The sequence below is a fragment of the Streptomyces sp. NPDC000229 genome (assembly GCF_040300825.1).
In the GTDB taxonomy this organism is placed as follows: domain Bacteria; phylum Actinomycetota; class Actinomycetes; order Streptomycetales; family Streptomycetaceae; genus Streptomyces.
The window spans coordinates 1-56,354 of record NZ_JBEPEL010000011.1; the positions used below are offsets into that span (position 1 = coordinate 1).

A 56,354-nucleotide genomic window follows, 5' to 3' on the forward strand; every position below is an offset into this window, starting at 1 on the left:
CTCCTCGCCGTCGGCGGGGTGCCCGAGCACTCTCGTCGCCGTTTCCGGCCGCCGATCGGCTGCGGGGGCGACCCTGCACGGCCCCTCCTCGCCGTGGTCAGAGAAACGCGCCCGCAGTCGGCGTACGACCGGGGTGTGGCCGTGCAGGGTCGCCCCCGCAGAGGTTGGCGGCGTCGGAAGGGCTTCCTACCGTCGAGACCCAAGGCCGCCGGCCTCGAGGAGGTGAGCCCGGAGGGGCCACACACCCACCCACCGGCGGTAGCCGCTGGGCCGGGCGCGGCACCCGCCCGGAGGGGCCGCACCCCCCACCCACCGGAAGGGACCGCGGGGCGGTCAGCCGTCCAGGGCGGTGAGCGTCGCGGTGGAGGGGGCGCGGGAGGACAGCGAACGGGAGACGGCTTCCGCGTCGCGGAGGACCCGGACCGCGTTCTGCCAGGTGAGCTTGGCCAGGTCCGCGTGGGACCAGCCGCGGCCGAGGAGCTCCGCGATCAGGTTCGGGTAGCCCGCCACGTCGTCCAGGCCGGACGGGGTGAACGCCGTGCCGTCGAAGTCGCCGCCGATGCCGATGTGGGCGATGCCCGCGACCTCCCGCATGTGGTCGAGGTGGTCCGCGACCGTGGCGACGGTGGCGACGGGCCGGGGGTTGGCCTCCTCGAAGGCCGCGTGGACGCGCATCGCCTCGGGGGTGGTGTCCAGGTGGTGGAAGCCGTGCGCCCGCATGTTCTCGTCGGCCTGGCGGGTCCACTCGACGGCCGCCGGGAGGACGAACTTGGGTACGAAGGTGGCCATGGCGACGCCCCCGTTGGCGGGCAGCGATGCCAGCACGTCGTCGGGGATGTTCCGGGGGTGGTCGCACACGGCCCGGGAGGAGGAGTGCGAGAAGATCACCGGGGCTTCGGACGTGGCGAGGGCGTCGCGCATCGTCGTGTCGGCCACGTGCGAGAGGTCCACCAGCATGCCGAGCCGGTTCATCTCCCGTACGACCTCGCGGCCGAAGGCCGACAGGCCGCCGACGCCCGGCTCGTCCGTGGCCGAGTCGGCCCAGGGGACGTTGTCGTTGTGCGTCAGGGTCATGTAGCGGACGCCGAGGGCGTACAGGGCGCGGAGGGTGGCCATCGAGTTGTTGATGGAGTGGCCGCCCTCGGCGCCCTTCAGCGACGCGATACGCCCCGAGGCCCGCGCCGCCTCCATGTCGTCCGCGGTCAGCGCGGGCGCCAGGTCGGCCGGGTGGCGGGCGAGCAGCCGGTCGACGCAGTCGATCTGCTCCAGCGTCGCGCTGACCGCGTCGTCGCCGGCCATGCCGGTGCGGACGTACACCGACCAGAACTGCGCGCCGACCCCGCCGGCCCGCAGCCGGGGGATGTCGGTGTGGAGTCGGCCCGTCTGGTCCGCCCCGACGTCGAGGCGGTCCAGGTCGTAGCCGGCGTTCTGGCGCAGCGCCCACGGCAGGTCGTTGTGGCCGTCGACCACGGGGTACGAGGCGAGCAGCTCGCGCGCCTCGTCCCGGAAACGGCCGGCCGTCACTTGGCGAAACCGAACGACGCCGAGCCCTCGACCTTCGCCCGCAGCCGCTTGCCCTTCTCCGTGGCCTGGTCGTTGAGCTCCTGCTGGAACTCGCTCATGCGGGACAGGAGGTCCGGGTCGGAGATGGCCAGGATGCGCGCGGCCAGCAGGCCCGCGTTGCGCGCCCCGCCCACGGAGACGGTGGCCACGGGGACGCCCGCGGGCATCTGCACGATGGAGAGCAGCGAGTCCATGCCGTCCAGGTACTTCAGCGGCACGGGCACACCGATGACCGGCAGCGGGGTGACCGAGGCGAGCATGCCCGGCAGGTGCGCGGCACCGCCGGCGCCCGCGATGACCGCCTTCAGGCCGCGGTCGGCGGCGCGCTCCCCGTACGCGATCATTTCGCGCGGCATCCGGTGCGCGGAGACGACGTCGACCTCGTAGGGGATCTCGAACTCGTCGAGGGCCGCGGCCGCGGCCTCCATGACCGGCCAGTCGGAGTCGGAGCCCATGACGATGCCGACGAGCGGGGTGTCCATCGGGTTACTCAACGATCGTTCCTCGCAGGTAGCCGGCGGCGTGACGGGCGCGGTCCAGCACGTCGTCGAGGTCGTCGCCGTAGGTGTTGACGTGCCCCACCTTGCGGCCGGGCTTCACGTCCTTGCCGTACATATGGATCTTCAGCTGGGAGTCACGGGCCATGCAGTGCAGGTAGGCCCGGTACATGTCGGGGTAGTCACCGCCCAGCACATTGCACATGACGGTCCACTTCGCGCGCGGGCGGGGGTCGCCGAGCGGCAGGTCGAGCACGGCCCGCACGTGGTTGGCGAACTGCGAGGTGACCGCGCCGTCCTGGGTCCAGTGGCCGGAGTTGTGGGGGCGCATCGCCAGCTCGTTGACGAGGATCCGGCCGTCGCGCGTCTCGAACAGCTCGACGGCGAGGTGGCCGACGACGTCCAGCTCCTTGGCGATGCGTAGCGCCAGCTCCTGGGCCTGGCCGGCCAGCTCGGGCGACAGGTCGGGGGCGGGCGCGATCACCGTGTCGCAGACACCGTCGACCTGCCGCGATTCGACGACGGGGTACGCCACGGCCTGGCCGTGCGGGGAGCGGACGATGTTGGCCGCCAGCTCGCGTACGAAGTCGACCTTCTCCTCCGCGAGGACCGGCACGCCCGCCAGGAACGGGTCGCGGGCCTCGTCCTCGGAGCGTACGAACCACACGCCCTTGCCGTCGTACCCGCCGCGCACCGTCTTGAGGATGATCGGGAACCCTCCGGTCTCGGCGGCGAACGCCGCCGCGTCGGCCGGGTCCGTCACGATGCGGTGCCTGGGGCACGGGGCGCCGATCTCGTCGAGCCTGGCCCGCATCACGCCCTTGTCCTGGGCGTGCACCAAGGCGTCGGGCCCCGGACGCACGGGGATGCCGTCCGCCTCCAGGGCCCTCAGGTGCTCGGTCGGTACGTGCTCGTGATCGAACGTGATCACGTCGCAGCCGCGTGCGAACTCACGCAGCGTGTCCAGGTCGCGGTAGTCGCCGATGACGACGTCGCTCACCACCTGGGCCGCGGAGTCCTGCGGGGAGTCGCTGAGGAGCTTGAACTTGATGCCGAGGGGGATGCCCGCCTCGTGGGTCATTCGGGCGAGCTGACCGCCGCCCACCATGCCTACTACCGGGAACGTCACCCTCTTAGGGTATCCGGCCCCGGCGGCCGGGCTTTCTCCGTCCCCGCGCGGGGTTCCCGGCGGGTGGTTAGCATGGCTTGGTTGACCCACTCGACCGGACGGGGCTGAAAGATCACCATGAGTGAACGAGGCGCACTGCGGGTGCGGCTGGACCAGCTCGTCCGCGAGATCGCCAAATTCGGTCTCGTCGGCGGTCTCGGGCTGCTGGTCAACATGGCGGTCTTCAACCTGGTGCGCCACACCACGGAGCTCCCGGTCGTCCGGGCCAGCCTGCTCGCCACGGTCGTCGCCATCGCGTTCAACTACGTGGGCTTCCGCTACTTCACGTACCGGGACCGCGACAAGAGCGGGCGTACGAAGGAGCTGACGCTGTTCCTGCTGTTCAGCCTCGTGGGGCTGGTCATCGAGAACGGTGTGCTGTACACCGCGACGTACGGCTTCGGCTGGGACAGCCCGCTGCAGAACAACTTCTTCAAGTTCTTCGGCATCGGGGTCGCCACCCTGTTCCGCTTCTGGTCCTACCGCACCTGGGTCTTCCGGACGCTGCCGGGCCGCGAGGCCGTACAGACCGCCGAATCGTTCCTGGAGCAGCGGCGGCACGAGTCCGAGCGAGCCGGTGAGCCGGTCGCCCCGCGCCGCTGACCCCGGGCAGCTGACGGAACGGTGCGCCTAGCGGACCGTCGGCGGTTCGTCGGCGGACTTGTCCTTGCGGCTGCGCACCTCGCGGCTGAGGAACAGCGCGAAGACCGGAGGCTGCTGCTGGAGCAGCTCCAGGCGCCCGCCGTCGGCCTCCGCCAGGTCCCGGGCGACCGCGAGGCCGATGCCGGTGGAGTTGCGGCCGCTGATGGTCCGCTCGAAGATCCGCGCCCCCAGGTCCGGCGGTACGCCCGGGCCCTCGTCGGTGACCTCGACGACGGCCTGGTTGCCGGTGACCCGGGTGCGCAGGGCGACCGTGCCGCCGCCGTGCATGAGTGAGTTCTCGATCAGCGCGGCCAGCACCTGGGCGACCGCCCCCGGGGTGCCGACGGCCCGCATGCCGACCTTGCCGGACCGGACGATCGCCCGCCCCACACTGCGGTAGGCCGGCCGCCACTCCTCGATCTGCTGCTTGACGACCTCGTCGAGGTCGAAGGCGATCGCCGAGCCGGTGCGCGGGTCGCGCGAGTTGGTGAGCAGCCGCTGGACGACGTCGGTGAGCCGCTCGACCTGGGTGAGTGCGATGTGCGCCTCCTCGTTGACGGTGGCCGGGTCGTCGGTTTCGGCGATCTCCTCCAGCCGCATGGACAGCGCGGTCAGCGGCGTACGCAGCTGGTGCGAGGCATCGGCGGCCAGCCGCCGTTCGGCGGTGAGCATCCGGGCGATCCGCTCGGCCGAGGCGTCGAGGACGTCGGCCACCCGGTCCAGCTCCGGCACGCCGTACCGCTTGTGGCGGGGCCTGGGGTCGCCCGAGCCGAGCCGTTCGGCGGTCTCGGCGAGGTCGGTGAGGGGCGAGGCGAGGCGGTTCGCCTGGCGTACGGCGAGGAGGACGGCGGCGATCACGGCGAGCAGTGCCACGGCGCCGATGATGAGCAGGGTGCGGCCGACCTCGCGGGTCACGGTGGAACGCGATTCCTCGACGGTGACCTGCTCGCCGCGCTTGCCGTCGGCGGTGCCCCGGATGACGCTGCCGCCGGGGCGGGCGCCGATCTCGATGGGCGGCCGGCCGGGGATCTCGATCAGGGCGTACCGCTTGGCGCCGCTCTGCTGGGCGAGGATGTCCGGGTTGACGGGCTCGCCGCCGACGAGCCGGGACTCGACGATGCTGACGAGCCGGACCGCCTCGGAGTCCACGCTCTCCTGGGCGCTGCTGCTGATGGTGCGCGTCTCGACGATGACGAGGGAGACCCCGAAGACGGCGATGACGACGAGGACCACGGCGAGCGTGGAGTTGATCAGTCGGCGGCGCACGGTGCCTCTTTCGGTGCCTGCTGTGGGGGCCTAGCTCTTTTCGAAGCGGAAGCCCACGCCGCGCACGGTGGCGATGTAGCGGGGGTTGGCGGCGTCGTCGCCGAGCTTCTTGCGCAGCCAGGAGATGTGCATGTCGAGCGTCTTGGTGGACGACCACCAGGTGGTGTCCCACACCTCGCGCATCAGCTGGTCGCGGGTGACGACGCGGCCGGCGTCGCGGACGAGGACCCGCAGCAGGTCGAACTCCTTGGCGGTGAGCTGGAGCTCCTCGTCGCCCATCCAGGCCCGGTGCGACTCGACGTCGATGCGCACGCCGTGGGTCGCGGGGGCCGGGGCGGGCTCGCTGGCGCCGCGCCGCAGCAGCGCCCGGACGCGGGCGAGCAGCTCGGCGAGGCGGAACGGCTTGGTGACGTAGTCGTCGGCGCCCGCGTCGAGCCCGACAACGGTGTCGACCTCGTCGGCGCGGGCCGTCAGCACCAGGATCGGCACCGTGAGCCCGTCGGAACGCAGCCGCCGGGCCACTTCGAGCCCGTCCATCCCGGGCAGCCCGAGATCCAGTACGACCAGGTCCACATGGCCCTGCAATCCGGCGTCGAGCGCGCTGGGCCCGTCCTCACGCACCTCGACCTCGTAACCCTCCCGCCGCAGGGCGCGGGCCAGCGGTTCCGAGATGGATGCGTCGTCCTCGGCGAGCAGTACACGGGTCATGGGGTGATGGTAGTCCGCACCGGACCAGCCCCGCCGGGGGATCGCACGATGATCGGCACGGCCTGCGAGTATGGGGGGCCATCCTGGGAAACACCTTGGAAACAGGGCGGCTGGTTCCGGCGACACCTGTGATCCATCTCTCAAGTCCTTCCATATGCCGCCCTGTCGTGGCGTATGGTGGTGAGACGCCTGATGCACTATCCGGGGACCTTTGGCCCACTACGCGCCAAAGGTCTCTTTCTGCGTGAAACCGGCCCGGCCGGTCTCGAGACAGTGAATGACCTGTGGGCCGGGCCCCGTGGCGCGATGTCGCCTCCGGGGCGTGGATCCCGGTGCGGCCTGTTCCCCGCCTCCGTACGCCGTACGGGGGCGGACCCCTGTGGGCGTGGGGGTGGGGCGGAGCCCGTGCCGGTGCCGGCCGCCCCCCACCGGGCGCGTGAACGCTCACAAAGCGCAGCGCGTCCCGAGCAAGCAAGGATCGACCATGGCGTCCAGCCTGACGAAGGACTCCGCGACCATCGGTCGCGGCGAGAGCGCCTTCTTCGGCCACCCCCGCGGCCTGGCCACTCTGTTCCTCACCGAGATGTGGGAGCGCTTCAGCTACTACGGCATGCGCGCCCTGCTCGTGTACTACCTGGTCTCGGGCGGCGCCGACGCCGCGACCGGCAGCCAGGGCGGCGGCCTCGCGATGACCGCGGCCACGGCCACGGCCATCTACTCCGTCTACGTGTCGATGGTCTACCTGATGGCCATGCCGGGCGGCTGGTTCGGCGACCGCGTCTGGGGCGCCCGCAAGACGGTGGCCATCGCCGGTGCCGTGATCATGCTGGGTCACCTGTGCCTGGCGCTGCCGGGCCAGGCGGTCTTCTTCCTCGGCCTGATCCTGGTCGCCGCCGGTTCCGGCTTGCTGAAGGCCAACATCTCCACGATGGTCGGCCACCTGTACGACGGTCCCGAGGACCCGCGCCGTGACGGTGGCTTCACGATCTTCTACATCGGCATCAACCTCGGTGCCTTCGTCGCCCCGCTCGTCATCGGCACGGTCGGCAAGGAGATCAACTGGCACCTCGGCTTCGGTCTCGCCGCGGTCGGCATGGGCCTGGGCCTGCTCCAGTTCCTGCTCGGTACGCGCCACCTGAGCCCGAAGAGCAGCGTCGTCCCGAACCCGCTGAGCCCCGAGGAGCGCCGCGCGGTGCTGCTCAAGGTCACGGGCGCCGTGCTGGCCGTCGCCGTGTTCTACGGTGCCGTCGTCGCCCTGGGCGCGTTCACGCTGAACTGGGCGCTCGTGCCGCTGACCCTCGCCGGTCTGGTCATCCCGGTCGCCGTCCTGGTGCGCATCAAGCGCGACAAGGAGCTGTCGGCGGGCGAGCAGTCGAAGATGAACGGCTACATCTGGTTCTTCGTCGCCGCCGCCGTCTTCTGGATGATCTACGACCAGGGTGGCTCGACGCTGTCCCTGTTCGCGGACGACAAGACCGCCGGCAGCGTCTTCGGGTTCGCCTTCTCGGCCACCTGGTACCAGTCGCTGAACCCGCTGTTCGTCATGGCGCTGGCCCCGGTCTTCGCCTGGCTGTGGCTGTGGCTGGCCCGTAAGAACCAGGAGCCCAACACCATCGTGAAGTTCGCGATGGGCCTGGTCCTCGTCGGTGCGTCCTTCTTCGTCTTCATCGTCCCGATGGCGATGGCGGGTGACGGCACCAAGGTCTCGCCGATGTGGCTGGTCTCGATCTACATGATCCAGACCATCGGTGAGCTGTGCCTCTCGCCGGTCGGCCTGTCGGTGACCACGAAGATGGCGCCGCAGAAGTACGCCTCGCAGATGATGGGTGTCTGGTTCCTCGCGGTCACCGCGGGCGACTGCACCACGGGCCTGCTGTCCCTGGCGGGCGTCGACCTCAACGGCACCGGAATCATCGCCATGGAGGCCTCCCTGGCGGTCGTCGCCGGTCTGGCGGTCTACATGTACCGCAAGAAGGTCCGGACGATGATGGGCAACGTGCGCTGACGCGTACGCCCCCGTAGGTCCCTGGGAAGGGCCGCCGCGCCGGATCCGTCCGGTGCGGCGGCCCTTCGCCGTTCGCCGTGCCGTCAGCGCTTCAGCAGCCGCCACGGCATGAACGTGAACACCGCGCCGCCCAGCAGGATCGCCGTACCGGCGACCAGGGCGAGGGCGCGCAGGGCGCCGGCGTCCTCGGCGCCCGTGTCGGCGAGGCCGCCACCGGACGCGGACGAGCCGCCGGTCGCGCTGCCGGTCGTGGACGTCCCGCCGGAGGCGCTCGCGCCACCCGAGGCGCCGCCCGGCTGGGCGGAGGTGTCGAGCTCCAGGGAGACCTGGACGTTCGCGGGCGGGGTGCAGGTCGTCGTCGTACCGAGCGCCTTGACGGTGAGGACGCCGGGGCTGAGCGTCGCCCTGCCGGTGGCGCCGGGCTTGTAGGTACCGGTGAGTTCGGGGATCTCGATCGGCTGGCCCGCCTTGATCGGCTCCTTGTTGGTGGGGCCCTCGACAGGGACGAAGCCCTTGTCCGCGCCGCCGAGCTTCACCTCCATGGACGGCTTGACGGAGTCCTTCGGGATGTCGGCGGGGCTGTCCATCACGGACGTGGAGAACTTCACGGTGAGGTCGAAGCTCCCGCCGTTCCGCTTGGCGTTGATCTTCACCGGCGAGGTCGCGTTCTTGTCGCCGATGGGCGTCTTGCAGGCGTACGCGACCGAGACCTCCTTGCCCTCGAAGTCGGTCCGACCGCCACCGCCGCCGCTCGTGCCGCCGGACGTCGTCGTCCCGCCGGACGTCGTCGTCCCACCCGAGCCGGTCGTCCCGCCGGACGTCGTCGTCCCGCCCGCGTCCGTGCCGCCCGTGGTCGTACCGCCGGCCGTGGTGCCGCCCGACGTCGTACCGCCCGTCGTGCCGCCGCCCGCCTCCGTGACCTTGATCGTCGCGGCGGGCCGCACCGTCTCCTTCGGCGTGCACGTGGTGTCCGTGGACAGCGGCTTGGAGACGTTGATGGTGTACGCACCCGGCGTCAGCGTGATCTCACCCGCCGTCGTCAGCTTCAGCTTGCCCTTCATGTCCGGCAGGACCATCGGGCTGTTCTTGGGGATCGGCGGGTTCTGCCGCGGGCCCTCCATCGTCAGGTCGGCGGTCTGCGCGCCCGCGACCTTCAGCCTGCCCGTCGGTTTGACGGTGTCCTTCTCCAGGTCCAGGACGTCGGGGTTCTTGGAAGCGGCCTCCACCGTCTTCCACACCACCTCCACCTCGTCGCCGACCTTCGCCTCCGCCGGCGCGGTGATCTGCACCTTGGTGGTGCCCTGCACCGGTGGCAGACCCGAGATGGGCGGTGGGACGCACTCCGTGCTGTACGACACCTCGGCCGCCTGCGCGGGTCCCGCGGCCAGCAGGATCCCCGCGCCGCCGAGCATCAGCGCGACGCCCGCCGCGCTCATCCTCCGTTGCGTGCTCACGAATGTCCCTTCGTCGTGGGTCGGTTCTCTGACGGTGCGGAGTCCGGGGTGAACCAGGGCAGGCTCACCGTGGGGTCGGGTGCGGATTCGGTGGGGGCGGCGGCACGGTGGCGCCTGACGCGGTGGAGGCGCTGCGGCCCGTGGGGGCGTACGCGGTCCACGACCGCCATTCCGGTGCGGAACAGCGCCGCCGGGACGACCACGGCGAGCAGCGCCCAGAAGAGCGTCACGCCCCAGGGCCGCCCCACCCGCCAGGGCTGCTCGGCCAGGACCTTGCCGCCGTACTTCACCGAGACCTGGTAGTCGCCGTGCGCGCCCGCCGCCAGCTGGACCGGCAGCTCCACCAGCGCCTTGCGGCCCGGCTGGACGGTGCCGCGCCACTGCCGCTCCTCCCACTGCGGGGCGTACACGCCGTGCGCGGTGCCCACCTGGAAGACGGGGTCCCTGACCGGTGCCGTGCCGAGGTTGCCGACGGTGAGGACGAGCCGGCGGCGGGCCGGGGCGCCGAACCAGACGAGGACGCCGCTCGATCCTTCGAGCCGGGTGGCCGCCAGCACGGCGAGCCTGCCGTCCCCGGCCGGTTCCGGCAGGGGCGCGACCGGGTGCCCGGTGATCTTCAGCGGGGCGTCGGTCACGGCCCGGTCGCCGGTGACGGTCGCCACGTGGACCACGCACGGGCAGGGCCTGGGCGGCGCGACGACGGGGAGCTTCCTGGTGAACGTGCCGCTCGCGTCGGTGGTGACGGCGCGCCCGTGGGCATTGGCGCACGAGTTGGTGCCCCTCGCCATGTTCTCGCCGCACACCAGGAGCATCAGCAGCGCCCTCGGGCGCCAGCCGGTGCCCTCCACCGTGATCTCGTTGCCCTTGGGCGCCTCGGTGCGGGAGAGCGTGACCCCGGGGCGGTTCTCGGCGGCGGCGCCCGGCGCGGGCAGGCCGACGAGCACGCACGCCACCAGCACGGCCCCCGCCACCCACCGGTACGCCCTCACGCTTCCGCTCCCCTCGCTCCGCGCCCCCGGCGCCGTACCCACGCCGCCGTGCCCGCCACCACCACCGCCAGGCCCGGAATGCCCGCCCACCCGGTGCCGAACGTCCTCGTCGCCTCCGCCCCGGCCCGCGCGCCGTCCCCGGCGGTGGCGTCCAGCCGGACGGTGACCCGGTCCAGGGCCGGGCGGTCCCGGCCCGGCCACGGTTCGGTGAGCTCCACCCGCCGGCCCGGCCGCACCTCCAGCCGCAGCGGACGCTCCGCACGGCGCAGCACCTCGCCGAACAGCCCCTCGGCGCGCACGGCAAGGCGCGGCGACAGGACGGTGTTGCCGCGGTTGACCAGCGCGTAGCGGATGGTGCCGTCCGTGATCCGGACGTCCTCGACGGTGAGCGCCGCCAGTCGCGGGCCGCCCACCCGCAGCCGTACCGGCACGGTCGTGTCGTCCCCCGCGAGCAGGGCGCCCGCGTGGTCGCCGGGCGGGGCGTCCGCCGGGACGGTGACCGAGAACGGCACGTCGGCGCGGGTGCGGGGCGGCACCGTGACCGGGTTCGCGGCGAAGGTGACCCACGGGGCGGTGGCGCGCAGCCGCAGGGTCAGCGGCCGCGTGCCCGGGTTGGTCAGCGACAGGGTGTCTTCGAGCACGGTGCCGGGCGGGCCCTCCAGGTAGATGTACGGCCGGCTCTCCGGAGGCCGGCTCTCCTGGGGCCGGCTCTCCGAGGGCCGGGCCTCCGGAGGCCCGGCCCCGGCCGTCGCGGGCGTGGAAGGAACCATCACGGCCACGAGGGCGGCTGCCACGACCCGGGCGCGCACGCGGTCACGCCCGGTGGGTCCGGTGGGTCCGGCGGGTCAGCCAGAGCACCCCGGCCGCGCCCGTGAGCAGGACCGTGCCGCCGAGGGTGCCGAGGGCAACCGCCGAGTCGAGCGGTCCGGTCCTGGGCAGTTGCCCGCCGCCCGAGGGTGTGGAACCGGACGAGGCCCCGGACGCCGTGACGTTCAGCTCCAGTGACGGCTCGGGATCGTTCTTGGGCGTGCATGTGGTGGTCGTACCGAGCGCCTTGATGGTCAGGACGCCCGCGGTGAAGGTGACCTTGCCGCTCTTGCGCGGGGTGTACGTACCCGTCAAGTCACTGATCTTGATGGGGGTGTTGGCCGGGATCGCCTCGGTGTTGGCGGGTCCGGAGACGGTGAGCGTCCCGCTGTCCGCGCCGCCGACCCTGATGACCGCGCTCGGGTTCATGGCGCCCTTGCCGAGCTCCACCGGGCTCGAGGAGACGCCCTTCCGGAACGTCATGGTCAGCTTGTGGCCGCCGCCGCTCTTGACGCTCGTGATGTCGATCGGCGACACGGCGGCCTTGGGCCCGATCGGCGTCCGGCACGCGTAGTCGACGTCCACGACCGTGGCGTGGGCGGCGGGGGCGGCCATCAGCACGATTGCGCCCGCCACGGCCGCCGTCAGCGCCGGAGTTGTCCGCTTCTGGTACGACACCTCGAGATCACCCCAATGCCTGACGGCTCATCAGATCGGCGCTCAAGGTACGCCCGTGGCCTTGGGGAGGGAAGACAAAGAGCACGGCGTATCGCCGTGCTCCACAACTGCTGCAAACGACCCGCGTGCGCTAAGCGGGTGCCGCCAGTTCCGCCCATACCGTCTTGCCGGGTGTGCCCGGGGACCGGGCGACCCCCCAGTCCAGGCAGAGGCGCTGGACGATGAACATGCCGTGCCCGCCGGGCCGCCCGGCCCGGTGCGGGGTACGCGGCGCGGGCTGGCCGGCGCCCCGGTCCTCGACCTCCAGCCGCAGCACCTTCGAATCGAGGGAGACGCGCAGTTCCTCGGGGCCCTCCGCGTGCAGGCACGCATTGGTGACGAGCTCGGAGACGACGAGCAGGACGTCCTCGGCGGCGGCCCGCCGATCGGCGGTGGCCGCCGGGAGCCAGCCCCAGTCGTACAGCGCCTGCCGTGTGAAGTCCCGTGCGAGCGGAACGATCCCGCTGGCACTGCCCAGCGAGAGCCGCCGCGTCCGGCGCCCCACGGGCGTCGCCCCGGGACTCGCCCCGGACGCCGCACCTGACATGTCGGACCTCACCTCCGGCGCGGTGGACGCGGTGGAGGAAACCGGGACCGAGGCACCGACACCGAGGCCGGAACCGTCCGGCTGGGGGCCGAGATCGCTCGGCGGATGCTGCTGGGTGGTGCCCATCAGCGCTTCACCTCACCGAATTCACCAAGTCGCCATTACGTCGTCACAGAGCAGCCACAGGGCCGTCACAGAGAGTGTGGAGCCCCTCCGTACAGTTGCCGCGGGGTTCTTCTGCCCGGCCGATCCAGGACAACACCCGCTTTGTCACTTCAGTCGGCGAGTGCCGCTTCCAGCGAGTCGTGGACGGTGAAAACCGCCTCCGCGCCAGTGATCTCGAACACCCTGGCCACCACGGGCTGCATCCCCGCGAGGTGCACCCCTCCGCCCGCGGCCTCCGCCTTCAGGCGGGCCCCGAGCAGCACATTGAGCCCGGTGGAGTCGCAGAACGCAAGCTGCGAGCAGTCGATCACCAGGCGTGTGCAGCCCTGTTCGAGCGCGGCGTCCAGCGGCTCGCGCAGCAGCTCGGCCGTGTGGTGATCCAGCTCACCCGCCGGTGTCACAACCTCGCTGCGGCCTTCCGTCCGGACCCCGACCTTGAGTCGGCCCTGATTCGCGCTGCCGACCGTCCCGCGGTCCATGCCGTCCCTCTTCGCCGATGCCGTTGAGTCGGTAGAACCCTACGCCTTCTGAACGGCGGCCGGTAGTCGAGACTTAACTACATACCGTACATATGGGACAATTGACACTTGCAACGATCCCCGTGAAGCGGGTAGGGCTAGTAGGGACACAACCAACACGGCCGGCTTTGGAGGCGCCGCACACCGCAGCCACACTCTTTGGGCATCGGCGGCCATATGCCGAGAACGATGGAGGAGACCATGTCACCCCGGCTCGACGAAACGCGTACCCCGAACGCGCCGTCGGCAACTCCGCCCCACCAGATCAACAGTCTCGGGCAGCTCGGCACCGAACCGCTCGGACTGCCCGACATCCCCCCGTACGACGAAGTCGGACCGCTCGACGCGAGGGCTCTCTCCAAGACGCTCTTCGCGCGCCTCGAAACGCTCGAGGAAGGGACGCACGAGTACGCGTACGTCCGCAACACGCTCGTCGAACTCAACCTCGCGCTGGTCAAGTTCGCCGCCTCCCGGTTCCGCTCCCGCAGCGAGCCGATGGAGGACATCATCCAGGTCGGCACCATCGGTCTCATCAAGGCCATCGACCGCTTCGAACTCAGTCGAGGGGTCGAGTTCCCCACCTTCGCGATGCCAACCATCGTCGGAGAGATCAAGCGCTTCTTCCGCGACACCTCCTGGTCCGTGCGCGTCCCGCGCCGGCTCCAGGAACTCCGCCTCGACCTGGCCAAGGCCGGGGACGAACTGGCCCAGCAGCTCGACCGCTCGCCCACCGTGGCCGAACTCGCCGAGAAGCTCGGGATCACCAAGGACGAGGTCGTCGAGGGCATGGCGGCGAGCAACGCCTACACCGCCAGCTCGCTCGACGCCCAGCCCGAGGAGGACGACTCCGAGGGCGCGCTTGCGGACCGCATCGGTTACGAGGACCACGGGCTCGAAGGCATCGAGTACATCGAGTCCCTCAAGCCGCTGATCGCCTCCCTCCCGGCGCGCGACCGGAAGATCCTCTCCCTGCGCTTCGTCGCCGGACTCACGCAGTCGGAGATCGGCGAGGAGCTCAACATCTCGCAGATGCATGTCTCCCGTCTGCTCTCCCGCACCCTGGGCAAACTTCGCAAGGGTCTCACCCTGGACGAATGACCGGCCGTGCACCGCCCGGAGGAAGGGCCCGTCCCGTCAAGGGACGGGCCCTTCCTCCGTCCCTTCCTCCGTCCCTTCCGCCCCCTTGGAGGGCTTCTTGACGGAGTCGTCCCCATGGGGCGACATTGGCCCGGGGCCAGGGGGGGCACCCATGCAGTGACGTGAGGGGAACGGGCGACCAGACGTGATCAAAGGGACAGCGCGGCCGTGACGGCGGCCTCGGCGTGCAGGCGGGTGGTGGGGAACACCGGCACCGGGCTGTGCTCCTGCCCGATCAGCAGCTCGATCTCGGTGCAGCCGAGGACGACGCCCTCCGCGCCGTCGGCCACGAGCTGGTCGATGGCCCGCTGGTAAGCGGCGCGAGAGCTGTCCTCGACGACGCCGAGGCACAGCTCCTCGTAGATGATCCGGTTCACCTCCGCGCGCACCTGGGCCTCGGGGACCAGCACGGTGAGCCCGTGCCCGGCGAGCCGGGCACGGTAGAAGTCCTGCTCCATGGTGAAGGCGGTCCCGAGCAGCCCCACGGTCTTCAGCCCCGCCGCACGTACGGCATCGGCGGTGACGTCCCCCAGGTGCAGGAGCGGCACGGGCACCGCGTCCTGCACCTGGCCGGCGACCCTGTGCATGGTGTTCGTGCAGATCAGCAGCAGGTCCGCCCCGGCCGCCGCCAGCCCCCGGGCGGCCTCGGCGAGCACCTCCCCGGCCTGCTCCCACTCACCGGAGACCTGGAGCCGCTCGATCTCCGCGAAGTCGACGGAGTGGAGGATGCACCGCGCGGAGTGCAGCCCGCCGAGGCGCTCGCGTACGAGCTCGTTGAGGAGCCGGTAGTACTCCGCGCTGGATTCCCAGCTCATGCCGCCGATCAGTCCGATGGTCTTCATCGGGCCAAGATTGCCATGATCGTCCGGAGCCGCCCCCGCCCGGCCTGCTACTCCAGCTACTCCAGCTACTCCAGGGCGATCAGGTCGGCGTAGTCGGCGCTCCACAGGTCCTCGTCGCCGTCCGGGAGGAGCAGGACCCGCTCGGGGCGCAGCGCTTCGACGGCCCCGGCGTCATGGGTGACCATCACGATGGCGCCCGGGTAGCCGGACACCGCCGCGAGGACCTCGGCGCGGGAGGCGGGGTCCAGGTTGTTCGTCGGTTCGTCCAGGAGCAGGACGTTGGCGCCGGAGTGGACCAGGCAGGCGAGGGCGAGGCGGGTCTTCTCGCCGCCCGACAGGACACCCGCCGGTTTGCCGGCGTCGTCGCCGCCGAACAGGAACGCGCCGAGGACCCGGCGTACCTCACCGTCCGTCAGGTGCGGGGCTGCGGCCGACAGGTTCTCGCGGACCGTGCGGGCCAGGTCGAGGGTGTCGTGCTCCTGGTCGAAGTAGCCGAGCCGCAGCCCGTGCCCGTGCACGACCCGGCCGGTGTCGGGCTCCTCCCGGCCGGCGAGGATCTTCATGAGCGTGGACTTGCCCGCGCCGTTGTGGCCGAGGATCACCAGACGGCTGCCCCGGTCGACGGCCAGGTCGACGCCGGTGAGGACCTGGTGGGCGCCGTACGCCTTGGTCAGGGACACCGCGCCGAGCGGCATCCGGCCGCAGGGCGCCGGTTCGGGCAGCCGGATGCGGGCCACCTTGTCGGTGCGGCGGGCGGGCTCCAGGCCGGCCAGCATCCGGTCGGCGCGGCGCGCCATGTTCTTGGCCGCCGTGGCGGTGGCGACGTGCGCGCGCATCCGGTCGGCCTGGGTGCGCAGCGCGGCCGCCTTGCGCTCGGCGTTGGCCCGCTCGCGGGCGCGGCGGCGGTCGTCGGCGGCGCGCTGCGCGAGGTAGGCGTGCCAGCCGGTGTTGTGCACGTCGAGGGCGGCGCGGTGCGGGTCGAGGTGGAAGACCCGGTTGACGGTGGCGGCGAGGAGGTCGGTGTCGTGGCTGATGAGGACGAGGCCGCCCGGGTAACCGGCCAGGAAGCCGCGCAGCCAGTCGACGGAGTCGGCGTCGAGGTGGTTCGTCGGCTCGTCGAGCAGCAGCGTGTCGTGGCGGGAGAACAGGATGCGGGCCAGCTCCACCCGGCGCCGCTGCCCGCCGGACAGCTCGCCGACCGGCTGGTCCAGCACCCGCCCGGGCAGCCCGAGCCCGGCGGCGACCCTCGCGGCCTCGGCCTCGGCGGCATATCCGCCCCGGGCGTGGAACTCGGCCTCGGCGCGGGCGTAGGCGGCCATGGCGCGGTCCAGGTGCCTTTCGGGGGCCTCCGCCAGGGCGGCCTCGGCGGCGCGCAGTTCCCGTACCGCCCGGTCCAGCCCGCGCGCGGACAGGATCCGGTCGGTGACCGTGGTGGCGGGGTCGGCGGCGCGCGGGTCCTGCGCGAGGTGGCCGACCGTGCCGGTGACGACGACGTCACCGGCGGCGGGGCGCTCGTACCCCGCGAGGATCTTCATCAGGGTGGACTTGCCCGCGCCGTTGCGGCCGACCAGGCCGATACGGTCGCCGGGCGCGATGTGGAAGGAGATGCCGGCCAGCAGCAGCCGGGCGCCGACGCGCACGTCGGCACCACGAACGGTAAGCATGGTTTAACGCTCCGGATAAGCAGAAGGACACACGGGTGGCGTGAGGCGTGTGTCCTGAGCTAGGAGATCCGGGGCGTAGACATGCCCACCAGGATAGGAACGGCCACCGCCGGCCGCACCTCATTTCCCCGTGCGCACCTGCCGCGCGAGTTCGGCCAGGTGCGTGAGGGCGGCGTCGGTGGAGGGGTCCGGCATGGCGACGATGACGTGGTCGATGCCCTGTTCCGCCAGTTCGCCGCAGCGCTGGACGCTTTCGGTGACCGACTGCCCGTCGGGCACCCGCATATGGAGCGTCTTCTCGATCGCCTCGTAGGGCCGCCCCTCCGCCTCGCAGTGCGCGCGCAGCACGCTCAGCTTGTGGCGTACGTCGGCACCGAAGAAGAGGTTGCACGCGTCGCCGTAGCGGGCGACCAGCCGCAGCGTCTTCTTCTCGCCGCTGCCGCCGATGAGGATGGGCGGGTGGGGCCGGGAGAGGGACTGGGGGGAGTTGAGGGTACGGGCCAGGCGGTAGTGCTTGCCCTCGTAGGGAGTGTCCTCGGCGCTCCACATCCGCTTGGCGATCCGCAGCGTCTCCTCCAGCCGCTCGAACCGCTCGGCGACCGGCGGCAGCCGGAACCCGAGCCCCCGGTGCTCCTCCTCGTGGAACCCGGCCCCGATCCCCAGCACGGCCCGCCCGCCTGACAGCACGTCCAGGGTGGTCACCTGCTTGAGCAACAGGCCGGGCTGACGGTACGTCACCCCTGTCACGAGCGTGCCGAGGGTGACGCGGCGGGTGAGGGCGGCGGCGTACGACAGGGCGCTGTAGGCCTCCAGCATGGGGTCCTCGGCGGCGCCGAAGTTCGGTATCTGGAAGAAGTGGTCCATCACCCAGAAGCTGTCGAGCCCGGCCTCGTCCGCGCCGCGCGCGACGTCCGCGAACCGCGCCGCGATGGCGGCGTCGCCGCCGGGCCAGACGAACCGTGGGCAGGTGAGACCGAGCTTCATGAACACCCTCCTGGGCAAACAGAAAAGCCTGCCGGGACCGGCAGGCTGTGCTTCACGTGTGGGGGATCAGCGGGAGCTTACGACGAGCGCTCCGGCGGCGTCGAGGCCGACGCGCACGCCGAAGCCACGGCTGACGCGGTCCAGCGTGCCGCGCAGCCACTCGCGGTCCTCGGGCGGGGCGTGGCGCAGCCGCATACGGCGGGACCGCATCGGCACGATCCGTACGGCGGGCGGGCGGCCCGAACCCGGCTCCACGGTGACGAGGTACAGCGGCCGGAGGTCGTCCCGGTACTGCTCGAAGCCGGTGATGCCCTCGTAGTCGTCGATGAGGTCGCCGCAGCCGTAGAGGACGAGCCCGTCCCGGTACAGCTCCAGGGGGCGGGGGTGGTGCGAGGAGTGCCCGTGGACGACGTCGACGCCGCCGTCGATCAGCGCGTGCGCGAACCGGACCTGGTCCCGGCCGACGGCGTACCCCCAGTTGGAGCCCCAGTGGACGCTGGCGACCACCACGTCGCCGGGCCGCGTGACCTCCCGTACCCGGCCGGTGATCGCGGCCGCCGCCTCGTACGTCGGACCCGGTACCACGTCGACCCCGGGCCGGTCGTCGGTGGCGGCCCAGTCGGGCGGGATGCCGCTGGACTCCATCCCGAAGGCGACGACGACGACCCTTCCGTCGCCGGACGGCTCGACGACGGCCGGCCGCCGGGCCTCGTCCGCGTTGCGCCCGGCACCGGCGGCCCGCAGGCCCGCCCCGGCGAGGGCGTCGAGCGTCTCCTCCAGCCCCCGGCGGCCGAAGTCCAGCACGTGGTTGTTGGCCAGCACGCAGACATCGGGCCGGGCGGCGGCCAGGCAGGGCAGGTTCTCGGGGTGCATCCGGTAGTGCACTTCCTTCCCGGCCGCGAACACCCCGTCGCCCGTGACGCTCGTCTCCAGGTTCACCACCCGCACGTCCGGCGCCGCCTCGTCGAGCACCGGCAGGGCGTCCCCCCAGGGCCAGGCGGGCTCGACGGGCCGCGGTATCGGCCCGTTCAACGCCTCGGCCAGCTCGACATACGCACGGGCATCGCGGATGTACGCCTCCTGGAGGGCGGGGTTCCCGGGCCGGGGCAGGATCTGGTCCACCCCGCGGCCGAGCATCACGTCGCCGCAGAGGAACAGCGTCACCGCGCTCGCGGTCATGCCTCCAGGTTAGTTCGAGAGTGGCGTGATTGCTGATTGCACCCGCGACGCGCGGGTTGATAGTCATGTCGTACACATGATCCATTCGACAGGTGTGTGTCGTCACCTGCCGAAGGAGCCCGGGGGGACGAAGAGTTGAGCAACGACGCACCGGTCGATCCGGCGGAAGTCCCGGTCTTCACCGGCAATGAGGCCGTACTGGAGCAGAAGGTGACGGCCCTGTCCGGCGCCGGGGTGAAGATCTCCACCGCCGCAGGGGACGTCCATACGTCCTTCGGTGGACTGCGGGCCTTCTACAAGGCCCCCGAGGCGGAGCAGTTGTTCGCCACCACGCAGCCGGTTCAGGACAAGGCACTTGAGGTCGGCTCGGACCTCTGTGTGATCGCGGGTGCGCTGGGGACGTACGCCGACGACATCCGTCCGCTGGTGAAGAGACTGGACGATCTGCGGCAGGCCGCGGCCGACTTCCGCGACAAGATCGCCGACGACGAGAAGTGGCGCGAGGACGGCGACCTGACGGACGAGAACCTCGACCGCCGGAACGAGATCGCCGAGGTCTGGACCCAGTTCCAGGCCGCCGAAAGGGCCTGCCATGACAAGATCGTCGCCCTTGTCAACGGCACGCCGCTCAAGGTTGACGACGGGTCCCACCAGCCGGGCATGTACGGCTACGACGCCGAGACGCTCAAGCAGGTCGAAAGCCTGCCATGGGGTGACGCGGTCGCCGAGTCGACGCCGGGGTGGCAGGTCTGGGAGCACGCCGGTGACTTCTTCGAGGGCTTCTTCGTCGACGGCGTGTGGGGCACGGTCACGAGCTTGGGCACCCTCGTCGGCGTCCACGGCTGGGACGAGGCCGGGCAGGCGTGGAAGGGCCTGGGGATGGTCGCCACAGGAGTGGCCATCAGCTCGGTTCCGGTCGTGGGCGGGTGGTACGGCTCGGCGCGTGACGACCAGCTCCCGGCGTGGCTGCGGGAGTCGCGTACCGCGATGAAGGAGGCGGGCAAGGCGTTCGTCGCCTGGGACCAGTGGGAGGAGAACCCCGCCCGGGCGGGCGGCACCGTGACCTTCAACGTGCTCACCACCATCTTCACCGGCGGCGTCGGTGGCGCGGTGTCGGGCGCGGGCAAGGCGGGTGCCGCGGCCAAGGCCCTGTCCTTCGTGGGCAAGGCCGGCCGGGCGTTCGACCCGACGACGTACCTCTTCAAGGGTGGCACCGCGAGCCTGTCCAAGATCGGTGACGTCATGACCGGCCTGCGCGGTATGGGCCACGTCGACGTCAACCTCCCGCCCGGCACGGTCGAGCTCCCCTCCGGGGCCTCCCTCCTTCCCGACGGAACGTTGCGCCTCCCTGACGGGGCGGAGGTCCCCCCGGGTGTCGTGGAGGTCCCCCCGGGCACGGTCCGCCTCCCGGACGGCACCGCGATCCCCCCGGGATCCATCGACTTCGGCGACGGCATGGTCCGCCTCCCCGCCGGCACCCCGGCCCCGCCCGGCTCGGTACCGGTGCCCGAGGGCACCCTCAAGGTCACCGACGGCACCATCGCGCTCCCCGAAGGCACGGCCAGACTCACCGCCCCGAACGGCAACACGGTCTACGTCGACCCCAAGGGCAACCTGTACGACGCCGACGGCAACCTCCTCCAGCACGCCGAGATGGCCAAGAAGGAGAACCCTTCCGCCACCCCGGGAGCGGCCACCTCTCCTGCGGACACCTCCCGCGTCGACACCCCGGCCAAACAGCCGGCCCTGGTCGGCGCGGGCGCCACGGCCTCGGACGACGTCCTGCGGGTGGGCGACAGCCTGGACACCGGCCTGGGCGACACGGGCCGCCTCGGCGACGACCTCCGGGCCTCCGGCCCGGGTTCGGCGGACCGCGCCCCGGGTGGCAACGCGGGCGTCAACCTGCCCACCAGCCAAGCAGCGAACAACCTCCCGGATGGCAGCGCAAACGCCCCCGGCCGTGACCCCTCCGACAGTTACGAGCCGACGGGCGGTGCTGCGGGCGCTCACGGCCACGGGCCCGAAGAGCCCTCCGCGAGTGGCGGCGGTGAAGGCCCGGTCGGCCTTGAGCGAAGTGGCCCCGGTGCGGGCAACGGCCCTGGTGGTGACGACCCGGCAGCACTGCGGGGACCTGACGATCACGGTGAGCTCGGCAATGAGAACTGGGGCACGCACAACGGTGAGCCGGTCAATTACGCTGAGGCACCCGACCCCAAGGCGGCGAAAGTATACGCACGGATCCGGGAGAGCACGGAAGACGTTGCCAAGATTTCCGAGAACATGGGCATTTCACCAGAAGTGGTGACCCGGGCGAAGGAGAACCTTTTCCTCCAGCGGCACGATGTTCAAACTGGACCCGGGCAAGTCCAGCGTGATGTCTACTTCACTGCCTACGACGAGATCGCGGACCTCTGGACGCGTGCAGAAAGGGGCACCATTAAGGCCGGTTCCATCGATGAGGGCATCTTCCGCGGGCTTGTCATCCATGAATACGTCGAGCACCACCTGCTCGAAGCCGGTCTCCCTTACCGGTCGGACCATCCGGATGCCTGGTCGGGCGGGCCTTCGACCATTCCGCGTGACCTTCTCGGAGCACACGATATTGCGCCCATATCCTTCCGTGGAGCCCCGGTCACGGTCGATGGCACCCTCAAGTTCTGGCCTGCATGGGGCCTGGAACCACCCAAGGTTAAGATCGCAGACGATCTGTCGAATCTCGATGAAGTGGTCAGAGCAGCAAGGAGGGGACTCGGGCTGTGAACGCAGTATCAACGTCTGCCGTCGTGACAAGATTGAAGGCTGTGGACTGGACAGACTGGGACACTGCCGACGATCGGGCAGGGTCTCGCGCCGCGCTACTGCGTGAGTTCCTGCGCCGCTCGGCGCTCTGGGCGCAGGCACTGGATGCGACAGACGAGTGGCCCTTCTTCGACATCGCAGCATCCGTCGATCCATCCGTAAGGGCGCCGTCGGACCTTGTCGCCGAACTGGATGAATATTCCGCGGATCACGTGCCCGGGCTTCGGGCGCGGAAGCTATGCCAATTCGCTCTCCACTGGGCAGCGCTAGAGGATGCCGGCGTCGAAAGCGCGCGGCGCCATGCGAATCCCTTCGAGCCTCTGCTTTTGCTTTTCGAGCGTGGCGGCGCGTTCAACGTTGAAAACGGCGTGGTGGACCTCGCAATGTACAGGGTGCCCATTGGTAGGTGGCAGTCACATGTAGACGAGGAGCCGCTGGCAAGTCTGGACCCGGTGGCGCTGGACCAGTTGGACAGAGCGTGCTGAGGGCCCTGGTGCGGGGCGAGATCGGCAGAGTCCCCTGCCTCCTGGAGCACGACCAGTGTCAGTAGCGGGTCGCTCTAGCAGTCGCTGCGGACTTTCTGGGATGAGAATCGACATCGACGATCCGGACGTCGACATGGACGCCAGCAGCTGCTTGTTCTACCGGGGCCAACCCTTCACCGGCGAAGTGGCCGAATACCAGGCCGGACAGCTGATCAGCCTGGACGAGTACACCGATGGACGTCTGAACGGGCTGTCCCGCGAGTGGTACCAGGACGGCACCCTGCGATCCGAGGGGGTCGCCCGGGATGGCCGCGCGGTGGGCGAGTGGAAGGACTGGCATCTCAACGGGGCGCTCAAGTCGCGGCAGTTGTTCGACGACACCGGCTACTCGGTCATCGAGGCGGATACGTGGGACGAGTGCGCGGTTCCCCTCAGCTCCTGGCGCCGCACGGACGCTGAACGGAGCGCACCGTGACCGACAACCATTCGGCGGACGGCTCAGGTTCGGTGAGGTGCGACCGGCCGATCGTCCGTGATGCTGCGACGCCTTCGGGCGGTGGAATGGATGGGTGACTGGGACTACACATTCCGGCATGTCATGTCGCGGCGCCTCCTGATGCGCAAGTAGATGCGGCGGGCGTCCCCTGGGGGCGTTGACCGGTGTGCGGTTCAAGCCCGGCGCTCTGCTGGGCCACCTCGGTACGCCGGCTCTTGCGCGGGGTCGGCGGCATGACGGCCGCCCGTGTGCCGGGGCGGATGTGCGTACGGTGTGACCGCTTCACGACCGCCCCGGTCCTCGTGTCCGAGGTGCACGCCGGTTCGGGGCCCGGCTTCAACGTCTACGCCCGCACCGAGTGTGCGCCGCTCCTCCCGGAGCCGCCCAGCGCGCTCGGCCTGTTCGCCACCGGTTGGCACGACACCGGGAGGACGGCGAGGTATGACCGGCCGTCAGACGACGCGCTCACCCCGCCGCCAGACCGCCGACACCAGGGGTACGCCCGGGCGGTAGGCGAGGTGGACGTGGGAGGGGGCGTCGAGGAGGGCGAGGTCGGCGCGGGCGCCGGGGGTGAGGCGGCCGATGTCGGTGCGGCGGAGAGCGGCCGCGCCGCCGGCCGTGGCGGACCAGAGGGCTTCGTTCGGGGTCATGCCCATGTCCCGTACCGCGAGCGCGATGCAGAACGGCATGGAGGACGTGAACGACGAGCCCGGGTTGCAGTCCGTCGACAGGGCGACCGTCACGCCCGCGTCGAGGAGGCGGCGGGCGTCCGGCCACTCGGCGCGGGTGGAGAACTCGGCGCCGGGGAGGAGGGTGGCGACGGTACGGCCACTGGCGAGGGCGTCCACATCGGCCTGGGTGAGGTGCGTGCAGTGGTCGGCGGACGCCGCGTCGAGTTCGACCGCGAGCTGGACGCCGGGCCCGTACGACAGCTGGTTGGCGTGGATGCGCGGGTGCAGGCCGCGCGCCTTGCCGGCCGTGAGGATCGCGCGCGCCTGGTCACCGTCGAAGGCTCCCTTCTCGCAGAAGACGTCGATCCAGCGGGCGTGCGGGGCGCAGGCGTCCAGCATCTCGCCGGTGACCAGGGAGACGTAGGAGGCCGGGTCGTCGGCGTAGTCGGGCGAGACGATGTGCGCGCCGAGGTAGGTGACCTCGTCGGTGTGGCGGGCGGCGATGCGCAGTGCGCGGGCCTCGTCCTCGACGGTGAGGCCGTAGCCGGACTTGGTCTCGAAGGTGGTCGTGCCCTGGCGGAGGGCCTCGCGCAGGTAGTGGGTGAGGTTGGCTTCGAGGGCCTCGTCGGTGGCGGCGCGGGTCGCGGCGACGGTGGTGCGGATGCCGCCGGCGGCGTACGGCTGCCCGGACATGCGGGCGTTGAACTCGGCGGTGCGGTCGCCCGCGAAGACCAGGTGGGAGTGGGAGTCGACGAAGCCCGGGATGACGGCCCGGCCGCCCGCGTCGACCCGATTGTCAGTGGCGGGTGCTTTGCTTGATTCACCGATCCAGACCACGCGGTCGCCGTCGATGACGACGGCCGCGTCCTGGATCAGGCCGAGGGGGGATCCGTCACCGAGGGAGGGGTCGTTGGTGACCAGGCTGGCGATGTTGGTGATGACGGTGGCCGTCGCCGCGACGGTGTTGTTCGCCGTCGCGGGGGCGGCTGTCGCCGGGGGGTTGTTCGTCGTCTCGGGGCCGCTGCTCATGTTGTTCATGGTGAGGGGTGTCTCCTTCAGCGGTTTCACTGGTGCAGCGCGGCGATCGAGTCCGTCAGGGCTCGGGGCACGTCGGGGATCAGGGCGTGCGCCCCGTCCCGCACGACATGGCGGCCGCCCACGACCGTATGGCGCACATCCGCTGCCGACGCGGCGAATACCGCTGTCTCAGCTGCCAGACGCGGCACCGGTCCCGCTGTCCTGACCGTGTCGAGGGCGATCGTCGTGAAGTCGGCGAGCGCCCCGGTTTCGAGGCGGCCGGCGTCCGGCCATCCGAGGGCGGCGTGCCCCTCGGCGGTGGCGGCGTGCAGCAGCGCGGCGGCCGTCCAGTGGCCACGGGTGCGGGAGCGGAGGCGCTCGTCGAGTTCCATCGCCCGCGCCTCTTCCAGCAGGTCGATCACCGCGTGACTGTCGCTGCCCAGCGACAGGGGGGAGCCGGCCCGCTGGAGGGCGACGGCCGGGCCGATGCCGTCCGCGAGGTCCCGCTCGGTGGTCGGGCACATGCAGGTGCCGGTGCCGGTGCCGCCGAGCAGGGCGATGTCCTCGTCGGTGAGGTGGGTGTTGTGGACGCCGGTGGTGCGGGGGCCGAGCACGCCGTGGTCGGCGAGCAGCCGGGTCGGGGTGCACCCGTGGGCGGCCAGGCAGGCGTCGTTCTCCGCCGTCTGCTCGGAGAGGTGGACGTGCAGGGGCGCCTGCCGATCGGCGGCCCATCGGGCGACCGTGGACAGCTGGGCGGCGGGGACGGCGCGTACGGAGTGGATGGCCGCGCCGATACGGACCCCGTCACGGTCCTTCAGCCCGGCGGCCCGCTCGGCCCAGGCCTCCGCCGTGCCGTCGGAGAACCGCTGCTGGTGCTTGTCGGGAGCGGCGCCGAAGCCGGAGGACAGGTAGGCCGTGTCGAGCAGTGTGATACGGATGCCCGCCTCACCGGCCGCCGCGATGAGCGCCTCGCCCATGGCGTTGGGGTCGGCGTACGGGGTGCCTCCGGGCGCGTGGTGGAGGTAGTGGAACTCGCCGACGGCCGTGATGCCGGCCAGCGCCATCTCGGCGTACACGGCGCGGGCGAGCGCGAAGTAGGAGTCGGGGGTGAGACGGGAGGCGACTTGGTACATGACCTCGCGCCAGGTCCAGAAGGTGCCGGAGCCCACCTGGACGGTGCCGCGCAGTGCCCGGTGGAAGGCGTGGCTGTGGGCGTTGGCCAGGCCGGGGATCGTCAGGCCACGCAGGGGCACGGCGCCCGGCGGCGGAGTGCCGGCGCCGGTGCGTACGGAGGTGATGCGGCCGTCCGTGATGTCGAGGGCGACACCCGGCTCGACGTGGGTGCCGAGCCAGGCGTGTTCACACCAGTAGGTCAGCTGCACGCCAGGCCCTCCAGTACGTCGGCGAGTGCGAGGACGCCGGCCACGCAGTCGTCCTCGGCCGCGTATTCGGCCGGGGAGTGGGAGACGCCGGTGGGGTTGCGGACGAACAGCATGGCCGTGGGGACGGACGCCGACAGGATGCCCGCGTCGTGCCCGGCGCCGGTACCGAGGACCGGGACCTGGCCGCCGAGGATCTTGGCGAGTTCGTCCCGCAGGGCGTGCTCGAACTCGACGACGGGGGTGAAGGATTCGCGTACGACGGTGAGGTCGATGCCCTGGCGGGTGGCCGCCTCGTGGGCGGCCGCCTCGATACCCGACACGACCGCGTCCAGCGTCGCCTGGTCGGCCGCGCGGGAGTCCAGCCAGCCGCGCACGAGGGACGGGATGGCGTTGACGCCGTTCGGCTCGACCGCGATCTTGCCGAAGGTGGCGACGGCGCCCTTCAGTTCGGCCTCGCGTCGGGCGGCCAGGACCGTTTCGGCGTACGTCAGCATCGGGTCGCGGCGGTCGGCGAGCCGGGTGGTGCCGGCGTGGTTGGCCTCGCCGTGGAAGTCGTACCGCCAGCGGCCGTGCGGCCAGATCGCGGAGGCGATACCGACCGCGGAGCCGGTGCCCGCGGCGGAGCCGCTGTCCATTGCGGCGAGGGCGCGGCCCTGCTCGACGTGCAGCTCGACGAACGCGCCGATGCGGGCCAGGCGCTCCGGGTCCGGGCCGATGGCCTCCGGGTCGTACCCGGCGGCCTCCATGGCCTGGGGGAGGGTGACGCCGTCGCCGTCGCGCAGCTCGTACGCCGCCTCCTTCGTCAGCTGCCCGGCCGTGAGGCGGGAGCCGACGCAGGCGAGCCCGAAGCGGGCGCCCTCCTCGTCACCGAAGTTGGTGATGGCCAGCGGCCGGCGGAACTCCACCCCCCTGCGGCGGAGTTCGTCGAGTGCGGCGAAGGAGGAGACGACGCCCAGCGGGCCGTCGAAGGCGCCACCGTCGGGGACGGAGTCCAGGTGCGAGCCGGTGACGACGGCGTCCGAGCCGAGGGGGTCGCCGAGCCAGGCCCACTGGTTGCCGTTGCGGTCGGTCTCGTAGGTGAGCCCGCGCGCCTCGGCCTGCTCCTGGAACCAGGTGCGGCAGTCGGCGTCGGCGCCGGTCCAGGCGTAGCGGCGGTAGCCCCCGCTTCCCTGGTGGCGGCCGATGGGTGCGAGGTCGGCCCACATGGTGTGGAAGGAGGGCGGCTGCCCACCCGCCCCGGCGGTCCGGCTGACCACGGACTCGGTCACGACTGGTCACCCTCCCGCATCGGGACGCGGACGCCGCGCTCGCCGGCGACCTCGTCCGCGCGGTCGTAACCGGCGTCGACGTGGCGGATGACGCCCATGCCGGGGTCGTTGGTGAGGACGCGGCGGATCTTCTCGCCCGCGAGCGGGGTGCCGTCCGCGACCGTGACCTGACCGGCGTGGATGGAGCGGCCCATGCCGACCCCGCCGCCGTGGTGGATGGACACCCAGGAGGCGCCGGAGGCGACGTTGACCATGGCGTTGAGGAGCGGCCAGTCGGCGATGGCGTCGGAGCCGTCCAGCATGGCCTCGGTCTCGCGGTACGGGGAGGCCACGGAGCCGCAGTCGAGGTGGTCGCGGCCGATGGCGAGGGGGGCGGACAGCTCGCCGGAGGCGACCATGTCGTTGAAGCGCTCGCCCGCCCGGTCGCGCTCTCCGTAGCCCAGCCAGCAGATGCGGGCCGGCAGGCCCTGGAAGTGGACCCTCTCCCCCGCCATCTTGATCCAGCGGGCCAGCGACTCGTTCTCGGGGAAGAGGTCGAGGATCGCCTTGTCGGTCTTGTGGATGTCGGCGGCGTCGCCGGACAGGGCGGCCCAGCGGAAGGGGCCCTTGCCCTCGCAGAACAGGGGGCGGATGTAGGCGGGTACAAAGCCGGGGAAGGCGAACGCCCGGTCGTAGCCGGCGAGCTGGGCCTCGCCGCGGATGGAGTTGCCGTAGTCGAAGACCTCGGCGCCCGCGTCCATGAAGCCGACCATGGCCTCGACGTGCCGGGCCATCGACTCCCGGGCGCGCTGCGTGAAGTCGGCGGGCTTCTCGGCCGCGTAGGAGGCCATGTCGTCGAAGTCGACGCCGAGCGGCAGGTAGGAGAGCGGGTCGTGGGCGGAGGTCTGGTCGGTGACGATGTCGATGGGCGCGCCCTCGGCCAGCATGCGCGGCAGCAGCTCGGCGGCGTTGCCGAGGAGGCCGATGGAGAGCGGGCGGCGGGCGTCACGGGCCTCGACGGCGAGCTGGAGGGCGTGCTCCAGGGAGTCGGCCTTGACATCCAGGTACCGGTGCTCGATGCGGCGCTCGATGGCGCGCGGGTCGCAGTCGATGCAGATGGCGACGCCGTCGTTCATGGTCACGGCGAGCGGCTGGGCGCCGCCCATGCCGCCGAGGCCGGCGGTGAGGGTGATCGTCCCGGCCAGGGTGCCGTTGAACTTCTTCGCGGCGACGGCGGCGAACGTCTCGTACGTGCCCTGGAGGATGCCCTGCGTACCGATGTAGATCCACGACCCGGCCGTCATCTGGCCGTACATGGTCAGGCCGAGCTGCTCCAGGCGCCGGAACTCCTCCCAGTTCGCCCAGTCGCCGACCAGGTTGGAGTTGGCGATCAGGACGCGCGGCGCCCATTCGTGGGTCTGCATGACGCCGACGGGGCGGCCGGACTGGACGAGCATCGTCTCGTCCTGCTTGAGGGTCCGCAGCGTACGGACCATGGCGTCGAAGGAGCGCCAGTCGCGGGCGGCCTTGCCGGTGCCGCCGTAGACGACGAGCTTGTCGGGGTGCTCGGCGACCTCGGGGTCGAGGTTGTTCTGCAGCATCCGCAGCGCGGCTTCCTGCTGCCATCCCAGGGCGCTCAGTTCCGTGCCGCGCGGGGCCCGTACGGGGCGGGGTCCTGACATGGGGATGCCTCCTTGGATGCGGATGCCGATGCGGTTGCGGTTGCGGCGCGCACGCGGCCGCGGACGCGCACGCGCACGCACGCACATGCGCACACGGTCACGATCACGGTCGCGGTCGCGGTCGCCGACCGCGGATTGCAGAATCAGTTATTCACATATTGACCGGATGAATAGATGTAGTCAACGGCTGCGGCACCCGACACCGGATGATTGGCTGGAGAGCATGGCTTCAGACCGTCGCGACCAGGCCGTACGAGCAGCAGTCGACCAAGCCCTCCTCACCGGGACCGAACCCGTCGCCGCCCTCCTCGACGTCACCGGTGTCCGCGCCTCCGCCGCCGCCCTCCGCGCCGCGTTCGCGGACGTCACCGACGCGCCCGTCCTGCACGCCTTCGCCGTCAAGGCGTCCCCGCTCGTCCCCGTCCTGCGCCTGCTGCACGAAGCGGGCCTGGGCGCCGAGGTCGCGAGCCCCGGCGAACTGGCCCTGGCCCGCGCGGCCGGAATCGACCCTGCCGGGACCGTGCTCGACTCCCCCGCCAAGACGCCCGCCGAGCTGAGCGAGGCCCTCGCCCTCGGGATCGCCGTCAACGCCGACAACCCGCAGGAGCTGGCCCGCCTCGACGCCCTCCTCCAGCAGTCACCCACCCGCTCCCCGCTCGGGCTGCGCGTCAACCCGCAGATCGGCGGTGGCACGATCGACGCCCTGTCCACCGCCACCGCCACCTCCAAGTTCGGCATCGCGCTCCGCGACGAGGGAGCCCGCGCCCGCGTCCTACGGGCGTACCTCGACCGCCCCTGGCTGACCCGGCTGCACACCCACTCCGGCTCGCAGGGTCTGCCGCTGTCCCTCCTCGTCACCGGCATCAGGGAGGTGTACGAGCTCGCCGAGGAGATCAACGCGGCCGCCGGGCGCCACCAGGTCGACACCATCGACATCGGCGGCGGGCTGCCGGTGAACTTCGCCTCCGACGACGAGACACCGACGTACGCGGAGTACGCCCGGCTCCTCGCCGCCGAGGTGCCGGGGCTGTTCGACGGACGCTACGGCCTGGTCACCGAGTTCGGCAGGTCACTGCTGGCCAAGCACGGCACCGTCCTGGCCCGCGTCGAGTACACCAAGACGGCCGGATCCCGGCCCATCGCCGTCACCCACGCGGGCGTCCAGGTCGCCACCCGCACCGTCTACGACCCGGCTTCCTGGCCGCTGCGGATCGTGGCGTACGACGCCAAGGGGCTGCCCAAGGCGGGCGGCCCCCTGGTGGACCAGGACGTCGCGGGACCGGCCTGCTTCGCGGGCGACCTGCTGGCCGTGAACCGCCCGCTGCCGCTCCTCGAACCGGGCGACATCGTGGCCGCGCTGGACACCGGGGCGTACTACTTCGCGCACCACTACGCGTACAACTCCCTCGTCCGCCCCGGCGTGTACGGCTTCGTCGCCCACGAGGACGGGTCGGTCTCCTTCGCCACCGTACGCCCGCCGCAGACCGTGGCCGAGATCGTCGCCGAGGCAGGTGGGGAACGCCCGGACGCGCTCCTCATGGACTGAAGGGGCATCTCTGCGGGCCGCCCGGGCAGAACCCTCCCATGACGACCACCGAACAGCCCGCGGGAGCTCACGAGGAGTCGGCCCTCAAACGGGTCATCGGGCCGAAACTGCTCATTCTCTTCGTCATCGGCGACATCCTGGGCACCGGTATCTACGCCACCACCGGCAAGGTGGCGGGCAAGGTGGGCGGCGCGCTCTGGCTGCCGTTCGTGATCGGCTTCGTCGTCGCGGTCCTGACGGCGGCGTCGTACGTCGAACTCGTCGGCAAGTACCCCAAGGCGGCCGGGGCGGCCCTCTACACCCAGAAGGCGTTCAAGGTCCCCTTCCTGACCTTCATCGTCGCCTTCATGGTCATGTGCTCGGGCCTGTCGTCCGCGAGCGCGGCCGCCCGCGCGTTCAGCGGGGACTACCTCTCGGAGTTCACGGAAGGCGCGGTTCCGCCGACCCTGATCGCGATCCTCTTCATCCTCGCCCTCGCCGCGCTCAACCTCCGGGGTGTGTCGGAGTCCGTGAAGACGAACGTCGTCCTCACGATCGTCGAGCTGACCGGCCTGGCGATCATCCTCGCCGTCGGCGCCTGGGCGGTGCTGACGGGCGGCGGGGAGCCGTCGCGGCTGGGCGAGTTCCAGGCGTCCGGCACCGGCTACGCGCTGATCACCAGCGTGCTGGGGGCCACGGCACTCGGCTTCTTCGCGTTCGTCGGCTTCGAGGACTCGGTCAACATGGCCGAGGAGACACGGGACCCCGTCCGCACCTTCCCCCGGGCGATCTTCCTGGGCGTCGCGGTCACCGGCACCATCTACGTCCTGGTGGCGCTGGTCTCGTCGCTCCTGGTCGACCACCGCACCCTGGAGAAGTCCAGCGGGCCGCTCCTGGAGGTCGTCAAGGCCGGCGGACTCGACTTCCCGCCCAAGGCCTTCGCGCTCATCGCGCTGTTCGCCGTCACCAACTCGGCGCTCATCAACATCATGATGGCCTCGCGCCTCTGCTACGGCATGGCCAACGAACGGATCCTGCCCCGCGCCATGGGCCGCGTCCTCGCCGTGCGCCGCACCCCCGTCGTCGGCATCGTCTTCGTCTCGCTCCTGGCGATCGGACTCGTGTCGACGGGTGAGATCGAGGGCCTGGGCGACACGACGGCGTTCCTGCTGCTGTGCGTCTTCGCGGTGGTCAACATCGCGGTACTGGTCCTGCGCCGCGACCGGGTCGAGCACCAGCACTTCCGTACGCCGACGGCGCTGCCGGTCCTCGGCGCGATCACCGCCCTGATCCTGGCCAGCCCCCTCGCCGACCGGGACGCGGACGTGTACATCCGGGCGGGGGTGCTGGTGGCGATCGGCGTGGGCCTGTGGGCGCTCAACCGGGTGGTCATGCGGGTACGCGGAGAGTCGTAACCGGCGACCCTATCCCTTCCCGGGCACGTTCCTCTGGAAAATGCCAGAACTCCCACCAGCCGAGCGAACGTTGCGTAACGTCGCCGTCACAGCGATGCGGATGCGCAACGGGGAACTGGGAGGGGAGCCCGCGTGCCGGGAATCGACGAGTGCCTGCACGAAGCGATGAGCCTGCCGGGCGCGCGGGGGGCGGCACTCGTCGACTGGACCAGTGGCCTCGCCCTCGGTACGGCGGGCGAGTCCCCGGTGGGCGACCACGAGACGACGGCGGCGGAGACGGCGGAACTGGCGCGGGCGGCCGCGGAGTACGAGTCGTTCGCCCCGACCGCGTTACCGGCGGGCGCGGTACCGGGACCGGTACCGGCGGGCGCGGTACCGGTACCACGCCCGTTGACCGCGGCTCCGGCGTCTGCGGCCCCGGCCCCCGCGGTCCCGGCCCCTGCGGCCCTGGACGCGCACGGCCGACAGGGTGGCCCACCCGCCGGCCCGCACGCCCGACCGGCACCAGGCGGCCACGCCGCCCCGCCGGGCAGGGGCGCGAGCCCGGAGCGGACCGCCCTCCCGGCAGGCCCCGCCACTCCGGCCCTGCCGGCCCTGCTGCCGGCGCTGCCGGGCGGCGGCGTGGATCCGAAGGCTCCGCCGGTCGAGGACGTCATCGTGACCACCCGTACCTGCTACCACGTCCTGCGGTTCGTCGAGACGACCTTCGACAGCAGCGTCTTCCTCCACCTGTGGCTGGACCGCTCCACCGGCAACCTGGCCCTCGCCCGCCTCCGCCTGCGGGAGTTGGCCGAGCGGCTGGTGCTGGCATGAGTGCGCGTACGAGCCCGGGTACCGGCACGAGCACGCGTTCCGCCGGAGCCGCCGCCACCAGAGCCGTCGTGTCGCCGATGCTGCTGCGGCTGGCCCGCGAGCGCGCGACCGGGGCGCTGGTACGGGACCACGGGACGCTGTACCTGGTCGACGGGCGGGTCGTACACGCGGAAAGCCCGGTCGCGCCCGGGCCGGACGTGCTGCTGAGCGCGGGCGGGCGGCGGCCGCGGCGCGGGCGGGTCGCGCCGGGCGAGCTGGAGATCTGCCACCTGGGCGCCCTGTTCGACGCGGCGTTCTTCGCGCTGGCACCCGGCCGGGGCCCGGCCCGCTTCCAGTACGGCACTGTTCACGGGACGCACGCCGTACGCGCCGTACGCCCCGTGTCGGCGGCCGATGTGGAACGGGAGACGCTGCGCCGCCGGGAGTTGCTCGACAGCGTGTGGCCCTACCCCGCCGTCGACGCCGCGCCCGTCGTCCCGCGCCCCGCCGCCCCCGGCCAGACGGTCACCGCCCGCCAACGGGCCCTGCTGGCGCACGCCGACGGCCTCCGTACCCCCGCGCAGCTCGCCTGGACGCTGGGCCGGCCCGCGTTCCACACCGTGCTGGAGATCCGGCGGCTGGCCGCCGCCGGGCTCGTGACGACCCCGCCGGAGCCGACCCCGCACGGCCCCACCCCGCACGAACCGGTCCGGCCCTGGGCCGCGGACTTCCCGGCCGACCCGGACATCGCCCTGCTCCGCCGGCTCCGTGACGCCCTGGAGGCCCATCTGTGACCACCCGTACGCCCCGCACACGCTCATGAGGCGCGCCTTGCGACAACGCGCCGAGAGGAGCGAGAGGAGACAGTTGATGACGGCGGCCGAAGCCGAGGTACTCGGTGAGCTCAGACGCCTGCGGGCCCGCGTCCCCCAGGTGACCGGGGCTCTCGCGGCCAGCGCCGATGGCCTGGTCCTGGCCCGGGACACGGCGGACGCGGACGCCGCGGAGGGTGTCGCCGCACTCACCGCGGCCGCGCTCGGCGTGGCGCTACGGCTCACCGAGGCCACGGGGCAGGGCGGTTTCCGCGAGTTGCTGGTCCGCGGCGAGCACGGCTACGTCGCGACGTACGCGGCCGGCACTTCCGCCGTCCTGACGCTCCTCGCCGAGCCCCGCATCAATGTGGGCCGGCTCCACCTGGAGGCCCGGCGGTCCAGCGCCCGCATCGGCGAACTGGTCGACGACGCCCTGCACCGGCGTACGCCCGTATGTGAACCCGCCACCGCCTCCACCCCCCGACAAGCCATCCCGCCCCTCCCGTCCCACAAACCGAAGGAAGCGTGACACTCATGGCCAACACCGAAACCGCCCTCAAGGAAGCCACCACCGTCATCGACGGTGCCCTGGGCGCCGCGCTCGTCGACTACACCAGTGGCATGGCCCTCGGCACGATAGGCGGCGGCAAGGAGCTCGACCTGACGGTCGCCGCCGCGGGCAACACCGACGTCGTACGCGCCAAGGTGCGCACCATGGAGATGCTCGGCCTGAACGAGGAGATCGAGGACATCCTGATCACGCTGGGCACGCAGTACCACCTGATCCGGCTCCTCAAGGGGCGGGGCGCGAACGGCCTGTTCCTCTACCTGGCGCTGGACAAGGAGCGGGCGAACCTGGCGATGGCGCGTCACCAGCTCCGCAAGATCGAGGCCGAGCTGGATATCTGACGACCAGTCAGCGACGCCGTGCCCCGCCCGGCGCGGCGTCGCCCGCCGCGATCCCCGTCGACCGGTACGCCTTGACGGGCTTACCGGCCGGGCCCTTGGCGAGCCAGTCGGTACGCACCCACCACAGGGTCTCCTGGGTACGTTCCCGGTGGCCGAGCCACAGCGCCTTCAGCCACAGCCCGGCGCCCGCGCCCGCCAGCCACAGCCCGCCCGCTCCGGGCAGCGCGAACGACGACCCGACGGCGGCGAGGAAGGCGCCCAGCAGCCACCAGCGGTGGGCGCGCCGCCGGACGCGCAGCGTCACGGCCCGGTCCTGGAGGAAGTCCGCCCGCGCCGCCCTCGTCGCCTCGGCGGCCAGCCGCGTGTAGCGCCCTCGCCGCGCCAGGGCCACGACGGCGGCGGTCACCAGGAACAGCGCCGCCCCGGCCGTCAGCCCGATGCGCCGCCCCGTGAGCCCGGGCAGCAGCGCCCCGGTCCCGGCGGCCAGCAGTCCCGCCCACCACATGGGCGCCGCCCCCGCGCGTACGGCCACGGCCACTCTCGCCAGCGCCTGCCCTCCACGCGCCACTTCAGCCTCCCTGTCTCACGGCAGTCTCGGTGCGGCGGGAGGGTAACGCCCTTTCCTTAAAGTCTCCTGAGAGTCCAGGAAGGCCGGAAGTCACTCCACGAACAGGCCCCGCGCGGCGGCCGCCGCGTCGAACTCCTCCAGCCGCGCCTGCGCGTCGGGCAGCCCGTCGCACATGGCCTCCAGCAGCACCCGCCCCAGCAGCATCGGCGCGCACGCCGTGTCGAAGGCGAGGCCGGTGCCGACCGCCGCCGGGAGCAGCAGGTCGCTGTGCTTGGCCACCGGGGCGAACGCGGAGTCGGCGACCGTCACGACGGTCAGCCCGGCGTCGCGCGCGTACGCGAGGGCGTCCACGACCTCCCGCGGGTGCCGGGGCAGCGCGAAGCACAGCAGCACGGTGGCGCCCGCGCGCACGGCCGCGTCGACCCGGTCGGTGAGCATCGTGCCGCCCTCGTCGAGCAGCCGTACGTCCGGGTGGACCTTCGCGGCGAAGTACGCGAAGCCCCGCGCCTGGGAGGAGGCGGCGCGCAGCCCCAGCACGGGCAGCGGCCGGGAGGAGGCCAGGAGCCGCCCGGCGCGCTCCACCGGCTCGGGGTCGGCGAGCAGTTCGGCGAGGTGCCGCAGGTTCTCGATCTCGCCCAGCACGGCCTGCTGGTACTCGTTGTAGGTGGAGTCGTCCGCCGCGCCGCCGGCCGGCTCGGCGGGTGCCACCTCACGCAGGTGCTTGCGCAGCGCCGGGTAGCCGTCGAACCCGAGTGCCACGGCGAAGCGGGTGACGGACGGCTGGCTGACACCGGCCAGTTCGGCCAGCTCCACGCTCGACAGGAACGGTACGTCGCCGGCGCGCCGCACCATGGAGTGGGCGATCCGGCGCTGCGTGGGCGTCAGTCGGTGCCCCTCGAAGAGCGCCTGCAGCCGTGCGGCAGGGCTGTCGCTCATCCCGTCCCCCTCTTCCGACCCGAATATTCAGTCACTCAAGACTCTGCATGAGGATATGCAGCCGGGCAAGCGGCTCGGTGGTGCGGGGGCGGCCGGGGGGTCGAAGAGGGGGGTTAGCCCCACCGACACGGCGGCTTCGGCTCCGTACGGTGGGGGGCATGGAAGCCCGCGACACGGAGCTCGAAAAGGAGCTCGACGCCACCCTCCAGGCCCGCCGCGAACTGGGGGCGGAGTACGAGTCGGCCCTCGTCGAGTCGTTCCTGGAGAAGGTGGAGCAGCGCCTGGACGCCACGGTCGACCGCCGTGTCCGCCGCCGGCTCGCCGAGCAGCAGATGATCGTCGCCCGTGGTGCCCGCCCGGGCGGCGGTCCGGCGGTCGGGGAGAACTTCGGCGAGCGCTTCGGCTTCGCCATCGTCTCGCTGATCCTCGCGGTCCCGCTCTCGGCGATCGGCGTCGGGAACGCCGGTCTGGAAGGCCTGATAGTCACCTGGGCGGGCATAGTCGGCGTCAACATGGCGCACGCACTGCGGGGCGTGTCCCGGCGGCGGCGCGGCGAGGACGGCCGGGGCCTGGACGCCTGACCCACTCGGCCCGCCTGACGGGGATGCCACCGACAGACGTGGATGCCACCGCGTGGGGTCCCACCGTCTGACGGGGCCGCCCCCCGACGCGGGACGCCCGCCTGAGGGGGAACACCCGCCCGACGCGGGACGCCCACCCGACGGGGATGTGGCGCGGGGACCGCCGCACCCCCGTTGCCGGGGGGCGGGACGACGGCGGTCCCCGCGAGGGACACGGGCCCGGGTCAGGGCCGGTCTCCGCGTCCGCGGCGTATCAGGAGGCCCGGGAGCCGCTCCGGTGGTCCGTGACGCCGACACGGACCACAGTGCCCGACACGTGTTAAGCGGGTGCTGCCACCACATGTCGTGCTCGTACCGATTGCGCGAATCCGCGTTCCCCGGTGGCTACTTGCCGTCCTTCGCGAGGAAGGCGAGCAGGTCCTGACGGCTCACCACACCGGTCGGCTTGCCCTCGACCAGCACGATCGCCGCGTCGGCCGCGCCGAGGACGGACATGAGGTCGGCGACCGGCTCGCCCGAGCCGACCTGGGGCAGCGGCGGGCTCATGTGCCTGTCGAGCGGGTCGTCGAGGGAGGCACGCTTGGTGAACAGGGCGTCCAGCAGCTCCCGTTCGACGACCGAGCCGACGACCTCGGCGGCCATGACGTCGGGGTGACCGGCGCCGGGCTTGACGATGGGCATCTGGGAGACGCCGTACTCGCGCAGGACGTCGATGGCTTCGCCGACCGTCTCCTCGGGGTGCATGTGGACGAGCTTGGGGATCGCGCCTTCCTTGTGGCGGAGGACGTCGCCCACGCTGGCGGACGGGCCGGCCTCCTCCAGGAAGCCGTAGTCGGCCATCCACTCGTCGTTGAAGATCTTCGACAGGTAGCCCTTGCCGCTGTCGGGAAGGAGGACGACCACGACGTCGTCGGGGCCGAGCCCCTCGGCGACGCGCAGCGCCGCGACGACGGCCATGCCGCAGGAGCCGCCGACCAGGAGGCCCTCCTCCTTGGCGAGGCGGCGGGTCATCTGGAAGGAGTCCTTGTCGGACACGGCGACGATCTCGTCGGTGACGGTCCGGTCGTAGGCGCTGGGCCAGAAGTCCTCGCCGACGCCCTCGACGAGGTAGGGGCGGCCCGAGCCACCGGAGTACACGGAGCCCTCGGGGTCCGCGCCGACGATGCGGACCTTGCCGCCGCTGACCTCCTTCAGGTAGCGGCCGGTGCCGGTGATGGTGCCTCCGGTGCCGACGCCGGCGACGAAGTGGGTGATCTTCCCGTCCGTCTGGTCCCAGAGTTCGGGACCGGTGGTCTCGTAGTGCGAACGGGGGTTGTTCGGGTTGGAGTACTGGTCCGGCTTCCAGGCGCCCGGCGTCTCACGCACCAGGCGGTCGGAGACGTTGTAGTAGGAGTCCGGGTGCTCCGGGTCCACGGCCGTGGGGCAGACGACGACCTCTGCGCCGTACGCCCGCAGCACGTTGATCTTGTCGGTCGAGACCTTGTCGGGGCAGACGAAGATGCACTTGTAGCCCTTCTGCTGGGCCACGATGGCGAGGCCGACGCCCGTGTTGCCGGACGTGGGCTCGACGATCGTGCCGCCGGGCTTCAGGGCGCCGCTCTCCTCGGCAGCCTCGATCATGCGCAGGGCGATGCGGTCCTTGACCGAACCGCCGGGGTTGAAGTACTCGACCTTGGCCAGGACGGTGGCCTGCAGGCCCTCGGTCACATTGTTGAGCTTCACCAGCGGGGTGTTGCCGACGAGGCTGATCATCGAGTCGTGGTATTGCACCGTAGTCTCCGGGGTCTCCGTAATGGTCCCGCCAGCGTATGCGTAGTCGGAGTCGAGTACGGGGCACTTAACTCTTGTACGGCAACGAGGAGGTGGCTGCCCCTATGTCGAGAGCGAGGGTGGCACGGCGGATCGCCGCCGGCGCGGCGTACGGCGGCGGCAGTCTGGGGCTGCTGGGGGCGGCGGCGGTCGGGGTGCTGCTGGCCGAGATGCAGTTGGCGAAACGTTCGGTGGGCGGTGGTGTGGCGCCGCTGCCGCCGGCGGCCGACGGACTGTACGGGCGGGGGTACGAAGGCGGCGCCGAGCCCCTTCGACTGGCCCTCCTGGGTGATTCGACCGCCGCGGGCCAGGGAGTGCGCCGGGCGGGTCAGACCCCCGGCGCACTGCTGGCATCGGGGCTCGCGGCGGTCGCGGAGCGCCCGGTGGAGCTGCGGAACGTGGCGCTGCCGGGCGCCCGGTCGGACGACCTGGAGCGCCAGGTCGCCCTGCTGCTGGCCCATCCGGGTCGCGTCCCCGATGCGTGCGTGATCATGATCGGGGCGAACGACGTGACGCACCGGATGCCGCCCACGCAGTCGGTGCGGTACCTCTCGACGGCCGTACGGCGCCTCCGTACGGCGGGTGCGGAGGTCGTGGTCGGCACGTGTCCCGACCTGGGCACGATCGAGCCGGTCTACCAGCCGCTTCGGTGGGTGGCGCGGCGGGCGTCCCGCCAGCTGGCCGCCGCCCAGACGATCGTGGTCGTCGAGCAGGGCGGTCGCACGGTGTCGCTGGGCGACCTGCTGGGGCCGGAGTTCGAGGCCAATCCGCGTGAGATGTTCGGCGCGGACAACTACCACCCGTCGGCGGAGGGGTACGCGACGGCTGCGATGGCGGTGCTCCCGACCGTGTGCGCGGTGCTGGGCGTGTGGCCCGAGACGGACCGGCTGGACGCCGACCGCCGCGAGGGCATGCTGCCGGTCGCGCAGGCCGCCGCGGAGGCGGTGGAGGAAGCCGGTACGGAGGTCACGGGCGCCCGCGCCCCGTGGGCCCTGCTCAAGCACCGCCGCCGTCGCCGCCTCCCCTCCGTCCAGGAGCCGGCCCCCCTCCCGGACGCCCACCCCTGACCCCACGCCGGGTGGCGCACCCTCCGGGGCGGCACCCCCGGCCACGCGGGGCCCGCCCCCGGCGCGGGCCCCTGGCGCGGCGCCACCCCGGCGCGGGCCTCCTGGTACGGGGACCACGTCGCCCCAGGGCGTGCCGGGGACGGCGGCCACGGCGTCCGGGCGCCTGCGCCCGCGGCCCGGCACCGCCCTGCCGACGGCGTCACCCGCTCGCGCCCGAAGCGCACACGCCCGCCCGGCCCGCCACCAAGCCGCCACCAAGCCGCCACGGCGGCCGGGCGGGGGCGTCAGGCCCCACAGCCACACCCCCGGGGCGGCCGCGCCAGGCGAAGGCCCGGCAGCGGGCGAGGGTCACCACCCCGCCCCGGGGTGAAACGCCCGTTTTCGGGCAGGAACCGGATACGGGCGGCGACCCGTGACTGAGCGAGCGCTTAGAAATGCGGTCCGCATCACACGCCCGTCCCGATGACCCAGGCGATACGTACGGGTAACTTCCCTCTCAGTCCTGCCCCTCGCCCCTCTGGAGCCGTGATGCCCGAAGCCGTGATCGTCTCAGCCGCCCGCTCCCCCATCGGCCGGGCCTTCAAGGGCTCCCTGAAGGACCTGCGGCCGGACGACCTGACCGCCACGATCATCCAGGCCGCGCTCGCCAAGGTGCCCGAGCTCGACCCGCGTGACATCGACGACCTGATGCTCGGCTGCGGCCTGCCCGGCGGCGAGCAGGGGTTCAACCTGGGTCGTATCGTCGCCGTGCAGATGGGCATGGACCACCTGCCCGGCTGCACCATCACCCGGTACTGCTCGTCCTCGCTCCAGACGTCCCGCATGGCGTTGCACGCGATCAAGGCGGGCGAGGGCGACGTCTTCATCTCCGCCGGTGTCGAGATGGTGTCCCGCTCCGTGAAGGGCAACAGCGACAGCCTGCCCGACACGCACAACCCGGTCTTCGCCGAGGCGGAGGCCCGCACCGCCGCCCGCGCCGAGCAGGAGGGCGCCGACTGGCACGACCCGCGCGAGGACGGGCTGCTGCCCGACGCGTACATCGCGATGGGCCAGACCGCCGAGAACCTGGCGCGCCTGAAGGGCGTCACCCGTCAGGACATGGACGAGTTCGGCGTCCGGTCGCAGAACCTCGCCGAGGAAGCCATCAAGAACGGCTTCTGGGAGCGGGAGATCACCCCGGTCACCACCCCCGACGGCACCGTGGTCTCCAAGGACGACGGCCCGCGCGCGGGCGTGACGCTGGAGGGCGTCCAGGGCCTGAAGCCGGTCTTCCGCCCCGACGGCCTCGTCACCGCCGGCAACTGCTGCCCGCTCAACGACGGCGCCGCCGCGCTGGTCATCATGAGCGACACCAAGGCCCGCGAGCTGGGCCTGACCCCGCTCGCGCGGATCGTGTCCACGGGCGTCTCGGGCCTGTCGCCCGAGATCATGGGCTACGGGCCGGTCGAGGCCAGCAAGCAGGCGCTGAAGCGCGCCGGGCTGACCATCGGCGACATCGACCTGGTCGAGATCAACGAGGCGTTCGCCGCCCAGGTCATCCCGTCCTACCGCGACCTGGACATCCCGCTGGAGAAGCTGAACGTCAACGGTGGCGCCATCGCCGTCGGCCACCCCTTCGGCATGACCGGCGCCCGCATCACCGGCACCCTGATCAACAGCCTCCAGTTCCACGACAAGCAGTTCGGCCTGGAGACCATGTGTGTCGGCGGCGGCCAGGGCATGGCCATGGTCATCGAGCGCCTCAGCTAACCGCCCCGCGTCCGAGCCGTGACCGAATCTCCCCCAGGATGTGACCTATCTCCTGGGGGAGATTCGTTTGTGCAGGTCAAGGTGCACATCCGGGAAAGCCACCAGGCAAAAGACCTGTCCATTTCGTGACGTAATGCACTGACAGGGGGCGCAGGGGCACGAGAAGCTGATGTAGGAAGTGCGGGGGATCGATTGAAACCGGGAGTAAGTCAGTGAGCGCCATGTCTCTCGCCCTGCTGCTGACCACGGCCACCGCCACGGCCGTGGGCGCCGCTGCCCTGCACGCCGCCCACGGGCTGCGCAAGCAGGTCATCGCGCTGCGCACGGAGCTCGCCGCCGCGAACACCGCCGACCGCGCCCCCACCGTGCCCCACGCCCGCGCCGCCGAGGACATACGCACGGCCGTCGCCGAGGCCCTCGCGGAGGAGCGGGAGCGCGAGCTGGCCGAGGCGCGGGCCTTCTGGGCCGCCCAGGAGGCCCGGGACGCCACCGACGGGCCCGGGACGCTGCTGGGAGGCCTCGGCGGCCTGACCGGACCGGGAGGCGCCGCCACGGCCGCCGGACCGGGCGAGGACGGCCCCTTCTTCGTGCCGCGCCAGGCGGACTTCGCGGGCCTGGAGGCGATGGACGCGATGGAGCTGGGCGCCGACTACGGGGAGTACGCCGACGGGCTCGACGACCTCGACGCCCTCGCCGAGCTGCCCGACATCCCCGGCATCACCGACAACGCCTACCCCGAGGACTCCCCCGAGCTGGCCGCGGCCCGCCGCCGGCACCCCTCGCACCCCGACTTCGTACCGGTCCAGACCCCGGTCGTCACCGACCACGAGCGCACCGTGGCCCGCCTGGAGGAGCTCGCCGAGACCCGTACGGCGCTCACCGACGTACGGCCCGGCCCCCTCGGCACCCTGGACGTGTACGTCTTCGCCGACGGCACGACCCTGTGCATGACGCCCGGCCACCGGGAGACCGCCGAGCGCCTCGCGGAGGCGCTGCGCCGCGGCGAGACGCCCGTCCTGCTGGGCGGCTCGGGGGTGTCCGGCGCGTACGCCCTGACCTTCTCGTGCGGAAGCGACGCGGACGCCGAGAACGTCTACATCCTCGCCGACCGCGTCATAGCGTCGCTGTAGCCGCCGCCCGCCGCACCGCCGCCACGGCCTCGTCCAGCTCCCGCTGAAGCAGCTTTCGCCGAAGCGAGGAGCCGGCCGGGGCCGTTCGCAGAATTTCCGCCAAATCGTTGCAGGCCACCACAAGCTGATCCGCGACCGCGAACACCCCGGCGTCCGGCATGGTCCGCGGCGGCGCGTCCGGCGCCTCCAGCCGCTGCGCCCGCAGCGCCAAATCCCTGGCCAGTGCCAGTCCCTCGGCCGCCGCGCCCCGCTGCAACCGGCTCTGCGGCGCGGCCCGCAGCCGGTCGGCGAAGCGTTCGACGGCGGCGGTCAGTTCTGTCGTATCGAGCACGCCGCGACCCTACGCGCCGCGACGGGACTGTTGCCAACGGGCGAACGCTCAGGCACGGTGACGTGAAGGAGCACACGCGCAAAGCGTCCGGAGGCGCCGATGTCCCAAGTCTTCTCCGAAGAGACCCATCGAAATCTGCTCTCCCGCATTCCCCACTGCACAGGCCGGCAAGTGTCCGAATGGCTTCGCACCGTCGAGGAAGGCCCCTCCCTCGTCCGTTTCGAGGAGAAGGTGAGCTGGCTCCGGGGCGAGCACGACCTCAGTTACGGACACGCCAAGGCGATCATCCATGAGTACGACCTGAGGCGGGCCGCCCGGAAGCTGCTCTGACGGTCGGACGACAACGCCGAAGGGCCCGCCCGGCGGTTGCCGGACGGGCCCTTCGCAGGATCACAGCGATCAGTCGTCGCCCTGCAGGATCGACAGCAGTCGCAGGAACTCCAGGTAGATCCACACCAGCGTCATGGTGAGGCCGAAGGCCGCCAGCCACGACTCCTCGCGCGGAGCGCCGTAGGTGATGCCGTCCTCGACCTGCTTGAAGTCGAGGGCCAGGAAGCACGCACCGAGGATGATGCCGATGACACCGAACAGGATGCCGAGGCCACCACTGCGGAAGCCGAGGCCGTCACCGCCGCCGAACACGGCGAACAGCAGGTTCACCGCCATCAGCAGGACGAAGCCGAGCGCGGCCGCCATCACGAAGCCGTAGAAGCGGCGGGTGACGCGGATCCAGCGCATCTTGTACGCGATCAGCACACCGGCGAAGACCGCCATGGTGCCGAGCACCGCCTGCGGGACGACGCCGGGCGAGACGTACGTCGAGACGGCGTTGGAGATCACGCCCAGGAAGACGCCCTCGAACGCGGCGTACAGCAGGATCAGCGCCGGGGAGGCCTTGCGCTTGAAGGACTGGATCATCGCGAAGACGAAGGCCACGAGGGCCGCGCCGATGGCGATGCCGTACGACGTGTTGATGTTCGCCGGGTCGACCGGCATCAGGAACCAGGCGAGCGTCGCGGTGACGAAGACCGTACCGAGCGTGATCGCGGTGCGGGACACCACGTCGTCGATGGTCATCGCACCCGGGCGCGCCGGGGCCTGCGCGGGGGCGCCGAGCTGGGCGTCCTGCGGGGCGTACGGGTTGGTTGCGTACGGGTTCGTCGCGTACGGGTTCGTTCCAGCGGCGGGGCCCCCGGCCTGCGGCTGCTGCGCGTTGAAGCCCGCATAGCCGTTGTCGCGGCTGAACCCCCGTCGCGAGAAGACCGGGTTGCTGCTCCTCATCTCACTCCTCCATGGCCGCCGTGCGCGGCCTTGAGACAAGAGTAATGGGCGAGCAAAAGAAACACCCTAGTGCTCGGGGAGGATCTTTCCCTCCTGTCACACCGGCCCTGTGGCCGAATCCTGCCGGTCGTCCGGTTTTTTGTGGGACCGCTCCCGTCAGGAGGGTCGGGAGTGCCCGGAACCGGACTCGAACCGGTACGGCCCGAAGGCCAGCGAGGTTTAAGCTCGCCGTGTCTGCATTCCACCATCCGGGCGTTACCCCGCGGCTCCGCGTTGGCACACGAGCCTATCCGGGCGCGTCCCTCGAACAGCGGAACGGTGGAGCGATGTTGTCTTATTTTATTGACGCCTGAGGGAGCGTCAGCGCAGGTGAGCGGCGTTCCCCGGCAGACTCCGGCGGTCTGCGGCCGCAAAGACGTACGCAAAGGAATGACGGAAAGTCGTCGCCCGGTGTCACCCGCTGGTGATCCCGGGGCGCGTCTCAGGGGTCCCGTCATACCTCAGGAGGAGGTGCGGGCCCCCCGGTCCGACTCCAGGCGGCCCCGGATACGGGCATACGGACGGACGCCCTGCGGGGTGGTGGGCGATGACGATGGAGGGGTCCTCGAAGAACAGTCCTCGACAGGAGCCCCTCGTGACCACGACCCCCACCGCTTACCGCGCCACCGCGGTAGCCGCCCGCGCCACGGATCTGTCCAAGGTCTACGGACACGGCGAGACCCAGGTGGTCGCGCTGGACCGGGTCACGGTGGACTTCCACCAGGGTGAGTTCACCGCGATCATGGGCCCGTCGGGCTCCGGCAAGTCGACGCTGATGCACTGCGTGGCCGGGCTCGACACCTTCAGCAGCGGCTCGGTACGCATCGGTGACACGGAGCTGGGCTCCCTCAAGGACAAGCAGCTCACGCAGCTGCGGCGGGACAAGATCGGCTTCATATTCCAGGCGTTCAACCTGCTGCCGACGCTGACCGCGCAGGAGAACATCACGCTCCCCATGGACATCGCGGGCCGCAAGCCCGACAAGGAGTGGGTGCGCAAGGTCATCGACATGGTGGGCCTGTCCGGCCGCCTGGGCCACCGGCCCGCGCAGCTCTCCGGCGGCCAGCAGCAGCGCGTCGCCGTCGCCCGCGCGCTGGCCTCCCGCCCCGAGATCATCTTCGGTGACGAGCCGACCGGGAACCTCGACTCCCGCTCCGGCGCCGAGGTGCTGGGCTTCCTGCGCAATTCGGTGCGCGAACTGGGGCAGACCGTCGTGATGGTCACCCACGACCCGGTGGCCGCCTCCTACGCCGACCGCGTGATCTTCCTCGCCGACGGCCGGATCGTCGACGAGATGCTGCACCCGACGGCGGACGGCGTGCTGGACCGCATGAAGGAGTTCGACGCCAAGGGCCGCACGAGCTGACGCCCCACCGGGGCGCCCGCCCCGGACTCCCCGGCCCGACCCGGACGCGCTCCGGCCCTCGCCGATCCCTCTTCACCCCAGGACTCACACCTCATGTTCCGTACCGCCTTGCGCAATGTGCTCGCGCACAAGGCCAGGCTGCTGATGACCGTGCTCGCCGTCATGCTCGGCGTCGCGTTCGTCTCCGGCACCCTGGTCTTCACCGACACCCTGTCCAACGCCTTCCGCAACCAGTCGGCCAAGAGCTACGACAACGTCGCGGTCGCCGTCACCTCCTACGCCGACGAGAACGACGCCAAGCAGGAGCCGGGCCTCTCCCAGCAGACCGTCGACAAGATCAAGAAGCTGAACGGGGTCGCCTCCGTCACCGGACGTGTGGACGGCTTCGCCGGGGTCGCCGACCCCGACGGCAAGCTGATCGGCGTCGGCTGGTCCAACAAGGGCTCCAACTTCGCCCCCGGCAAGGACGGCAAGGACGCCGCCTACGACTTCACCGAGGGCTCTGGCCCGGTGAAGGCCGACCAGGTCGCCCTCGACAAGGACACCGCCGTCAAGGGTGAGTACAAGGTCGGCGACCGGGTGCGGGTCGCCACGAACGGCCCGGTCAAGGAGTACACCCTGGCCGGTGTCTTCACCACCGAGGACGGCGCCGTCAGCGCCGGCGGCAGCCTGGTCCTCTTCGACACCTCCGTGGCGCAGTCGCTCTACCTGAAGCCGGGCTACTACAAGGACCTGACCGTCGCCGCCGCGTCCGGCGCCGACGACGCCAGGATCCTCGACGCGGTCGAGCCGCTGATCCCGGAGAACGCCGAGGCCAAGACGGGCACCGCGCTCGCCGACGAGCAGGCGAAGATGATCGAGGAAGAGCTCAGCAGCCTCAACCAGATGCTGCTCGGGTTCGCCGCCATCGCGCTCTTCGTGGGTGTGTTCCTGATCTCCAACACCTTCACCATGCTGGTCGCCCAGCGCACCAAGGAACTGGCGCTGATGCGCGCCGTCGGTGCCTCCCGCAAGCAGATCACCCGCTCGGTGCTGGCCGAGGCCGGTGTGGTCGGCCTGGTGGCCTCGGTGGTCGGTTTCGCCCTCGGTATCGGGCTGGCCATCGGCCTGCGCTCCGGCATGGCGGCGTTCGGCATGAAGGTGCCCGAGGGACCGCTGGTCATCGGTACGACGCCGGTGCTCGCTTCGCTCGGCGTCGGTGTCCTGATCACGATGTTCGCCGCCTGGCTGCCCGGCCGCCGCGCCGCCAAGATCCCGCCGGTGGCGGCGATGAGCAGCGTCCACGCGGTGGCCACCACCAAGTCCCTGGTCGTGCGCAACTCCGTCGGCGCGTTCTTCACCGCCGCGGGCGCGGCGCTGATCGTGGCGGGTGCCGCGGCCGGCTCCGACGGCCGGATGCTCATCGCGGGCGGTGCCTTCCTGTCGCTGATCGGCGTGATCGTGCTGATCCCGCTGCTGTCCCGCCCGGTCATCGCCCTCGTACGGCCGCTCATGATCAGCGCGTTCGGGGTCTCCGGCAAGCTGGCCGCACAGAACGCGGTCCGCAACCCGCGCCGCACCGGTGCCACCGCCTCCGCGCTGGCCATCGGCCTGACGCTGGTGACCGGACTGTCGGTGCTGGGCGTCACGGTCGGCACAGCGCTGGACAAGATGACCACGGACCAGCTCAAGGCCGACTACACCGTCGCCATGGCCAGCGGCGGCTACCTCGACCAGTCCGCGCTGGCCGCGCTGGAGAAGGCGCCGGATACCACGGCGGTCTCGCCGCAGCAGGCCACGTACTTCGACGTCGAGGACAACTGGGTGTCGGCTTCGGCCATCACCCCGGGTGACGTCGAGCGGGTCCTCAACGTGGAGCTGGTGGACGGCTCGCTGTCCTCGCTCGGCAAGGGACAGCTGGCGGTCGCCGAGAAGACGGCCGAGAAGCAGGGCTGGAAGGTCGGTGAGACCCTGCCGGTCACCTTCGCCGACAAGAAGAAGGGCAAGCTGACCGTCGGCGCGGTCTACAAGGACAGCGAGTTGCTCTCGCCGGTGCTGGTGGACACCAAGGTCGTCGCCCCGCACGAGGTGAAGCCGTACATCCGGCAGGTCTTCGTGAACATGGACGGCGGTGAGACCGCCGCGAACGAGAAGGCGCTGGTCGACGCCCTCGGCAAGAACCCCGCGATCAACGTGATGGACAAGCAGGACGTCCGCGACCAGTTCGGCGGCATGATCAACATGATGCTGAACATCATGTACGGCCTGCTGGCGATGGCGCTGATCATCGCGGTGCTGGGTGTCGTCAACACCCTGGCGATGTCGGTCTTCGAGCGGCAGCAGGAGATCGGCATGCTGCGGGCGATCGGTCTGGACCGGCGCCGCGTGAAGCGGATGGTGCGACTGGAGGCCGTGGTCATCTCGGTCTTCGGCGCGGTGGTCGGTATCGGCCTCGGCTCGTTCCTGGGCTGGGCCATCGGCCAGACCGTCAAGTCGAACATCCCGGGCTACGCGCTGGTCATCCCGTGGGACCGGATCGGGATCTTCCTGCTCCTGGCGGCCCTGGTGGGCGTCCTGGCCGCGATGTGGCCGGCGCGCAGCGCGGCGAGGCTGAACATGCTGAACGCCATCAAGGCCGAGTAGCCGGGCAGCCCCGCAAAGGGCCGTGGAGGAGTCAGGGCCGGGTTCCCGTTCGCGGGAGCCCGGCCCTCGGCGTTGTCAGCGGTCAGGTCGCTCGGTCCACGCCCTCGGGCGCAACGGGAGGCCGGAGACGCCGTCCTCCGGGGTCCGCACGGCGAGGATCTGGTTGACGCCGATGCGGTTGCGCTCGAAGGAGACGGCGGAGGCGGCCATGTAGAGGCGCCAGACGCGGGCCCGGCCCGGGGAGGTGAGCCGTCCGGCCTCGGCCCACCGGCCCTCCAGGTTGGCCACCCACTGCCGCAGGGTGAGGGCGTAGTGCTCACGGATGGCCTCGACGTCGCGCACCTCGAACCCGGCCTCTTCGAGGGCGCTGGTGGTACGGCCGACGGGCGCGAGTTCACCGTCGGGGAAGACGTACCGGTCGATGAAGTCGTCGACGCGGTAGGCGGCTTCGTTCGTCTCGGGGCGGCGGGAGATCTGGTGGTTCAGGAGGCGGCCGCCGGGCTTGAGCAGGGCGTACAGCTCGCCGGCGTACTCGCGGTAGCGGACCTGGCCGACGTGCTCGGCCATCCCGATGGACGAAATCGCGTCGTACGGCCCGTCCCTGACGTCCCGGTAGTCCTGGACGCGGATCTCGACCAGGTCGGTCAGGCCCTCGTCGGCGATGCGCTTGCGGGCGTAGGCGGCCTGCTCGGTGGAGAGGGTGACGCCGACGACACGGGCGCCGTACTTGCGGGCCGCGTGGATGGCCATGGAGCCCCAGCCGCAGCCCACGTCGAGCAGCCGGTCGCCCTCCTTGAGGGCCAGCTTGCGGCAGACGAGGTCGAGCTTGGCGGTCTGCGCCTCTTCGAGGGTGCCGTCCTCGGACCAGTAGGCGCACGAGTAGACCATGGACGGCCCGAGGACCAGTTCGTAGAAGTCGTTGCCGACGTCGTAGTGGTGGCTGATGACCGCCTTGTCGCGCCGCTTGGTGTGCAGGGGGCCGGTACGGAGCCTGACCTCTTCGGCGGGCGGCCGGGGCGGCGGCCAGGGGCCGGCGAGCTGGAGGAGGGTGCGGGCGGCGGCGCGGAGTCTGGGGTCGCGTACGGAGCGCACGGCGCCCTCGGCGTCGGCACCGCGCTCCCAGAGGAGGCCGGCGAGCCGGTCGAGGGCCTCGTACAGGTCGCCCTCCACATCGAGCTCACCGGCGACCCAGGCGCGGGCGAGCCCCAGCTCACCCGGCTTCCACATCAGCCGCCGCAGCGCCCGGCGGTGGCGTACCACGAGGACGGGTCCACCCGGCGGTCCCGCCTCACTGCCGTCCCAGGCACGGATCCGGACGGGAAGCGGAACGCCCAGCAGATCCTCGGCGAGCGTGGTGAGCCGCGACGCGGCGTCGGCCATGGTGCACACCTCCGTGATGAGGAGTCCCAGAAATGCTCAACACCACGAAAACACCGGGGGCGCGCGGTTGCAGTCCCCCTGCAGAGCAATGCGACGGCAAAATACGGTCCGTCGTCCCGGGCGTGCGTCCGCACACGCCCTCAGCCCGGCCGGGGCCGCCCCACGGCCCGGGTACGCGGAAGGGGCCGCCCGCACCACGGATGGCGGGCGGCCCCTCGACGCGGAGGTGCCTGGAGGTCAGCCGGTCAGGAGGCCTTGGCCTTCTCGGGCTTCGACGCCGAGGCGGGCGCGGCCGGGGCCGGCTTGGCGGCCTCGTAGAACTCCTCGCGCGGCGACTCGATGGCGCCGAGCGAGACGACCTCGCGCTTGAGGAACATCGCGAGCGTCCAGTCCGCGAAGACGCGGATCTTCCGGTTCCAGGTCGGCATCGCCATGCCGTGGTAGCCGCGGTGCATGTACCAGGCGAGACGGCCCTTGAGCTTGATCTTCACCTTGCCCATGACGATCATCGCGACGCCCTTGTGCAGGCCGAGACCGGCGACCGCACCCTTGTTGGCGTGGCTGTACTCCTTCTGCGGGAAGCCCCGCATACCGGAGATCACGTTGTCGCCGAGGACCTTGGCCTGACGCAGCGCGTGCTGGGCGTTCGGCGGGCACCAGGCGTTCTCGTTGCCGGCCTTGCGGCCGACGAGGTCCGGGACCTGGGCGTTGTCGCCGGCGGCCCAGATGTAGTCGGTGCCCTTGACCTGGAGGGTGGCGTCGCAGTCCACGTGACCGCGGGGGCCCAGCGGCAGGCCGTAGCGGGCGAGCGCCGGGTTGGGCTTCACACCGGCGGTCCAGACGATGGTGTTGGAATCGACCTCGAGGCCGTTCTTCAGCACCACGTGGCCGTCGACGCAGGAGTCCATGGACGTCGAGAGGTAGACCTCGACCCCACGGCCCTCCAGGTGCTCCTTGCCGTACTTGCCGAGCTTGGGGCCGACCTCGGGGAGGATCTTGTCCGCGGCGTCCACCAGGATGAAGCGCATGTCCTCGCGCTTCACGTTCTTGTAGTACTTCGCGGCGTCGCGGGCCAGGTCCTCGACCTCGCCGATGGTCTCCGCGCCGGCGAAGCCGCCGCCCACGAAGACGAAGGTCAGCGCCTTGCGGCGGACCTCCTCATCGGTCGTCGAGTCGGCCTTGTCGAGCTGCTCGAGGACGTGGTTGCGCAGGCCGATGGCCTCCTCGATGCCCTTCATGCCGATGCCCTGCTCGGCGAGGCCGGGGATCGGGAAGGTGCGGGAGACCGCGCCCAGCGCGATGACCAGGTAGTCGAACGGCAGCTCGTACGACTCGCCGACGAGCGGCGCGATCGTGGCGACCTTGCGGTCCTGGTCGATGGTGGTGACCCGGCCGGTGAGTACCTCGGCCTTGGGCAGCACGCGTCGCAGCGGGACGACGACGTGCCGGGGCGAGATGCTGCCGGCGGCGGCTTCGGGCAGGAAGGGCTGGTAGGTCATGTACGACCGGGGGTCGACGACCGTGACGGTCGCCTCGCCGTAGCGCATCTTCTTGAGAATGCGCCGAGCTGCGTACAGGCCTACGTACCCACCGCCTACTACGAGGATCCTGGGACGCTCCGTGGTGCTCATGCCATCGAGTATCCACCCGGTCGAGGGGGGTCGCTCGTGCGCCCCTTCACAAGGTCCTGGGGTACCTCTGCTACACTGCGCGGCCCACGTGACCGAGGTCATGGCGCCGCGGGGGAACCGCGGTGTAACGGAAGGCGTTGTTCACCCCCGTTGAACTGGGACGGCGAGCACCTTTTAACCGTGGACCGCCACCGGAGTTCACGCCTCTGAAACACAGACGAGGGCGGCTTCCGCACCTACGAAAGAGCCCCGAGAGGGGCTCTGGAGGCCGTTGAGCGGCTCCGCGACCCCCCTCAGGGCCCTTTTCCTTGTGAAGAACTTCACGAACTTTTCCGAAGGGCCGCTGGACGGCGCTCGGTCCGGGTGTGGATCAGACGAGCGAGAGGGCGATTCCGTCCAGAATGTCGTGTTCGGAGACCACCACCTCAGGGGCCCCGATCCGGTCCATGACGGCCAGCAGCACCAGCGCTCCGGAGACGATGACGTCCACCCGGCCCGGGTGCATCACCGGGATCGCGGAGCGTTCGTCGTGCGTCGCCGACAGCAGCCGTGCCGTGACCTCCGCGACCTGCTCGTAGGAGATGCGCGACCGGTGGATCGCCGCCGAGTCGTACGCGGGCAGCCCCAGCGCGATCGCGGCGACCGTGGTGACCGAACCGGCCAGCCCGACGAGCGTCTCCGCCTCCCGCAGCGGGACGGTCTCCTCCGCCAGGTCCAGCGCCGCCTCGACGTCGGCCCGGATCGCCGCCACCTCCGCCTCGGACGGCGGGTCGCTGCGCACATGACGCTCGGTCAGGCGTACGCAGCCGATGTCGACCGACCGGGCGGCGCGCGCGTGTGCGGCGCCGACCACGAACTCGGTGGAGCCGCCGCCGATGTCCACCACCAGGTACTCGCCCGAGCCGCCGCCCTTCAGCTCCTTGGTCGCCCCGGTGAAGGAGAACTCCGCCTCCTGGTCACCACTGATGACCTCCGGCTCCACGCCCAGGATGTCCATGACGCCCCGGACGAAGTCGTCGCGGTTCTCGGCGTCGCGCGAGGCGGAGGTCGCCACGAACCGGAGCCTCTCGGCGCCGTACTCCTTGATGACGGCGGCGTACTCGTGGCAGGCCGCGAAGGTCCGCTCCAGTGCCTCGGGCGCGAGCCGCCCGGTCCTGTCCACGCCCTGGCCGAGCCGGACGATCGTCATCCGCCGGTCCAGGTCGGTGACGTCACCGGTGGCCGGGTCGATGTCCGCGACGAGGAGGCGGATGGAGTTCGTACCGCAGTCGATGGCGGCGACGCGGGTCATTCCCCGGCCCCCTCGGGGGCGCAGGGGGTCACGCACGGGCCCTTGGCCCACCACTCGGGCAGCATCGCGATGGCCTCGTCGCCCAGCGGGTTCACCCCGGGCCCGGCGGCCAGCGAGTGGCCGACGAGCACGTGCAGGCACTTCACGCGGTCCGGCATGCCGCCGGCGCTCGGGAAGCCCTCCAGGACCTCGATGGCGTCGCGGCGCGCGATGTAGTCCTCGTGCGCGGCGCGGTAGGCGGCGGCGAGCTCCGGGTCGCGTCCGAGCCGCTCGCTCATCTCCTTCATGACGCCGTTCGCCTCCAGCGTGCCGATCGCGGAGGCCGCGCGCGGGCAGGTGAGGTAGTACGTCGTCGGGAACGGCGTGCCGTCGGGGAGCCGGGGCGCGGTCTCCACCACGTCCGGGTTGCCGCACGGGCAGCGGTGCGCGATGGCGCGCAGGCCGCGCGGCGGACGGCCGAGCTGTTCCTTGAACGCCGCGACGTCCGCCTCGGTGGGCTCGGTGTGTTCGGTCTGCGGAGGGGGCGTTTCCATGCCTGCCTTGGGTTCTACTTGCGGTCGGTGCGGTCGGCGGTGTCCACGCCGTCCCAGAGGTTGGAGTACCAGGGGCGGTCGGCCGCGCCCTGGTCGGTGCGGCGCTCGCGCGCCGCGTCGGGGTCGATGACCGTGTAGCCGGTCTCCCCGGGGAGTACGTAGTGCAGGTGCTCGCGGGCGAGGCGCTTGATGTACGCGTCGTCCTGGAGCCGCGCCTTCTCGTCGCGCAACCGTTCGACACGCTCGCTCGCCTCGGCCGCCAGCCGCTGCTGCTCGGCGATCTCGGCGCGCTGGGACACCCATTGGCGCATCGGGTAGGCCAGGGCCACCACCAGCGAGCAGACGACGAGCGCGAGGAACGCCGCGCGGCCGGTGAGCCGGGAGCGGCGGTCGTGCCGTCGGCTCTGGGAGCGGTAGACGCGGGCGGCGGTCTGCTCGCCGAGCAGTCGCAGCCTGGTCGCGGTGGAGAACCGGTCCCGGGCCATGTGTTGTACCCGCCTCCCCTTGCCCGTTACGTACGTACGTCCCCGGACACGGTACGGGACCGTGGCCGGGGACGTAGGTAACCGGGCTGTGCGACCGGGACCGGTGATCAGCCCTTGAAGCGCGGGAAGGCCGAGCGGCCCGCGTACACCGCGGCGTCGTCGAGGATCTCCTCGATGCGCAGCAGCTGGTTGTACTTGGCGACGCGCTCGGAGCGGGCCGGGGCGCCGGTCTTGATCTGGCCGCAGTTGGTGGCGACGGCCAGGTCGGCGATGGTGACGTCCTCGGTCTCACCGGAGCGGTGCGACATCATGCACTTGAAGCCGTTGCGCTGGGCCATCTCGACGGCGTCCAGGGTCTCGGTCAGCGAACCGATCTGGTTGACCTTGACCAGCAGGGCGTTGGCGGCGTTCTCCTCGATGCCGCGCGCCAGGCGCTCCGGGTTGGTGACGAACAGGTCGTCGCCGACGAGCTGGACCTTGGAACCCAGCTTCTCGGTGATGGTCTTCCAGCCGTCCCAGTCGTCCTCGAACAGCGGGTCCTCGATGGAGACCAGCGGGTACGCGTCGACGAGCTCGGCGTAGTAGTCCGTCATCTCGGCGGCCGAGCGGGACTTGCCCTCGAACTCGTAGGCGCCGTCCTTGTAGAACTCGGACGCGGCGACGTCGAGCGCCAGGGCGATGTCCTTGCCCGGAGCGTAACCGGCCTGCTTGATGGCCTCCAGGATGAGGTCGAGCGCGGCGCGGTTGGACTCCAGGTTCGGGGCGAAGCCGCCCTCGTCGCCCAGACCCGTGGAGAGACCCTTCTCCTTCAGGACCTTCTTCAGGGTGTGGTAGACCTCGGCGCCCCAGCGCAGGGCCTCGGAGAAGGACTCCGCGCCGATGGGCGCGATCATGAACTCCTGGATGTCCACGTTGGAGTCGGCGTGCGAGCCGCCGTTCAGGATGTTCATCATCGGAACGGGCAGCAGGTGCGCGTTCGGGCCGCCCAGGTAGCGGAACAGCGGCAGGTCGGACGCCTCGGAGGCGGCGTGGGCGACGGCGAGGGAGACGCCGAGGATGGCGTTGGCGCCGAGCGACGACTTGTCCGGGGTGGCGTCCAGGTCGAACATCGCCTGGTCGATCAGCCGCTGCTCGGTGGCGTCGTAGCCGACGAGCTCCGGGCCGATCTGCTCGATGACGGCGAGGACGGCCTTCTCGACACCCTTGCCGAGGTAACGGTCCTTGTCACCGTCGCGGAGCTCGAGGGCCTCGAACGCTCCGGTGGAGGCACCGGACGGAACGGCAGCACGGCCGGTGCTGCCGTCGTCGAGGCCGACCTCGACCTCGACCGTGGGGTTGCCTCGGGAGTCCAGGATTTCCCGGGCTACGACGACGTCGATGGACGGCACGAGCATCTCCTTCTGGGATGTGACGCAAGATGTGACGCATGGTGGTGCAGGGTCTCTTTGGCCTTGCGGCAAGAGCCTAACCGGCCCGGGGGCCGTGACCAGCCGACGCCCGCCTCCTGGGACGAAAAAGGGCTCACGCGTCGGCATTGCGGGCAAAACGCCGCGAAACTTACCGACTGGTAGCCAGGGTGTGCGGGGGGCCGCTCAGGAGGGCGGAACGGGAAACCCCGGTCCGGCGCGCACGGGGGAAGGGCGCGCCGGACCGGGGTGGTCCCGCAGGGGGTCAGCTCAGGTGGAGCTGCTGGCCCGGGTAGATCAGGTCGGCGTCGTCGACGATGTCCTCGTTCAGCTGGAAGAGCTTCTCCCAGCCGCCCGCGACCTTCTTCTCGGCGGCGATGGTGCTGAGCGTGTCGCCGGCCTTCACCTTGTACTCGCCGTCGCCCTTCTCGACCTTCTTGCCGGTCGGGGTGGTGACGGTCTTCTTGGACTCGGCCTTCGGCGCGGCCTCGGCCTTGGGCGCGGTGCGCTGCTCGCTGCGCGTGGTGGGCTGCTCGGCCTTGCGCTCCTGCTGAGGCTGGGCCTGCTCGGCGCCGCCGTCGTACGAGGCGTTGGACAGGCCGACGCCGCAGCTCGGCCAGGCACCCTTGCCCTGGCCGGCGAGGACCTTCTCGGCGATCTCTATCTGCTGGGACTTGGAGGCCTGGTCGGCGGTCGAGGCGTACGCGGTGCCGCCGTACGCGGCCCAGGTGGAGGCCGAGAACTGCAGGCCGCCGTAGTAGCCGTTGCCCGTGTTGATGGACCAGTTGCCGCCGGACTCGCACTGGGCGACCTTCTCCCACTCGGCGGCGGTGGCGGCCGAGGCGGTCGTGGCGCCCATCAGCGGGGCGGCGACGGCGACACCGGTGATACCGGCGAACGCGGCGAATCGGGCGGCCTTGGAGGGGCGACGGTGCTTGGCCTTGCCGGAAAACAGCATGGGACATCTCCTCACCGACGCCTACGAGGTGAGCTGTCGGGTTCGGGCGAGTGAGTGGCCCGGCCGCGCGGCACTCCCGGTGCGCGCGGCTTCACCCCAAGCCGGTTCCGTGCCATGTCTCCATGGCCGGGCCCGGCACTTACCTTGGGTCCCCCGCTCCTGCCTTCGGCGCATGACGCGACGACTGTTCCCGTCGACCGGCGGCAGGATTCGGCGTTCCGGTCGATGGGGCCCGCGATGGCGAGCGGTCACGACCGTAGACACAGACCACCCCGAAGTTCAAAGACGGACATCCGGGTCAATCAACCCTTATACACCTGCCCTTGACGGGCGTTTACGCAGGTGACGGGCGGATTGTGCGGTTCGGTCGGCCGCGGGGCGCCGGTTGGGGTGAAGAGATTCATGTCTCACTCCCCCGGAACCGGACATACAGGCTGATACCTACGGCTGATCCGTCGTCAGTTCAAGGCTCTGCCCAGGGAGGATGAGGTCGGGGTCGGTGCCGAGGGTGTCCCGGTTGGCCTCATAGAGGGCCGACCAGCCGCCGGAGACCTTGTGCTCGTCCGCGATGGTCCAGAGGCTGTCGCCGGGGCGGACCGTGTACGCGCCGGGCTCGACGCTTCCCGGGTCGCGTGAAGCGCCGTCACCCCGTGAGGCGTGGGCGTCCTTTTCGCGATCGGTGACCGAATTGCCGGTATCGGCGGGATCGGTGGGCTTGATGGCGCTTTCACCCTCGGGTGCGGCGGGGGTGACCGGCGCGGTGGGGTCGACCGGGGCCGTGGGGTCGGCCGGGGCCGTGGGGTCGGCCGGGGCGACCGGCTCCGTCACCGGCGTCTCCTCCTTGGCCGCCTCGCCGCGGTGCTTGCCGGTGCCGGGCGCGGGGCTCTGCGGCGCGCCGGGCGTCGCCGGGGCGGGCTCCGTGGGCAGGAGCGTCCCGACCGGGTCGGTCGCCCCGGACGGCTTCGCCGCCTCGGGCGCGCCCGGGTCCTCGAACGTCTCGGCCGGATCCGTCGCCTCGGGCGTGGCCGGGGCGGTGCCGGTGGGGTCGGCGTCGGGCGAGGCGGTGGCGCCCCCCAGGCCCGCGATGGGGGCGCAGGTCTCCCACGC

General features: G+C 71.4%; 51 protein-coding genes, 1 tRNA gene, 1 pseudogene and 1 riboswitch (1 of these 54 running past the window's edge). Of the genes and pseudogenes, 20 read left to right on the top strand and 33 right to left on the bottom strand.

The features are described 5' to 3' along the window. Positions 1-333 precede the first annotated feature (333 nt). The 3 genes from ABT360_RS08740 to ABT360_RS08750 are packed head-to-tail and all read right to left on the bottom strand — an operon-like array spanning position 334 to position 3,189. Positions 334-1,524, bottom strand: coding sequence for a dipeptidase (locus ABT360_RS08740; RefSeq protein WP_351812865.1), 1,191 nt, complete (start codon positions 1,522-1,524; stop codon positions 334-336). Beyond that, the gene (gene purE / locus ABT360_RS08745; RefSeq protein WP_351813116.1) at positions 1,521-2,045 is read right to left on the bottom strand and encodes a 5-(carboxyamino)imidazole ribonucleotide mutase; all 525 of its coding nucleotides are present in this window, start codon (positions 2,043-2,045) and stop codon (positions 1,521-1,523) included. The genes ABT360_RS08740 and purE overlap by 4 nt, the downstream gene beginning before the upstream one ends. A 4-nt stretch (positions 2,046-2,049) precedes the next feature. Then, entirely contained in the window at positions 2,050-3,189 is a 1,140-nt protein-coding gene (locus ABT360_RS08750; protein ID WP_351812868.1) for a 5-(carboxyamino)imidazole ribonucleotide synthase, read from the bottom strand. Between the two features lie 117 nt (positions 3,190-3,306). Here ABT360_RS08750 and ABT360_RS08755 point away from each other — a divergent pair, with 117 nt between their 5' ends. Continuing rightward, positions 3,307-3,831, top strand: a complete 525-nt coding sequence (locus tag ABT360_RS08755) for a GtrA family protein (RefSeq protein WP_351812871.1) — start codon at positions 3,307-3,309, stop codon at positions 3,829-3,831. A gap of 27 nt (positions 3,832-3,858) precedes the next feature. Here ABT360_RS08755 and ABT360_RS08760 read toward each other — a convergent pair whose 3' ends face one another. Further along, positions 3,859-5,136: an ATP-binding protein gene (locus tag ABT360_RS08760; RefSeq protein ID WP_351812874.1), complete on the bottom strand. Its 1,278-nt coding sequence runs from the start codon at positions 5,134-5,136 to the stop codon at positions 3,859-3,861. Positions 5,137-5,166: 30 nt separating this feature from the next. Next, positions 5,167-5,844 carry a response regulator transcription factor gene (locus ABT360_RS08765; RefSeq protein WP_351812876.1) on the bottom strand — a complete coding sequence of 226 codons (678 nt, stop codon included), beginning with the start codon at positions 5,842-5,844 and terminating at the stop codon, positions 5,167-5,169. Positions 5,845-6,328: 484 nt separating this feature from the next. On the opposite strand from ABT360_RS08765, the gene ABT360_RS08770 reads away from it, so the two are divergent. Then, positions 6,329-7,849, top strand: coding sequence for a peptide MFS transporter (locus ABT360_RS08770; protein WP_351812879.1), 1,521 nt, complete (start codon positions 6,329-6,331; stop codon positions 7,847-7,849). 83 nt (positions 7,850-7,932) lie between these two features. Here the strand turns inward: ABT360_RS08770 and ABT360_RS08775 are convergent, their stop codons facing one another. The 6 genes from ABT360_RS08775 to ABT360_RS08800 form a co-directional block, all read right to left on the bottom strand. Next, entirely contained in the window at positions 7,933-9,285 is a 1,353-nt protein-coding gene (locus ABT360_RS08775; protein WP_351813119.1) for a hypothetical protein, read from the bottom strand. Between the two features lie 14 nt (positions 9,286-9,299). Continuing rightward, positions 9,300-10,292: a neocarzinostatin apoprotein domain-containing protein gene (locus ABT360_RS08780; protein ID WP_444852197.1), complete on the bottom strand. Its 993-nt coding sequence runs from the start codon at positions 10,290-10,292 to the stop codon at positions 9,300-9,302. Continuing rightward, entirely contained in the window at positions 10,289-11,101 is an 813-nt protein-coding gene (locus ABT360_RS08785) for a hypothetical protein (protein WP_351812882.1), read from the bottom strand. The genes ABT360_RS08780 and ABT360_RS08785 overlap by 4 nt, the downstream gene beginning before the upstream one ends. 4 nt (positions 11,102-11,105) lie before the next feature. Next, positions 11,106-11,777, bottom strand: coding sequence for a peptidase (locus ABT360_RS08790; RefSeq protein ID WP_351812885.1), 672 nt, complete (start codon positions 11,775-11,777; stop codon positions 11,106-11,108). Positions 11,778-11,907: 130 nt separating this feature from the next. Further along, positions 11,908-12,489, bottom strand: a complete 582-nt coding sequence (locus ABT360_RS08795) for an ATP-binding protein (protein WP_351812887.1) — start codon at positions 12,487-12,489, stop codon at positions 11,908-11,910. A 149-nt stretch (positions 12,490-12,638) separates the two neighbouring features. Further along, positions 12,639-13,007: an STAS domain-containing protein gene (locus ABT360_RS08800; RefSeq protein WP_351812890.1), complete on the bottom strand. Its 369-nt coding sequence runs from the start codon at positions 13,005-13,007 to the stop codon at positions 12,639-12,641. A gap of 240 nt (positions 13,008-13,247) precedes the next feature. Here ABT360_RS08800 and ABT360_RS08805 point away from each other — a divergent pair, with 240 nt between their 5' ends. Continuing rightward, positions 13,248-14,144, top strand: a complete 897-nt coding sequence (locus tag ABT360_RS08805; RefSeq protein WP_351813125.1) for an RNA polymerase sigma factor SigF — start codon at positions 13,248-13,250, stop codon at positions 14,142-14,144. Positions 14,145-14,332: 188 nt separating this feature from the next. Here the strand turns inward: ABT360_RS08805 and ABT360_RS08810 are convergent, their stop codons facing one another. The 4 genes from ABT360_RS08810 to ABT360_RS08825 all read right to left on the bottom strand — a co-directional run bounded on the left by ABT360_RS08810 (position 14,333) and on the right by ABT360_RS08825 (position 18,852). Further along, on the bottom strand, positions 14,333-15,025 hold the full coding sequence (locus ABT360_RS08810; protein WP_351812893.1) for an aspartate/glutamate racemase family protein: 693 nt from the start codon (positions 15,023-15,025) through the stop codon (positions 14,333-14,335). A 65-nt stretch (positions 15,026-15,090) separates the two neighbouring features. Continuing rightward, positions 15,091-16,689, bottom strand: a complete 1,599-nt coding sequence (locus ABT360_RS08815) for an ABC-F family ATP-binding cassette domain-containing protein (protein WP_351812896.1) — start codon at positions 16,687-16,689, stop codon at positions 15,091-15,093. A gap of 120 nt (positions 16,690-16,809) precedes the next feature. Then, complete coding sequence (locus tag ABT360_RS08820) at positions 16,810-17,673, bottom strand: LLM class F420-dependent oxidoreductase (protein ID WP_351812899.1); 864 nt, start codon at positions 17,671-17,673, stop codon at positions 16,810-16,812. 66 nt (positions 17,674-17,739) lie between these two features. After that, positions 17,740-18,852: a CapA family protein gene (locus tag ABT360_RS08825; RefSeq protein ID WP_351812902.1), complete on the bottom strand. Its 1,113-nt coding sequence runs from the start codon at positions 18,850-18,852 to the stop codon at positions 17,740-17,742. A gap of 135 nt (positions 18,853-18,987) precedes the next feature. On the opposite strand from ABT360_RS08825, the gene ABT360_RS08830 reads away from it, so the two are divergent. The 3 genes from ABT360_RS08830 to ABT360_RS08840 all read left to right on the top strand — a co-directional run bounded on the left by ABT360_RS08830 (position 18,988) and on the right by ABT360_RS08840 (position 22,611). Continuing rightward, complete coding sequence (locus tag ABT360_RS08830) at positions 18,988-21,612, top strand: hypothetical protein (protein WP_351812905.1); 2,625 nt, start codon at positions 18,988-18,990, stop codon at positions 21,610-21,612. Between the two features lie 41 nt (positions 21,613-21,653). Next, on the top strand, positions 21,654-22,136 hold the full coding sequence (locus ABT360_RS08835; RefSeq protein WP_351812908.1) for a hypothetical protein: 483 nt from the start codon (positions 21,654-21,656) through the stop codon (positions 22,134-22,136). Between the two features lie 100 nt (positions 22,137-22,236). Next, positions 22,237-22,611, top strand: coding sequence for a toxin-antitoxin system YwqK family antitoxin (locus ABT360_RS08840; protein ID WP_351812910.1), 375 nt, complete (start codon positions 22,237-22,239; stop codon positions 22,609-22,611). Between the two features lie 473 nt (positions 22,612-23,084). On the opposite strand, the gene hutI is transcribed toward ABT360_RS08840, so the two are convergent. Genes hutI through hutU form a run of 4 tightly spaced genes read right to left on the bottom strand, consistent with a single transcriptional unit; the run spans position 23,085 to position 28,631 of the window. Next, positions 23,085-24,332 carry an imidazolonepropionase gene (hutI, locus tag ABT360_RS08845; RefSeq protein ID WP_351813127.1) on the bottom strand — a complete coding sequence of 416 codons (1,248 nt, stop codon included), beginning with the start codon at positions 24,330-24,332 and terminating at the stop codon, positions 23,085-23,087. A 35-nt stretch (positions 24,333-24,367) separates the two neighbouring features. Next, a complete protein-coding gene (locus tag ABT360_RS08850; protein ID WP_351812913.1) occupies positions 24,368-25,702 on the bottom strand; it encodes a formimidoylglutamate deiminase in 1,335 nt (444 codons plus the stop codon). After that, a complete protein-coding gene (locus ABT360_RS08855) occupies positions 25,693-26,907 on the bottom strand; it encodes an allantoate amidohydrolase (RefSeq protein ID WP_351813129.1) in 1,215 nt (404 codons plus the stop codon). Before ABT360_RS08855 ends, ABT360_RS08850 begins: the two co-directional genes overlap by 10 nt. A 59-nt stretch (positions 26,908-26,966) precedes the next feature. Beyond that, complete coding sequence (gene hutU / locus ABT360_RS08860) at positions 26,967-28,631, bottom strand: urocanate hydratase (RefSeq protein ID WP_351812916.1); 1,665 nt, start codon at positions 28,629-28,631, stop codon at positions 26,967-26,969. Positions 28,632-28,854: 223 nt separating this feature from the next. Between hutU and ABT360_RS08865 the strand changes: the two genes are divergently transcribed. The 7 genes and pseudogenes from ABT360_RS08865 to ABT360_RS08890 all read left to right on the top strand — a co-directional run bounded on the left by ABT360_RS08865 (position 28,855) and on the right by ABT360_RS08890 (position 34,084). Further along, a complete protein-coding gene (locus ABT360_RS08865) occupies positions 28,855-30,177 on the top strand; it encodes a diaminopimelate decarboxylase (protein WP_351812919.1) in 1,323 nt (440 codons plus the stop codon). A gap of 38 nt (positions 30,178-30,215) precedes the next feature. Next, positions 30,216-31,571, top strand: coding sequence for an APC family permease (locus ABT360_RS08870; protein WP_351812922.1), 1,356 nt, complete (start codon positions 30,216-30,218; stop codon positions 31,569-31,571). 132 nt (positions 31,572-31,703) lie between these two features. Beyond that, positions 31,704-31,895 (top strand): annotated as a pseudogene (locus ABT360_RS08875) (hypothetical protein); the annotation flags it as partial. Positions 31,896-32,018: 123 nt separating this feature from the next. Next, a complete protein-coding gene (locus ABT360_RS35365) occupies positions 32,019-32,384 on the top strand; it encodes a hypothetical protein (RefSeq protein ID WP_444852201.1) in 366 nt (121 codons plus the stop codon). Between the two features lie 77 nt (positions 32,385-32,461). Continuing rightward, a complete protein-coding gene (locus ABT360_RS08880) occupies positions 32,462-33,157 on the top strand; it encodes a transcriptional regulator (RefSeq protein WP_351813132.1) in 696 nt (231 codons plus the stop codon). Positions 33,158-33,182: 25 nt separating this feature from the next. Next, positions 33,183-33,704: a roadblock/LC7 domain-containing protein gene (locus ABT360_RS08885; RefSeq protein WP_444852198.1), complete on the top strand. Its 522-nt coding sequence runs from the start codon at positions 33,183-33,185 to the stop codon at positions 33,702-33,704. A 5-nt stretch (positions 33,705-33,709) separates the two neighbouring features. After that, entirely contained in the window at positions 33,710-34,084 is a 375-nt protein-coding gene (locus tag ABT360_RS08890) for a hypothetical protein (protein WP_351812927.1), read from the top strand. A gap of 7 nt (positions 34,085-34,091) precedes the next feature. Here the strand turns inward: ABT360_RS08890 and ABT360_RS08895 are convergent, their stop codons facing one another. Together ABT360_RS08895 and ABT360_RS08900 are read right to left on the bottom strand one after the other, a co-directional pair. Further along, positions 34,092-34,652 (bottom strand): hypothetical protein, encoded by a 561-nt coding sequence (locus ABT360_RS08895; protein ID WP_351812930.1) that lies wholly within the window; start codon positions 34,650-34,652, stop codon positions 34,092-34,094. A gap of 90 nt (positions 34,653-34,742) precedes the next feature. Further along, positions 34,743-35,588: a MurR/RpiR family transcriptional regulator gene (locus tag ABT360_RS08900; RefSeq protein ID WP_351812933.1), complete on the bottom strand. Its 846-nt coding sequence runs from the start codon at positions 35,586-35,588 to the stop codon at positions 34,743-34,745. A gap of 158 nt (positions 35,589-35,746) precedes the next feature. Here ABT360_RS08900 and ABT360_RS08905 point away from each other — a divergent pair, with 158 nt between their 5' ends. Continuing rightward, the gene (locus ABT360_RS08905; protein WP_351812936.1) at positions 35,747-36,169 is read left to right on the top strand and encodes a hypothetical protein; all 423 of its coding nucleotides are present in this window, start codon (positions 35,747-35,749) and stop codon (positions 36,167-36,169) included. 384 nt (positions 36,170-36,553) lie between these two features. Here the strand turns inward: ABT360_RS08905 and ABT360_RS08910 are convergent, their stop codons facing one another. Then, on the bottom strand, positions 36,554-37,939 hold the full coding sequence (locus tag ABT360_RS08910) for a cystathionine beta-synthase (RefSeq protein WP_351812938.1): 1,386 nt from the start codon (positions 37,937-37,939) through the stop codon (positions 36,554-36,556). A 104-nt stretch (positions 37,940-38,043) separates the two neighbouring features. Here ABT360_RS08910 and ABT360_RS08915 point away from each other — a divergent pair, with 104 nt between their 5' ends. From ABT360_RS08915 to ABT360_RS08925, 3 genes are all read left to right on the top strand, one after another. Next, complete coding sequence (locus tag ABT360_RS08915; RefSeq protein ID WP_351812941.1) at positions 38,044-39,045, top strand: SGNH/GDSL hydrolase family protein; 1,002 nt, start codon at positions 38,044-38,046, stop codon at positions 39,043-39,045. Between the two features lie 528 nt (positions 39,046-39,573). After that, positions 39,574-40,794 (top strand): acetyl-CoA C-acetyltransferase, encoded by a 1,221-nt coding sequence (locus tag ABT360_RS08920; protein ID WP_351812944.1) that lies wholly within the window; start codon positions 39,574-39,576, stop codon positions 40,792-40,794. A 221-nt stretch (positions 40,795-41,015) separates the two neighbouring features. After that, positions 41,016-41,924, top strand: a complete 909-nt coding sequence (locus tag ABT360_RS08925) for a hypothetical protein (protein ID WP_351813135.1) — start codon at positions 41,016-41,018, stop codon at positions 41,922-41,924. Here the strand turns inward: ABT360_RS08925 and ABT360_RS08930 are convergent. After that, positions 41,908-42,255 carry a hypothetical protein gene (locus tag ABT360_RS08930; RefSeq protein WP_351812947.1) on the bottom strand — a complete coding sequence of 116 codons (348 nt, stop codon included), beginning with the start codon at positions 42,253-42,255 and terminating at the stop codon, positions 41,908-41,910. The genes ABT360_RS08925 and ABT360_RS08930 overlap by 17 nt on opposite strands. 99 nt (positions 42,256-42,354) lie before the next feature. Between ABT360_RS08930 and ABT360_RS08935 the strand changes: the two genes are divergently transcribed. Continuing rightward, positions 42,355-42,585, top strand: coding sequence for a DUF4287 domain-containing protein (locus ABT360_RS08935; protein WP_156693972.1), 231 nt, complete (start codon positions 42,355-42,357; stop codon positions 42,583-42,585). Positions 42,586-42,654: 69 nt separating this feature from the next. On the opposite strand, the gene ABT360_RS08940 is transcribed toward ABT360_RS08935, so the two are convergent. Then, positions 42,655-43,536, bottom strand: a complete 882-nt coding sequence (locus ABT360_RS08940) for a Bax inhibitor-1/YccA family protein (RefSeq protein WP_351812951.1) — start codon at positions 43,534-43,536, stop codon at positions 42,655-42,657. A gap of 172 nt (positions 43,537-43,708) precedes the next feature. Beyond that, positions 43,709-43,790, bottom strand: a tRNA-Leu gene (locus ABT360_RS08945). A 380-nt stretch (positions 43,791-44,170) separates the two neighbouring features. Between ABT360_RS08945 and ABT360_RS08950 the strand changes: the two genes are divergently transcribed. Both ABT360_RS08950 and ABT360_RS08955 read left to right on the top strand, forming a co-directional pair. Further along, a complete protein-coding gene (locus ABT360_RS08950; protein WP_351812954.1) occupies positions 44,171-44,941 on the top strand; it encodes an ABC transporter ATP-binding protein in 771 nt (256 codons plus the stop codon). Positions 44,942-45,034: 93 nt separating this feature from the next. Then, positions 45,035-47,563, top strand: a complete 2,529-nt coding sequence (locus ABT360_RS08955; protein WP_351812957.1) for an ABC transporter permease — start codon at positions 45,035-45,037, stop codon at positions 47,561-47,563. 75 nt (positions 47,564-47,638) lie between these two features. Here ABT360_RS08955 and ABT360_RS08960 read toward each other — a convergent pair whose 3' ends face one another. From ABT360_RS08960 to ABT360_RS08995, 8 genes are all read right to left on the bottom strand, one after another. Continuing rightward, a complete protein-coding gene (locus tag ABT360_RS08960) occupies positions 47,639-48,943 on the bottom strand; it encodes a cyclopropane-fatty-acyl-phospholipid synthase family protein (RefSeq protein WP_351812960.1) in 1,305 nt (434 codons plus the stop codon). 245 nt (positions 48,944-49,188) lie between these two features. Then, positions 49,189-50,574 (bottom strand): NAD(P)/FAD-dependent oxidoreductase, encoded by a 1,386-nt coding sequence (locus ABT360_RS08965; RefSeq protein ID WP_351812963.1) that lies wholly within the window; start codon positions 50,572-50,574, stop codon positions 49,189-49,191. 370 nt (positions 50,575-50,944) lie between these two features. Then, positions 50,945-51,865, bottom strand: a complete 921-nt coding sequence (locus ABT360_RS08970; RefSeq protein ID WP_351812965.1) for a Ppx/GppA phosphatase family protein — start codon at positions 51,863-51,865, stop codon at positions 50,945-50,947. Continuing rightward, complete coding sequence (locus ABT360_RS08975) at positions 51,862-52,398, bottom strand: DUF501 domain-containing protein (protein ID WP_351812968.1); 537 nt, start codon at positions 52,396-52,398, stop codon at positions 51,862-51,864. Before ABT360_RS08975 ends, ABT360_RS08970 begins: the two co-directional genes overlap by 4 nt. Before the next feature lie 14 nt (positions 52,399-52,412). Next, positions 52,413-52,883, bottom strand: a complete 471-nt coding sequence (locus tag ABT360_RS08980; protein ID WP_351812970.1) for an FtsB family cell division protein — start codon at positions 52,881-52,883, stop codon at positions 52,413-52,415. 107 nt (positions 52,884-52,990) lie between these two features. Beyond that, the gene (gene eno / locus ABT360_RS08985) at positions 52,991-54,271 is read right to left on the bottom strand and encodes a phosphopyruvate hydratase (protein WP_351812973.1); all 1,281 of its coding nucleotides are present in this window, start codon (positions 54,269-54,271) and stop codon (positions 52,991-52,993) included. Between the two features lie 283 nt (positions 54,272-54,554). Continuing rightward, entirely contained in the window at positions 54,555-55,247 is a 693-nt protein-coding gene (locus tag ABT360_RS08990; protein WP_351812976.1) for a transglycosylase family protein, read from the bottom strand. 3 nt (positions 55,248-55,250) lie between these two features. Next, a riboswitch (cyclic di-AMP (ydaO/yuaA leader) is annotated at positions 55,251-55,428 on the bottom strand. A 260-nt stretch (positions 55,429-55,688) separates the two neighbouring features. Continuing rightward, positions 55,689-56,354, bottom strand: the 3' portion of a protein-coding gene (locus tag ABT360_RS08995; RefSeq protein ID WP_351812979.1) for a transglycosylase family protein. 267 nt of this gene lie beyond the right edge of the window; only the last 666 of its 933 coding nucleotides appear in the window; its start codon lies beyond the right edge, outside the window; its stop codon occupies positions 55,689-55,691.

What these genes read in the sequence shown, in the direction of transcription:
- ABT360_RS08885 (WP_444852198.1), top strand. Translation starts at nt 33,183, where the DNA reads ATGAGGCGCGCCTTGCGACAACGCGCCGAGAGGAGCGAGAGGAGACAG.
- ABT360_RS08815 (WP_351812896.1), bottom strand. Translation starts at nt 16,689, where the DNA reads ATGCTTACCGTTCGTGGTGCCGACGTGCGCGTCGGCGCCCGGCTGCTG.
- ABT360_RS08865 (WP_351812919.1), top strand. Translation starts at nt 28,855, where the DNA reads ATGGCTTCAGACCGTCGCGACCAGGCCGTACGAGCAGCAGTCGACCAA.
- ABT360_RS08775 (WP_351813119.1), bottom strand. Translation starts at nt 9,285, where the DNA reads ATGAGCGCGGCGGGCGTCGCGCTGATGCTCGGCGGCGCGGGGATCCTG.
- hutI (WP_351813127.1), bottom strand. Translation starts at nt 24,332, where the DNA reads ATGAGCAGCGGCCCCGAGACGACGAACAACCCCCCGGCGACAGCCGCC.
- ABT360_RS08905 (WP_351812936.1), top strand. Translation starts at nt 35,747, where the DNA reads ATGGAAGCCCGCGACACGGAGCTCGAAAAGGAGCTCGACGCCACCCTC.
- ABT360_RS08765 (WP_351812876.1), bottom strand. Translation starts at nt 5,844, where the DNA reads ATGACCCGTGTACTGCTCGCCGAGGACGACGCATCCATCTCGGAACCG.
- ABT360_RS08800 (WP_351812890.1), bottom strand. Translation starts at nt 13,007, where the DNA reads ATGGACCGCGGGACGGTCGGCAGCGCGAATCAGGGCCGACTCAAGGTC.
- ABT360_RS08825 (WP_351812902.1), bottom strand. Translation starts at nt 18,852, where the DNA reads ATGACCGCGAGCGCGGTGACGCTGTTCCTCTGCGGCGACGTGATGCTC.
- ABT360_RS08840 (WP_351812910.1), top strand. Translation starts at nt 22,237, where the DNA reads ATGAGAATCGACATCGACGATCCGGACGTCGACATGGACGCCAGCAGC.
- ABT360_RS08940 (WP_351812951.1), bottom strand. Translation starts at nt 43,536, where the DNA reads ATGAGGAGCAGCAACCCGGTCTTCTCGCGACGGGGGTTCAGCCGCGAC.
- ABT360_RS08925 (WP_351813135.1), top strand. Translation starts at nt 41,016, where the DNA reads ATGTCTCTCGCCCTGCTGCTGACCACGGCCACCGCCACGGCCGTGGGC.
- ABT360_RS08755 (WP_351812871.1), top strand. Translation starts at nt 3,307, where the DNA reads ATGAGTGAACGAGGCGCACTGCGGGTGCGGCTGGACCAGCTCGTCCGC.
- ABT360_RS08990 (WP_351812976.1), bottom strand. Translation starts at nt 55,247, where the DNA reads ATGCTGTTTTCCGGCAAGGCCAAGCACCGTCGCCCCTCCAAGGCCGCC.
- ABT360_RS08965 (WP_351812963.1), bottom strand. Translation starts at nt 50,574, where the DNA reads ATGAGCACCACGGAGCGTCCCAGGATCCTCGTAGTAGGCGGTGGGTAC.
- purE (WP_351813116.1), bottom strand. Translation starts at nt 2,045, where the DNA reads ATGGACACCCCGCTCGTCGGCATCGTCATGGGCTCCGACTCCGACTGG.
- ABT360_RS08810 (WP_351812893.1), bottom strand. Translation starts at nt 15,025, where the DNA reads ATGAAGACCATCGGACTGATCGGCGGCATGAGCTGGGAATCCAGCGCG.
- ABT360_RS08955 (WP_351812957.1), top strand. Translation starts at nt 45,035, where the DNA reads ATGTTCCGTACCGCCTTGCGCAATGTGCTCGCGCACAAGGCCAGGCTG.
- ABT360_RS08935 (WP_156693972.1), top strand. Translation starts at nt 42,355, where the DNA reads ATGTCCCAAGTCTTCTCCGAAGAGACCCATCGAAATCTGCTCTCCCGC.
- ABT360_RS08805 (WP_351813125.1), top strand. Translation starts at nt 13,248, where the DNA reads ATGTCACCCCGGCTCGACGAAACGCGTACCCCGAACGCGCCGTCGGCA.
- ABT360_RS08890 (WP_351812927.1), top strand. Translation starts at nt 33,710, where the DNA reads ATGGCCAACACCGAAACCGCCCTCAAGGAAGCCACCACCGTCATCGAC.
- ABT360_RS08960 (WP_351812960.1), bottom strand. Translation starts at nt 48,943, where the DNA reads ATGGCCGACGCCGCGTCGCGGCTCACCACGCTCGCCGAGGATCTGCTG.
- ABT360_RS08820 (WP_351812899.1), bottom strand. Translation starts at nt 17,673, where the DNA reads ATGAAGCTCGGTCTCACCTGCCCACGGTTCGTCTGGCCCGGCGGCGAC.
- ABT360_RS08980 (WP_351812970.1), bottom strand. Translation starts at nt 52,883, where the DNA reads ATGGCCCGGGACCGGTTCTCCACCGCGACCAGGCTGCGACTGCTCGGC.
- ABT360_RS08920 (WP_351812944.1), top strand. Translation starts at nt 39,574, where the DNA reads ATGCCCGAAGCCGTGATCGTCTCAGCCGCCCGCTCCCCCATCGGCCGG.
- ABT360_RS08970 (WP_351812965.1), bottom strand. Translation starts at nt 51,865, where the DNA reads ATGACCCGCGTCGCCGCCATCGACTGCGGTACGAACTCCATCCGCCTC.
- ABT360_RS08900 (WP_351812933.1), bottom strand. Translation starts at nt 35,588, where the DNA reads ATGAGCGACAGCCCTGCCGCACGGCTGCAGGCGCTCTTCGAGGGGCAC.
- ABT360_RS08770 (WP_351812879.1), top strand. Translation starts at nt 6,329, where the DNA reads ATGGCGTCCAGCCTGACGAAGGACTCCGCGACCATCGGTCGCGGCGAG.
- hutU (WP_351812916.1), bottom strand. Translation starts at nt 28,631, where the DNA reads ATGTCAGGACCCCGCCCCGTACGGGCCCCGCGCGGCACGGAACTGAGC.
- ABT360_RS08855 (WP_351813129.1), bottom strand. Translation starts at nt 26,907, where the DNA reads ATGTGGGCCGACCTCGCACCCATCGGCCGCCACCAGGGAAGCGGGGGC.
- ABT360_RS08870 (WP_351812922.1), top strand. Translation starts at nt 30,216, where the DNA reads ATGACGACCACCGAACAGCCCGCGGGAGCTCACGAGGAGTCGGCCCTC.
- ABT360_RS08975 (WP_351812968.1), bottom strand. Translation starts at nt 52,398, where the DNA reads ATGGAAACGCCCCCTCCGCAGACCGAACACACCGAGCCCACCGAGGCG.
- ABT360_RS08915 (WP_351812941.1), top strand. Translation starts at nt 38,044, where the DNA reads ATGTCGAGAGCGAGGGTGGCACGGCGGATCGCCGCCGGCGCGGCGTAC.
- ABT360_RS08880 (WP_351813132.1), top strand. Translation starts at nt 32,462, where the DNA reads ATGCTGCTGCGGCTGGCCCGCGAGCGCGCGACCGGGGCGCTGGTACGG.
- ABT360_RS08795 (WP_351812887.1), bottom strand. Translation starts at nt 12,489, where the DNA reads ATGGGCACCACCCAGCAGCATCCGCCGAGCGATCTCGGCCCCCAGCCG.